Source organism: Cupriavidus sp. 8B, assembly GCF_054589115.1.
The window spans coordinates 1-45,123 of sequence record NZ_BAAILO010000116.1; the positions used below are offsets into that span (position 1 = coordinate 1).

Genomic DNA, 45,123 nt, shown 5'->3' on the forward strand with positions numbered 1-45,123 from the left:
CCTCGAACTTCGGCAGACCCAGGCCGTGGTCGAGGATACCGCTACGCGCCGGCGCTGGGCCTTGCCCTATGCCGCGGTCATCGCCGATGCCACCGCTGCGGCCCAATCGCCACCGCACGACCCACCGCCACCGCCACGTGCGCAGCGTGCTGACTTCATGGTCGGTGACACGGTGGCTTTTACCGACCAGCACCTGCACGAGCGCATCGGCACCGTCGTGCGTGTCAACCAGAAGACCGGGTCCGTACAGTGCAATCCCGACGAAGGCCACTGGCGGGTCTCCTTCGCGCTCCTGCGTAAAGTGGTCGATCTGTAGCTGGCATTCACGAACAGAGGAAGCCGTCAAATCCATTACGGATGGGTTCCGCTGACGCTTACGTATCCGCTCACGATTCCGCAAGAGCAGTTCGATGCCGCGCTAACCGTGTTGGCAGAGGCCCGGGTTGACTTGGCTCGGCTTCGGACGACGAGGCAGTATCAGTGACGTTTCCCCGGAGTTGGACAGTCGAGAACGACGGACTCGCTTTCCCTACGGGTGCATTGACTTCAATTCAGACGACCTTGCTCGGCGGGTGGCCGAGTGAGCCATGGTGAGATGACAATCGTCGCGAAGGCGCGCCGCTACACGATCCAAGTCCGGGCCCACACACCACCTGGATAAGTGGACGTCGGCCTCCAAGTTTGCCCATTTGCGGTGCCATCAGCCGACGGTGGCAAGGACGCGAAATCGCTGTCCGTCAAGCCACTAGCCGTGACCAGAGGCTGGCAGTGTCTCGCGTGCCAATGGTCAGGTATGGTGGTAGTCGAACCCGGGGCTGTCAACTTTCCCGAAGCGTTCCGATCCCAACCGAGGGGCGCTTTGGTGGGGACATAACGGTATCGGGCGGGCCGGCGTGGTTGTGGTTTGGCCGTGTTTAGGCCGCCAAACGGCGGTTCATGGCTGCCGCCATGCGATCGAAGGCCTCCCTGGCTGCCGGGCAGACGTCCATCGCGCGCAAGAAGCCGTGCATGGTCCCCGGAACCGTTTCGATTTTTACTGGAACGCCGGCTCCCTCAAGCAGTGCTGCGTACTCAAGTTCCTCCTCCAACAACGAGTCGTATGCCGCGTTAAGCAGATACGCGGGAGGCAAACCGCGCAAGTCTTCGGTGCTCGCGCGAAGAGGGACAGCTACCGGATCGCCTGCTGCGCGCGGATGCGATCCGAGATATGCAGGAACTAGAGGACGTATTGAGTCATAAGTCAACGTCGTGTCTTTCGCAGTCCGGTAATACAGTCTCTCCGGGTTCATATCGAATACGCCGTAAATCAATGCCTGGCAGCGGATACTTGGGCCGCCTCGCTGCTTCGCCAGCATGCAGACAGCGGTGGAGAGCAGCCCACCCGCACTATCGCCTGCGACGGCGAGCCTCGATGCATCCCAGCCGAGCAACTCCCCGTTGACCACCGTCCATTGCAGTGCTTCCCAGCAATCGTTTTGAGGAGCCGGATACGGATTCTCAGGCGTACGTCGGTACTGGACGCTTACGACGACCGCGCCGGTTGCCTGGGCCAACTGCGCGACAATCATGTCATGGGAGTCTAGGCTCCCCGCGACGAAACCGCCCCCATGGATGTACAAGATAACAGCGGGTGTAGTTTCGTGGGCGGGCCAGTAGATTCGCAGTGGGATCTCTCTGCCTGGCAGCACGACAGAAGTGTTGCGTACGCGCATGCCGGCAGGCCGCGCATAGGTGTAGCGCTCGCCAAGAATATCGTAACGCAGTCGCGTGCCGGCTAGCCCTTGGAGGGGGTTGTCGCGTGCCACCGCGCTCAGCCGGTCGAGGTGTGTCGCGTAGCCCGGGGCGAGCTCAAGTCCATCGTATTCATACATTTGAGTCCTCCATTCAGAAAAAGATGCGGGTCGCATATGCGCCCACCGCTGCTTCTGCAAGACTCAGCACATATAGTCACGACTGCTTCCGGCGGCCTCCGTACGTCGAGCGTGCGGAACGGCGGTGAGCGCGCCAATCGGGACTCTCATGTCCCGGCCCAAAGGCGGCTTGCTCATGTCGTCTCAATGTTGATGTGCAGAAGCGATGCAATGTGACCAATTCTGAAGCAAATCTCGTCGCTTGCGGTGGATTTTGATATGCCGGCTGGGAATGAATCGATTCCAAATTGGCTAGGCTCGGCATACCGTTGAAGTTGCGATGCGCAGTGCGCCGCAGGCGCTTGCGATACTGGGTATGGGAATCGAAATGCGAGGGGAAACACCGATGAGCGGTAGTCGCAACAACGCCAGAGCAGGGTAATGCGCTAACCGCTACTAGCAACGCTTTCTATTCGAACATTTTTCGGGATCGCGAGATTCATTTAAATCATCTCGTGAGGGGGCTTTTGGCTCATTCGAAGCACGGAGAGAGATGATGTGGAACTCAACCAATTCTGCCGGCATATAGACGTGCGAGTACGGCAAAGGGAAAACGTAGCGTCATGGAAGTTCCGAGTTACTCCGAATTGAAGTTGAATGCAATCAGGAAAGAAACTGCACCATCGCTTTGGGTGGCCACAGCGCCACCACCAAGTTCCAGTGCACCTTTGAGCGAATCAAAGACGGTCGACGTATTGGTAATCGGTGGTGGCTACACAGGCCTGTCTACTGCGCTGCATCTGGCCGAACGGGGGGTGGGAGTCTGTGTTACGGAGGCCAAGGAGCCCGGATGGGGCGCGTCCGGTCGGAACGGGGGTCAAGTCAATCCGACACTCAAGCACGATCCCGACGAACTGGTCAGTATGTTTGGCGAGCGGCGTGCGGAAGCGCTTATCAATGTAGTATCGAGATCGGCGGACCTGGTTTTTGACCTTATCGCCCGTCACGCAATTGAGTGCCATCCAGTTCGTGCCGGCTGGCTGCAATTGTCGTACTCACAGAAATCACTGCCGGCACTGCATGCCCGTGCCCGCCAGTGGCAGCGGAGAGGTGCTCCGGTCGAATTGCTCGATTCCGGTGATATCGAGCGTCGCGTCGGCACTCGAGCATTCGCAGGAGGGTGGCTGGATGCCCGCGCAGGCGCTATTCAGCCCCTGGGCTTCGCCAGAGGTTTGGTGCGGGCGGCCCAGAACGCCGGAGCCGCGATACACGGCGGTACGGGCGTCACGTCACTCGAGCGCAGCAACGGCAGGTGGTTAGCGACTCTCTCGACGGGTGCCTCGGTTAGTGCCCAGGAGGTCGTGATCGCCACCAATGGATACGCGGGCTCCTTGTGGCCCCGCCTGAAACAGACGCTGCTGCCCGCCAATAGCTTCATAGTTGCAACGCGCCCCCTTGATGCAAAAATCGCCGATGGCATTCTCGGGCGGGGGGAGACCGCCGCAACGTCTCAACGGTTGCTGCTCTACTTCAGGAAGGATCATACGGGGCGGCTGTTGATGGGTGGCCGGGGATTCTTCTCAGACCCGCGGGAGGCAAAGGATTTTTCGCACCTGGAGCGCTCACTGGCGTTGCTGTTTCCGCAACTCGGACCACTGGAGTACGAATACCGGTGGTCGGGCCGCATCGCGATAACGCGTGACTTTATGCCACACGTCCATCAACCGGCACCAGGAATCACAATGGCCGTGGGTTGCAATGGCCGCGGTATCGCGCTGTGCACAAGCATGGGGAAGCATCTGGCCGCAAAGTTAACAGGTAAAGCGGGCGATTTTCCGTATCCGGTATCCGCCTTGAAGCCAATTCCGCTCCATCGCCTGCAGCGCTTCTACATTGGTGCAGGCGTGGCTTGGTACAGCTTGCTAGACAAACTTTCGTGAGCCACGGGTTCGAACAACATCATAGGAAGTGTAACCATGGGCATTCAAGCTATCCGTTCGTCGGCAACCATCGACACGCTCGTTGATAAAGGGGCAATTGCGTCCCTGGGCGATCCCGCATGCCGCGTATCGAGCGCCGAAGTAATCATCCCGGAGCGTTCCTCGTACAAGACCGGCCTATGGGAATGTACGCCCGGCCGCTTCCGGCGCCAGGTCGCCGCTGCCGAAGTGATGTATATCCTCAGTGGTTCCGGCGATTTTCGGACGGACGCCGGAGACGTATTTCCCTTCGGCAGTGGCGATACGCTGTTCTTCCCACCCGAGACCCACGGCATTTGGAACATCCAGGAGACCGTGCGGAAGGTCTATGTATTGCTTTGAGCCAAGAAACTTACGATTTGGCATTAGCCAGGACGAAGTTCACTGCCTAGCGTGTTGGCGAGAAATGTTCAACGAGCGAGGCGCAGGAAGAGTCAGGTACGCCAGGGATCGAGGTGGCGGGCCACTCGCGGAAGAAGGGCGGACGCAAGCCGCTCGATCCGGCGCTACCGCGTGTTGAAGTCCGGCACGAACTGCCCGAGTCCGAGCGCGTCTGCCCGCACGACGACCTGCCGCTCGTCGAGATCGGTGTAGAGCTCAGTGAGCAACTGGACATCGTGCTGCAGCAGATCCGTGTCCTGCAGCATCAGCGCGCCAAGTACACCTGCCCGCGCTGCGATCTCAGCACTAACCGGCGACAATGCCGACTAGAACGGCGGGGTGCTGCGCGCCATGGAGGAGCCGCTGCGCCAGATTGTGCTGAACGTCGGTGAAGAAGCTTCAGTCATCGTTGCCAAGGTTATTGAGGGCAAGGGCAACTACGGCTACAACGCGGTTTCGGGCGCGTACGGCGATCTGATTGAAATGGGCGAGCTGGAGCCGACCAAGGTCACCTGCGCCGCACTACAGAACGCCGCTTCGGCGGCTTCGCTGATGCTGACCACCGACTGCGCCGCGGCCGAAACGCTCGAAGGAAGACTCGGCTCTGGCAATGCTGGGCGGCCCGGAAGGCATGATGTAGTTTGTGCCGACTGACTGCAGGCGAGCGGCGGCTGCGGGGCAGCACGGTTCGGGTCTAACTCTCGCGCCGCGACGCTCTGGCGGATTCGACGCCGCGCTCTAATCATCAGTTAGGTGGTCTGGCGTTGAGCAGAGTCTCCTCGATTGCCGCGGGCGTGAGTCTCGGTGCCAGCTTCCCGACGAACTCGTATAGATGACGTGGCCAGTAGGCAACTGCCGGTCGCACGGCAGGTCACGGCTTCAACCTCAAATACTCAACTCAGATTGTTGTCGAATGTGACAAGGCAAGAAAGAGCTTGCCATCCTCTACAGCATGCCGCTTGACGTGCGGCGGACGGCGACTCGTGTCGCACTTGAAACAGCTTATTAGCCAGCCTGTGCCGCTACCGGCGTCCGCTTGGCGCTCAGGCCGCGCCGGATGATTTCCGCTACCTGGTCAACGTCCTCGAGAGTATTGAACATAGCGAATGAGATACGAATGCCGTCGCGTTCTGGCGATACGCGTACTTGGTTACGGGCAAGGTAGTCCACCCACTCGTCGACCGGCAGGTCCAACACATAGATATGCGTTCGGTGCTGACGTGTGCGCGGCCCGACAAGCCGGATACCAAGTTCGTCGAGGTGTCCAATCAGGCGGTCGCCCAGCGACAGAACGTGCTCTTCAATTTTTGCGACACCGACACCGCCGATGAGGTCGATGGCTGCACTCAATGCATGCAGGTCCGGCAGGTTCAGGTTGCCTATCTCAAATCGACCAGCATCCTTGCGAAGCTCCAGGTCTTCAGTACGTGCGATGTAGTCGGCAGGTGGGTTGGCCAACCCGGACATTGCCAAGTAGGCGGGTTGCAGTTCGTCGAGACCACTCTTGACATACATGATACCGAGGCCTTGCGGCACGAGTAGACCCTTGTGGGTGCCTGCTGCCAGTACGGAGATGCCAAGCTTCTTTACATCCACTGGAATAACACCGACTGACTGCATGGCATCCACGACCAGGTAGATGCCGCGTTGCTTGCATAGCTCGCCAATGCTGGCAATGTCATGTCGATGTCCGGCATGGAACGTCACATGAGACAGCGAGATGACCTTGGTTCGTGCGTCGACATGCGGTGCGAACGTCGCAGCTGTCGCAACTTCTGCCGTCAACTTGATGAAACGTACCTCAACACCTTTGCGCTTCAGATTTAGCCACGCATAGGCATTATTCGGGTGATCGCCTTCAATCATCAGGACATTGTCGCCGGCGGAAAGCGGTACAGCGTTCGCCGCGATGTTCAGACCTTCAGATGTATTCTTTGTGAACGCTATTTCGCTGGGGAGCGCGTTCAGAAACTTGGCAACATGTTGGCGCGTCTGCTCGGCTCGCTTAAGCCACACCGGCTTCGGACCTGCCATGTCGTGGCCTTCCGAGTAGAAGTTGCGCAACGCGGCGCGTACGCTGGTTGCCAGTGGTGTTTGGTGTGCAGAATCTAGGTAGAGCATCCGCTTTGTAATGGGGAACTCGCTCCGAACGTTGGAAAGGTCGAATCGATTGGTCATGGTCACATTCTCGATATTTAATGGATAGGATGCGTTACTTCATGCAGCTTTCTTGTCGCACGAACAAGGAGTACTGAGGGGGGATTTGCATTTGTAAATGGCTTCCGCCGTGAGGATTTCGCCTTTCGATATGCGTTCTCCATAGGAGGTGTCCGGTGTGTTCGGCATTTGCGCGTCTTCGGGCGAAGAATCGGGGAACTGTTGACCGGTTCACCCGTAGACCTCCCGGCTTGCATGTCGTAGTGACTCAAGGACGGTTGAGATGGCAGGGTCGCTGCTGCTACCTGCGCGGATGGCGGCATCGACCTTCCGCGTCATTGTGGGGGATAGCCTCTTGACACAAAGTTCTCCACGTCGCCGTTGGGTGAGGAGTCGCGGCAGGACAGAAACAGAACAGCCACTCGCTACCATGGCAAGGGTGACTTCGACATTGCGACAGCTGCTGTTCACCGACGGCTCGAAACCTGCGGCTCTACATGCGGTGACAATCGCTTGGTAGTAGGCGCTCGTGTGAGCGTTGAGTGCCCAGTTCTCCGAGGCAAGGTCGCAAAGTTGGACCGTACGCGATGTCGAGAGTCTGTGGCCAGAAGGTAGAACCGCGTAGAGCTCATCAGTAAAGAGATAGTGCCGCTCAATGCTACCTACGTCGGTAGGGGCTGACACGAACATATCGTCGATGAGTGCCAAGTCTATGTGCCATGAACGCAGTGCCGCTAGTCCTTCGGCAGGCTCGAAGTCATGCAGATGTATGTTTAAAGCGGGATGCTTATCCCTTAGGTCAGTGACGATACGCGGCATCAGCGAAACGGCCGTCGACGAGAATGCTGCAATCTTGACAGTGCCTGAAAGGACCCCGTGCATGCGTGAGAGTTCTGCATCGGCCTCCTCCAATACCGCGAAGACACGGTCGGCGTACGCGACCAGATTCTTTCCTGCAGGCGTTAGTCGAACGCCTCTGCCGTAACGCTCTATTAGCGCCACTCCTGCTTCGTGCTCGAGATTTGAAAGTTGCTGCGAAACTGCCGATGCCGTGATGCAGACAGCGTCGGCCACGGCACTCATGGTCTGGCGTTGCGATAGCTCACGCAGAAGCCGTAGCTTTCCAACATCAAGCATTTTCAGGCTCCATGGCGGTGCGTGCGCACTCGGTGTGTGAATACGTATCCCTCAATTTGGCGAAACGCTTAAGATTAGCTTCACTGCTGCCTAACTTTTTATAACTGGACGCCCCGCGCTGGGGCCTCTTTAATGAGGCTATAGATTCGCAAAATGATGGGGCGGAGCAGAAGATCTGTGTTGCTCTCCTCGTGGCATCAAGAATGCCAGGCGCGAAGAATTTTCTGCAATCAGAGGTGAATTCATGCATCGAGTTGTAATAGTTGGCGGCGGCGCAGGAGGTCTGGAGCTTGCGACAAAATTGGGCGATACACTTGGCAAACGGCGGCAAGCGCATATCACATTGGTGGACAAGTGCCCTACGCACGTTTGGAAGCCTTTGCTCCATGAGGTTGCGGCCGGAAGTCTCGACCCCGCGACCAATCACCTCGAATACGCGGCGCAGGCGCACTGGCACAACTTCACCTTCGCTCGCGGGGAACTCGTTGGCCTTGACCGAAGCAGGCGTTCGATTCGTCTCGCGGCGGTGCCCGACGAGGACGGTGGCGATGAGCCTCTCTTTCCAGCACGAGAGCTCGAATATGACACTCTGGTTTTGGCCGTAGGTAGCACGACACATTTCTTTGGCATTGCCGGTGCTGAGGAGCATGCCATCTCTCTCGATTCTGTGTGGCAGGCGGAGCGCTTCCGACGTCGGCTGTTGCGGAAGTGCGCGCAGAAGAGTGACGGCAGGGCACGAGGTGTAGTGAGCCCGGTCAAGGTCGTCATCATCGGCGCTGGCGCGACGGGTGTGGAACTCGCTGCGGAGCTCAAGAAAACGGCAAAGGCCTTTCGCGACTTCAGGCTGCATGGCGCGGACGAAAGATGCGACATCCACATTACCCTGGTCGAGGCCGGGACGCGGATATTGCCAGCCCTGTCCGAACGCGTATCGGAGGCGACGGCGCGCCTGTTGCGCGGACTTGGTGTTGACATCATGACCGGCGATTCTGTGATGGAGGTTCATGGGGACCGCGTCTCAACACGGGGTGGGGCAACGTTTCCCGCTGACATCACGGTGTGGGCTGCCGGTATCAAGGGTCCAGCTGTCATGGAACTCCTGGACGGTCTTGCGTTGAACCGACTAGTACAACTGAACGTCACCACATCGCTTCAGAGCGAAACCGATCCGAACGTATTCGCCCTTGGCGATTGCGCGAGCTGCTTGTGGGAAAAAGGGCGGTTCGTTCCACCCAGAGCGCAGGCTGCCCATCAACAGGCTTCGTTTATGGTGAATGCCATTAAGTGCAGGATTCGTGGGGACGCGCTGCCTACGTTCAGTTATCGGGACCTCGGTTCACTCGTGTCGGTTGGCAGCTCCGGAGCGGTTGGCAATCTCATGGGTGGCCTCGTCGGCCGGAGCATGCTGGTGGAAGGATTGATGGCCAGGGCAATGTATGCGTCGCTGTACCGGATGCATCTATCCACCATTTCCGGATATCGGCGCATGCTCTTGGACCTGATGGCCCACCGGTTGCGACGCTTCTTGGCACCGCGGGTGAAGCTTCACTGAACACAGTCTCCTGGTTGGGGCAATCCAGCTCCAATCAGGTCAATCCTTGCTGCCCTTCAGGCTTGCAATCTGGGCGACTTTGGGACCGTCCTCTGCAATTAATTTCTTGAATTCAGCTATTGAGGCTGAGGGTGCGGGCTCCATGCCTTGTGTCGCAAGTTGCTGCTTCACGTTCGGGTCGGCCAAAGCACGCTGGCTTGCGTGGAACAGCTTGTTGACAATGGCGGTTGGTAGGTTCGCCGGGCCATAGAGCCCGTACCAGAACGTGTAGCTATAGCCCTTGATGCCAGCTTCTTGGACCGAAGGGATTTCCGGGTAGAGGCTCGACCGCCGCGATGAGGTGACCGCCAGCGGCTGTAGTTTTCCCGCCTTAATCATTGGCAGAACGGAAGGCGGCGTTGCAAACGTCACGGCCGTATCGCCCGATAGAGTCGCTAGAACAGCGGGTGCGCCACCTCTATATGGCACGTGAAAGAGCTTCGCCCCGGTTACGCTGTCGAAGTACACCGCGGCTTGGTGCGTTACGGTGCCGTTGCCGGCAGACGCGTAGGCGACCTTATCGGGGGCCGCCTTAGCCTTCTTGATTAGGTCGGCGATGGTGTTGATGCCAGAGCTCTTATTGGCGACGATGACCAGCGGCGAACTAACCCATCGCGTGACGGGCGTGAAGTCCTTATTTCCATCATATGAGATGTCCGGATACAGTACTTTATCTAAGCCATGCAGGTTCATGCCGCCCAGGTAGAGCGTGTAGCCATCCGGGGTCGCGCGTGCAATGAAGGTAGACGCAATTGTTGTTGCACCGCCGGCCTTGTTGTCGATGACGACGGCTTGCCCCAACTCCTTGGAAAGCTTCTCCGAAATCGTACGAGCTACAGCGTCAGCGGCACCACCGGGCGGGAAGGGGACGACAAGGCGAATGGGCTTGCTCGGCCAGCTGTCCTGGGCCACAGCTAGGCCCGCAATTCCCATCAAGGCGGCGGGAAGAATTCTTTTGACTAGTGCTCTCATGCTGCTCTCCGTGGGAATGTGCGGGCTGTCGGTCCCGAACGAGGGTACGACACCTCCTGCTTCATTCTTAAGGAATAGTAGAGAGGGCTTCAGGAAAGAAAAAGACGATAATTTCTGACTGTAAGGGTAATTAAATCTTACGATAGATGGTGGTGTTAACGAAGTTCAACTCATCGTCGAATGGCCACGTTCGCTCTGTCGCCATTTATTCCAACGACACTAGGGTGCCGTCAGGGCCGCTTCCGGCGGGACTGCTGCCTCGAGAGCTGTCAGTACTGCTCTGACCGCCGGACGTTGAGCTGCTCCCTTTGGTAATGCGACGAAGATTCGTCGGTTGAGAATTGGCCGGATGGGAATCGTGGAGAATTCTGGGTCATTTCTTATCGTTTTTAGGGCGAGTTGAGGAAGCACCGACACCGCGTAACCGGTGCGGACCATCTCAAGGGTTGCTGCCATGTTCCTGCAACTGCTCATGACGCGCGGCGAAAAGCCGGCAGCGTGGAACGCGTTAAGCAGGAACGTATGATAGGTCACAGCAGACTGGTTCAATGCCCAGCGTTCATGCGCGAGTTCAGAGAGCTGGATGGAACGCTTCCCAGCAAACTTGTGGTCAGCGGCGACCACCGCCTCGAAATGGTCCGTGCATAACGGGTGGAACTCGAGTAGCGCAGCGAGGTTGCCGGCACTGACCAGGTCGTCCACGACAGCGAGGTCCATTTTCTTGGATGCGGCTGCCTTCAGACCATCGGCAGGCTCGAGTTCAAGGATGGTCACACTCAGTTGAGGGTGCTCTTTGGCCAGGCTGGCTATGGCCTGTGGCACCACGCTGGATGCTAGTGAACCGAACGCAGCCAATCGTATTTCACCGGTCACTTGCGAGTTGGCCGCGGCCAGTTCCGCTTCGATGTCCTCGACCATTTCGAAGAGTTCTGCCGCTCGGGCAACTAGACGCCGGCCTGCCGGCGTCAATTCAACACTGCGTCCGGATCGTTCGAAAAGAGTCGTAGCGAGCTCTTGCTCAAGCAGCGCTAGCTGTTGTGAAACTGCAGGACGGGTTAGTTGCATGGCATCAGCGACGGCGGAAATCGTTCCGAGCACTGATAGCTCGTGAAGAAGATGCAAGCGGCCAAGGTGAAGCATGGTTCTCTCAGAGGATGCGAGGCCCTGGGTAACTAACGTTTACCCTAGGACGACGAATACGACAAAAAAATTTTCGCGTTAAAACGGTCCACTTTGGTGCGTCTGTCCAGCATCGAAACACGCACATCCCGTTCGCAGTTTTCCCCGTTTTTGCTGCGCCGCGACAAAGTGTTCCCCAGAAACCCACAGCCAGCAAGCCTTTGCAGCGCATACCGTAACGCGTTCCATCCCGCCCGAGCCGACCGTGCTCCAGAGGCAAGTTCATGCGACGCATCAATTCTTGCACCCAGGCTGGGCATTCCAGCAGTCCAAAAATGTGCAAGTAAAAGAGTAATCAAAAATTACGCTTGGCGTCAAATATAGTCGTCTTTTTTTTCCTTTTCCAGAAAACTATAGTTTGTTCACCAGGCAGAAAACTCATAGGCGAACGACGAAATGCTGCGACACGCGGGTGCTTGGACCGGCCTGCTGCGCTTATGAGTCTGGAGTTCGGTCTCTCAAGTTTTTCGGAGGTTTCAACAAATGAAGGTCGCTTTCATCGGTGTGGGTCGCATGGGCTCGCGTATGGCAAATCGTCTTATCGACGCCGGCCATGAGGTTCACGTCTTCGACCCGAATCAGCAAGCGGTACAGGAGCTTGTCGCCAAGGGCGCCATTGCAGCCAGCAAGCCCGCTGAAGCAGCGGAAGGCGCGGAACGGGTGCTGCTAAGCCTGCCCAGCCCAAAGACCCTGCGTGACGCGGTGACCGGAGGCACAGGTGTTCTCAAGACGATTCCGAGCGGCGCCATCATCATCGATTTCAGTACGGTCGACCCGGCTACGACGAAAGACATCGCCGCCACTTGTGCGAAGCAGAACGTTGAATTCCTCGATGCACCTGTGAGCGGCGGGGTCCTTGGTGCGGCGAATGGCAAGCTAGTCATCATGATTGGCGGCAAAGCTGACGTCATTGAGCAGGCGCGCCCCGTGCTGGACGTGCTGGCTACTCGCATCGTGCACTGCGGCGACACCGGCGCCGGCCAATTGACGAAGCTCAGCCACAACCTGCTGACCGCAATCAACACCGTCGCCTTGGGCGAAGTGCTGGCCGCGAGCGTGAAGGCTGGGGCCAACCTCGCAGTGTTGTGTGATGTGTTTGGCGCAGGCCTGGCCGGCAGCAAGATGCTGGACTACTTGCCCAAGACGCTGTTCACCGAAGAGCGTCCGGCGAACTTCGCCATTGACCTCATGCACAAGGACATCACCCTGTGCCTGGAAGAGTTCTCGAACCTCCCGATGCCCCTCGGCCAACTCGTACGCCAGACGTACAACGCCGCGCGAGCCAAGGGCCTGGGCGGCAAGGATTCCACTAGCGTCAACGAACTCTATGAGGAGCTGCTGGGCGTGCGCCTGAGCCTGCCCGCAGCCAACCAATAAGCACTGTCAAGTGAACGAGGATTCCCGTGAATAGCCCCACTGCAACGAATCAACCTGAAATCGTCATTCCGGCTGCCGGCAAGACCGGCCTCCTGGTAAATGGTGAATGGACTACCCCGGCAAAAGGCCGCACGCTAGATGTTGAGAATCCGTGCCGCCGCACCGTTATCGCCACCATTGGCGCAAGCGACGCCGAGGACGTAAATGTCGCTGTGGCCGCAGCCGCAGCCGCGTTCCCGAAGTGGCGTCGGCTGGCATCACGCTCGCGTGGCGCCCTGCTCACCGAGCTGGGCAATCGTATTACCGCCAACCTGGAAGAAATCGCCCGCGTTCTGGCGGCTGAGACCGGTAACGCGCTGCGCACGCAGAGCCGCCCTGAAGTTCAAAGCGCAGCCGAAGTACTCCGATACTATGGAGGCGTGGTCGCGGAGCAAAAAGGCGAGACCTTGCCTCTGGGCCCTGGCCTGTTCAGCTACACGACGCGCGAACCGCTGGGTGTCGTCGGCGCAATCATCCCATGGAACTCGCCGCTGGTCTTGGCCGCAGTGAAGATTGGCATGGCGCTGGGCACCGGCAACACGCTGGTGCTGAAGCCCGCGGAAGACGCACCCCTGGCCGTGCTGAAGGTTGCGGAACTCGCCGCCGACCTGTTCCCGGCGGGCGTCTTCAATGTGGTGACCGGCACCGGCATTGAAGCTGGCGCACCCTTGTCGGCACATCCTAACGTGGCGAAAGTCTCCTTCACTGGGTCGCTGGAAGTCGGTCAGTTGGTGGCTCACGCTGTCGCAGACCGCATTGGACACGCCACCCTGGAACTCGGCGGCAAGAGCCCTTGCATCGTGTACCCGGACGCTGCCACGCCTGAACACATTGATGCCACCGTGAACGGCATCATCGCCGCCATGCGGTTCGCGCGCCAAGGGCAGTCTTGCACCGCCGGCTCCCGCCTCTACGTCCACAAGGACGTGTTCGAGTCGGTCATGGGCAAGGTCGTGCAGAAGGTCAATGACCTGCGCATTGGTGACGCGCTGGACGAGAGCACCGACATCGGGGCAATCATCAATGCGGAGCGCTACCGAGAAGTCCGGAGCTTCATCCTGGAGGCCGTTGATGCAGGCGCCACGACGCTGACGGGCTCGGTTCCGCCGACGGTCGAGGACGCGAAGGGCTTCTTCCCTGGCCCTGTCATCTTCACTGGTGTGGACAACAGCTGGCGCGTGGCACGCGAGGAAGTGTTCGGTCCGGTCTTGGTCGCCATTCCTTGGTCGACAGAAGAGGAGGTTCTGACGTGGGCCAATGACACGGTGTATGGCCTGGCAGCCTACGTATTCACCAACGACCTGACAACAGCCCTGCGCGTTACCGAGAAGATTGACGCGGGTTGGCTCCAGGTCAACCGCGCCGGTGGCCAGATTCCTGGGATGTCGTATGGCGGTGCCAAGCAAAGCGGCATTGGCGCTGAGTACTCGATTGAGGGTGCGCTGGAAAGCTACACCACACGTAAGAGCGTGACCATCAACGTTTAACAGTAGTAGCCGTTGGCCGGTGTTCTGCCATTACAACGCCGGCCAACGAGCATAAAGAAAGTCCACGAAGCGGAGTTTGGTATGACTGCACACATTTCAACTGCATCGCCTCACGTCGGAAGCCGAAAGGAACGATCGGCCTCGACTAAGGCGGCCCTCGGCTCGTTCATCGGCACGACTGTCGAATGGTACGACTATTTCCTGTACGGGACTGCGGCGGCGCTGGTCTTCCCCAAAGTCTTCTTCAATGGGCTTTCCCCAGAATTTGCGACCTTCGCCTCGATGGCGTCGTTTGCAGTTGCCTTCATCATCCGTCCGCTGGGCGGCATGGTCATTGGCCACTTTGGCGACCAAATGGGTCGCAAGAAGCTGCTTGTGTTCACGTTGGTGCTGATGGGCCTGTGCACCGCCGCGATTGGTGTGCTGCCGTCTTTTGAGTCAGCCGGCTACTGGGGCCCGGGTCTCCTCATTCTCCTGCGAGTCCTGCAAGGCTTCGCGCTCGGCGGTGAGTGGGGTGGTGCAGCACTGATGTCCGTCGAACACGCACCGGAAGGGCGTCGCGGACTCTTTGGCAGCACTATGCAGATGGGCGTCCCAGCGGGCCTACTTGTTTCCTCTGGCGCATTCGCCCTGGTCTCGTCTTTGCCAGATTCGCAGTTTTACGCCTGGGGATGGCGCCTGCCGTTTCTGTTCAGTCTCGCACTCCTTGTTGTTGGCATGTACATCCGGCTTCAGGTAAGCGAGCCGCCGGCATTCGAGAAACTCGCTGAAAAAGGCGAAGTCTGCAAAGCGCCGCTTAAGGAAGTCTGGGCGAATGAGAAGAAGAAGACCCTTGTAATGGTCTTCTTCCAGAGCGTAGCAAACGTCGGCTACTTCCTTATCACGGTTTATGCGCTGACCTACATAACGCAAACGTTGCACCTGCCTCGGAGCCTCGCTTCCACGGCGCTTTTGGTCGGCGCCGCTGTCGACCTGTTCATGCAGCCCGTCTTCGGTGCGCTCTCGGACAAAATCGGTCGGCTGAAAGTGTACGGCTTCGGTACGCTCTTTCTTGGTGTCTACGCGTTTCCTCTGTTCTGGCTCCTGAACACTGGCAATCCGGTACTGATTGTTCTCGCCATTACGCTCGGGCTCGGCATCGGTCACGCCGCTACGGGCTCGCTGCACGGGGTCATCTACGCGGAGCAGTATCCGACACGGTATCGCTTCAGTGGTGCCTCAACGGCCTATCAACTGTCGGGGATTATCTCCAGCGCTCCCACTCCGCTTATCGCCGCTTGGTTGGTTGCGCAAACGGGTAGCTCCCATGCCGTGTCGTGGTTCGTTGTGGTGGCTGCTGTCATTTCGATGATTTGCATCTTCCTCGCGAAAGAAACGTATCGCGACCCGATTGACGCTTGAGGATGCTGCTGTGAATACCCCCAATGATGAGATTGTCGGCGAGCGCCTTGACAGGTTGATGACGGTCGAAATCCGCCCCTTAACTGGTGGCCTGCCCGCGGGCTACGTTGCGCCTATGTATGCAGCATGTCGTCGGCACCACGGGTTACCGCTGACGACATTGGCCGCAAGAAAGCTGCTGGCAGCAGTCAAACCTGGCGACACGGTGTTGATTGCTACCGGGGCTGGTGTCCCGCCCAAGCTCCCGTTGGGTGAAACGGATGGCCCCCCGGGGGCAGCAGTACTCGCCCGGGCCTTTGCATTGGGATTCGGGGCGCGCGCCGTACTCATTACAGAGGATGCGCATATGTCCCCGGTCGCTGCGGTGGCGGACGTTGTGCGCAGAACACTCAAGGGCAAGGGAAGCGTGGAAGTGCAGGCCTTCCCCAAAGGCGTGCAAATGGGGCGCATGGCTGCCGAACTGATGGTGCGCGAGACAAAGCCCTCGGCTGTCCTGTTCGTGGAGCGGGATGGCCCCAATGTGGAGGGCTATTTCCACGGTGTACGAGGCGACTGCCGCGAACCCGAATCTGTGGCCCACGTGTATCAACTAGCAAATGTGGCTCGCAACCGTCACATCCTCACCGTCGGGATCGGCGACGGTGGGAACGAGGTCGGATTTGGCGCCGTCCGGGACGAAATCACCGCGGTCCATCCGCTGGGTGCAAAGTGCCTGCGAGGATGCGCGTCAGGTGTAGTCACAACGACTGCGACGGATGTCGTTGTCAGCGCATCCGTGTCGAACTGGGGTGCTTATGCGGTAGCGGCGGCGCTGGCTTCAGCGCTCGAAATGCCCGACCTGATTCATACCCCCGAACTTGAGAAAGAGCTCATCACTGCAACAGTGGAATCAGGTGCGCGAGATGGCGCCACGTCGTTGGCAGAGGACGCCGTCGATGGCATCGACTGGAAGGGACATGCAGCCTTTGTAGGCATTCTCAACAGCATCGTGAAAGTGTCGAAGTAATGGATGGATTCTCGATTATGGGCGTGTACCTCTACGACCCCTCGGCAGATGAAAAGCGGAACTCGCTGGCACGAATGCCGGCAGTGGAATCGGAAACAACAGGATTGAGTATGCAGAATTCTTCTGGCAAGCGCCCCGACGTCGATAGCCTGGCGAAAGATAGTTTCGGAAACCCTATTGACCCCGTAGTGGGGTTCGCACGAGGCACCATCATCCGCTCAAGCGTGGATGAGGCACGGCGCCTGCAGCAGGGGCAGGCCGTAGCGGCGGAGCGCGTACGTGAACTCGGGCCCGAGTCGGTTGGCATTTTTACTGGCAACCAGCGTGACTTCCCTGTGTCGCCGGACGACCTGCTGACGCTGTGCGAGGAGTGGGTGGGCCCTGGCTTGGTCGCGAACGACCTACGGAGAGTCGCTATCGCCCATATGGGTGGGAAGCCAGAAGACACCGTGGCCGTCTTCAACCGGACCAGCGCCGGCATTATCGCGGCCATCGCGGCGAACAGCGCAGGCAAGACCGTCGTATCAGTTGTGCCAGCCGGCGGGCGCTCACATGCGTCTGTTGTACGCGGTGCGCGTATCGCCCAGGTGAAGCTCGTGGAGGTGCAGGGGGATAAGGACTGGCGCTCGGCTATCGAAGCAGAAGGCCCGGGCCTTGTTGTCGTGACGACGGTCACCAGCAGCCTTGAACGGATGGACGACGACGTAACCACTCAAGTGGTGGATTTCTCAAAGCGCCGTAATGCGACTGTTCTCCTCGACGAGGCCTACGGCGCTCGCCTTCGCCCCGTCCTGCATGGGGGGGCGCTCAGTCTCCAACTCGGTGCAGACATCTCGATTACCAATTGCGACAAGGCAGGCCTCTCCGGGCCGCGTGCTGGCGTGCTGGTTGGGCGCGCCGACCTGGTCACCGCTGCCAGCGCCAAGGCGTCCGAGTTCGGTATGGAGGCGCGCGCGCCCATCGCGGCAGCAGTCCTGCGTTCACTTCAGAAGTACTCGGCAGAGGACCTGCAGAAGGAATCGCAATCGGGCCAACTGCTCGTCACTGCATTGCAGCAGCGACTCGGGAACGAGCGTGTCAAGCGTAGTGACCTTGGACCGATGGTCGACGAGAATGACATCCTCGCGATTCTCATGGAGCGCGCAGGCCGTACGGATGAGAAGCCCGTCGTAGTTCCGTGTGAGGCCACTTCGGCGTTGGGTATGGTCCTGCTCCGTGACCACGGTGTGCTGACCGTAAACACGCATGGTCAGCCGGGCGCCCGCGTGTCGGTTCGCTTGAAGCCGACGCTGGATGCGCTGCGGCGGGTCGGCGGCGTCGAAGCCGTCATCGACGCTTTGGACAAGTCGCTAGACACCATAGCCAAGATTATTCACGACAGGGACGCAGTGGCAAAACTGATTTTGGGAGGCACCCAATGACCACGAGCACGTCCAAAGTTGACCTCGCTGCGTTCGATGACCGCCTCGACAAGTTGGTTTCACTGGACATCGGCGGGCGCGGGGTTGAGCACCTACATGCTGCGGCGCGTTCGCTGATTGGTAAGCCCCTGGTCGGAGCCGCGGCGGATGCACTGGCGGCAGTGCCAAAGGGTTCTACCGTGCTGGTGACAACGGGCTCCGTATCCCGCGCCTGGATTTCTCCCAGTGTTGGTGAGAACGACGGGCCCGCTGGCGCAGCAGCCATCGTGCGCGCCCTCTCGCTCGCGAAGCAAGCCCTGTGCGTTGTACTGGCAGAAGCGACACTGCTGGATAGCCTGGGCGCAGTGTTGACGTCTGCAGGCCTCACGGTGCTGCCGATTGAGCAAGCGAGGATTGCGAGTAAGGATGGCAGTCTCGCAGTCGTGTCACTTCAGGCATTCCCGGTTGAGGACGACGAAGCAAAGGTCGCAGCCACGCAGGTCCTGGACGAGTTGAAACCTGTCTTGTTTTTCTCAACGGAACGCGTCGGCCGTAACGAGCAAGGCATTTATCACAGCATGCGCGGAATCGACTATGGCATGAAGAGAGCTCGTATTGATTTCGTCTTCGATGAAGCCATTAAGAGGGGCATCCCGACCGTTGCCGTCGGCGATGGCGGCAATGAGATTGGGATGGGCCTCATTGCGGAAGCGGTCCGCAAGCACGTGAAATTCGGCGACAAATGTGCATGTGAGTGCGGCGCCGGAATCGGAGCCGTAACTGGTGCGGATGTCCTAGTGACCGCTGCTTGTTCCAACTGGGGCTGCTACGCAATTGCCGCCGCGTTGGCCATGCGGCAAGGAGACGCACGTTTGCTCCACACCCCGGAACTGGAGGCAGAACTACTGCGCCGCGGGGTCGATGTCGGGTTAATTAACTCCGTCGTCGGCATCATCGACCCAAATGTCGACGGTATTCCCGTCTCTAGTCATCTTGCGATGGTTGAGATGCTTCGCGCAATCGTTCGACCCGTAGTGCGATAGATGCATTGATATTGTCATCTTAATAGGTAGAACAGAAATGAACTCGAACAACGAGAGCTTTGATCGAAGCAAACTCGAAAGTAATGAGCGAATGCCGACAAGGCACGAGCAGTCAGAAAGGAAGCAGCGTCCGTTCGCCGTTCAGTGTCCGCTGGATTGTGGAACTGATGATGAGGACTTGAAGAGCATCGCCGTGCTTGGCTACAACTGAGTGTTGCGATAGTTAGCTGGTAGAGGACAAGGCCGCCCAATGCAGCGACCTGCCTTGCTTTGCGCACGTCGGCTGGATACCGAGACTGCGCTACAGGTATTTGTACCTTCGGAACTGCACCAACGCAACTGTCGCGGACGTGCAGTGCTTGCTCAAGACGGAAACTACCAACGGAGTAAATGCAATGAACGGAATCAAGACGGCCACCTTTGCTACAGACGGCTCACCTGGCAAGCGTATGGCCATGGTATCTGTACTCAAACTGATTGCTGTAGCCATTGTCTGCGCATTCACCGCGCTGCTATCGCCTCGGTGGGCCCACGCGCAGAGTTCCAAGCTGGACGCGGTGCTCTCGAAAGGGAAGGTCGTGGTAGGTGTGTCGAGCGAGTCTCCACCGTTTGGATTCGTCGACGAGAAGGGTGCCCTTACCGGGTTCGATATCGATATCGCCAAGCTTATCGCCAAGTCCCTCTTTGGCGATGACAATCCGAATCGCATCGAGTTCGTGAAGCAGAGTTCAGCCGCCAGGTGGGAAAACGTCAATAGTGGGAAGGTGGATTTCGGCATCCACGTGGCCACAATCCTTCCCGACCGAGTTGCTCGCGTTGCGTTCACACAGGGCTATATCGACTCCGGAATTGTCGTGGTGGTTAAGAAGGACTCTCCCATCAAAACGTTCGCTGACCTCGACAATCCTAAGTACTCTACCGCTATTCTGTCGACCCCTGTGCAGGCTGCACGTGCCAAGCAGTTTTTCCCTAAGGCCAAGGCAGTGGTTCTGGACTCCACTGGCGCTCAGTTCACGGCGGTCAAGGCGAACCGGGTGGATGCGGCGCAACTGGACGAACCCGTTGCACTCTGGTACGTGAAGCAGAATCCTGACGTACGCCTTCTGACGCAGAAGATGACCGCCGCAACTAACAACGCTGTGTTCATGAAGCCCGGCGACTTTGCTTGGTGGCTTGCTTTGGATACTTACGTCGGTGAAATGCGTGGTGGCTCGCTTTACCCGGAATACACGGCGATTTACGAGAAGTGGTTTGGCAAGGCTCCACCGAACGCCAAGTACTACGTAAAGTAAGTATCTATCGCGAGGCCGACCGATGTTCTCTCCGTTGATTTGTTCTTTAGAGGCAATACTCGGCCCGTTCGGCGAGGGCTTTGTCACTACGCTGTCGATAGTTGCACTAAGCCTGCCGCTGGCGCTGGTGGTAGGCGCGCTGGCTCTCATCCCGAGGCTCTCTAAGCATGTCATGCTGCGCGCGCCGGTGTATGCCGCCATTGAGTTTCTACGAAATACGCCGACTTTTGTTCTCATCCTAGTTGCGTATTACGGCCTGCCGCTCCTGGGGTGGCGCCTGGACGGGATCTACTGCGGCGCGTTGGCTATCGCCATCCAAAGCGGTGCCTACTTCGCGGAGGTGCTGCGTGGCGGGGTTCAATCCATCCCGAGAACGCAGTGGGATGCCGCGCGAGCGATCGGGATGCGGCCGTTGGCGGTTTTTTTGCGAGCTATTCTTCCACAGGCGCTATTGAAGGTTATCCCGAGCCTTGGAAATCAAGTTGCCGTGCTTATCAAGGACACGTCGCTGGTTGCCGGCATCGGTGTTGTGGACCTGACCCTTACGGGGAAGCTAACGATGGAACGCACGGCGGTTTCGTATGAGGTCTTCCTCGTCGTGGCGCTGTTCTACCTACTTATGACGACAACGGTGAGTCTGGTGTTTCGTGCACTGGAAGCTCATTATCGGGAGAAGATGTGATGGCAATGTCGGCATTAGTTGAGTCACTACCTTACCTTCTCCAGGGGGCCGCCGTCACCCTGCAGTTGGCGGTCTTCACGGTAGTCGCTAGCTTTGGGCTGGGAACGGTACTCGGCGCAATCGCAGCGGTCGGGCCCCGGTTCGCTTCGAGGATTATCACGCCGTACATCTACGTCGTCCGCGGAGTACCGGTGCTGGTACTGATATTTCTGGCCTACTTTGCCTTGCCAAAGCTTGGCGTAGCATTGCCGCCAACATTCGCCGCCGCGATTGCACTGGCGCTATATTTCGCGGCCTTCGTCACGGATATTGTCAGGGGTGCAATTCTGGCGGTGCCAAAGCTGCAGGTCGAGGCGGCTAAGAGTATCGGCATGATGCCCGGCCAGATTCTTCGGAAGGTTCAGCTACCACTGGCCCTCAGGCTGGCTGCCCCGCCGCTGGTGACAAATGCATCTATTGCGGTGAAGAGCACCTCTTACGCATCGATTGTCGGTGTTTGGGAGCTGACGTACGCCTCTCGCGAAGTTGTGGAGAGAACGCTTGCTGCATTCGAGGTGTTCTTTGGTGTAATGCTGATTTACTTTGCCATCTGTTACCCAATCTCTCTGTTTGCGAGTCACTTACAGCACAAGCTTAAATTTGATTAATAGACTAAGCATGCAGTTATGGTAAGCAGGGTCTTTAGGAGAAAACATGGATTCGAAAGATGATAATCGCCCCATGATACAAGTGCAGAACGTATCAAAGTGGTTCGGAAGCCTCAAGGTACTCGATGAAATATCATTTGATGTCAATGAGGGAGAGGTTGTCGTCATGGTTGGTCCCAGTGGCTCAGGAAAGTCAACACTGCTGAGGTGTATCAACTTTCTCGAGGAGTTCCAGGAAGGGAACATCTACGTCGATGGAAAGTTGGTTGGGTATCGGGACGTTCACGTTGATGGGACTGATGTGCGCAGGCGCCAGTCCGAGGCTGAGATTTCCCGGCTGCGCACGACTGCGGGAATGGTGTTCCAGAACTACAATCTTTTCCCACACCGAACTGCACTCGATAATGTGATGATGGGACCTTTGATGTTCCACAGTCGTAGCAAATCCGAGATTCGCGACGAGTGTATGGCGTTGCTCGAAAAGGTGGGGCTTGCGGACAAGGCCAGTAGCTTTCCCTCCAGACTCTCTGGCGGGCAGCAGCAGCGAATCGCCATCGCACGGTCTCTTGCAATGCATCCGAAGGTAATCCTGTTCGACGAGGTGACGTCGGCGCTCGACCCGGAGCTGGTGGAGGAAGTGCTTCGTACGATTCGAGACCTGAGCAAGGAGGGGATGACGATGATTATCGTCACGCATGAGATGCAGTTTGCTCGTGACGTCGCAGACAGATTGCTGTTTTTCTATCAGGGGAAGATTCTGGAGGATGGTAATCCCAGAGATATCTTCGCGAATCCCGTAACAGACCGCTTTAAGACTTTCGTTCGTCGATTCAGTCAAGCGCATCAGCCATTGACTGCGTGAATTCCGCCGTGCCCCGACTTGCCGCAGGAATTTGGCTGGGGATGCTGGTTGACCCGCGAGGGTGGCGACCGGCTAGCTATGTAATGGCCGGGTATTGACAGCGCTTCATCAGTTGGCATATGCCGTCGCCGCCCCACCATACAGCACATGACTAGACGCGCACGTTTCGGGGACGCTCTTCATGCATAGGAGCTTCGGGGCTTTCAGTTACCGCCAAAGGTAAATGCGCGTTGCGATGCCGGCTTTCGCCGAAATCCGCCGCCAATTGCAGATCTTTTCTCCGGACCAGAGGACGCGTCCAGCGCCGGCATGGACGCCACATTCGCGCTTGAGGTCCCTTTTTATCAGTTGAAAGGTTAAAAGGCCAGCCGGCGCGCGTCGTGACACGGCCGCGCCTGCACGGCGCACATTTCGCGCACCTGCGTGCCGTGGCGCAGGGTCTCGCTCCGCGCGCGGTCTGGGAGCGCTACATGCCAGACGCCGGCGTATTTGACGACACGCGGCGCGTGCACCGCATGACCAACTGGATGCACATGGAACTGGCCACGGCATTAGCCCTGGGCGGCGAGTTCCGCCAGGGGCGGCTATTATGCCTCGACCTGACGCTCGCGGCGGCAGCCAGCCGCCATTCACGCGCTGGAGGGGCGCATCGCGGCGCTAGCCTCTCCTGGGTGATGGTGTCGAGGTGTGGATTGTCGATACGCTCGCGCAGCGCCTCAAGGCCACCGGTGAGCCAACCCTCCATGCGCTGCGGGCCCATATGGCCGAGCGCCGAAACTGGTGGCGGAACATTCCGGGTATCGGGCCCATCACGGCTCGCGCCCTGGCGCAGTTCGTCCGCATCCAATTTGAGCTGGCGCCTCCATGGGCCGTTACGGCATCACCGTCACCTACAATGGAGGGCCGGTGTGGTACCTCTGTTCCGCCTTGCCTGATTGGCTGCTTTAATAGCGATCCAGCATGGACGCACCTTTGAAATTTCGCTATCCTGCGCAAATTCCGGCGATAGTGCCGGTGTTCTGCGAGAGGAGCCTCATGGCAACGAAGAAGACAGCCGCCACGAAGACTGCGGCACAGAAACCGGCAGCGTCGGCGAAGAAGGCTGCACCCGCGGCCAAGACGGCTGAAGCAGCACCGGTAGCCAAGCCGCTGAAAGACACCTTCAACAAGTCGAGTCTGCTCGCCCACCTGGTCACCCAGACGGAGCTGGACAAGAAGACGGTGCAGACCGTCCTGTCTCACCTCGAGAACACCATCGTGAGCGCTATCCACAAGAAGGGCGCTGGCGAATTCACGCTGCCGGGCCTGTTCAAGGTGGCCGCGATCCAGGTTCCGGCCACGAAGAAGCGCTTCGGTAAGAATCCGTTTACGGGGCAAGACCAATGGTTTGCCGCCAAGCCGGCATCTGTCAAGGTGAAGGTGCGCCCGCTGAAGAAGCTGAAGGACGCTGCGCTCTAAGAGCAGGTCAAAGGGATGCAAAGAAAGGGGGCTGCCGCTCCCTTTTTTGTTGCTCTTAGCGGGGGAAGTCCTCGTGCAAGTTCATAAGCACCGGAGAGAAAATGGGTCAGCTTGGTAAGTCTGCGCGGGAGGTGTTGGAGCATGACGCAATTCTTGCGTTCGGGGGCCAACGCGGGGGTGACCTTGTCCATGGCTTCCGAGTTGTCCGGGAGAAACAGCAGGTTGCGGCGGTGTACTGGTCGGGCAATGCGCTTGGGAATGATGTTGAGATTGCCGTTTGTGAGAGCAGGCTTTCCTGGGAATACTCCTTGGCAGAAGTCCTTGGTTGGCTCGATATTCAGAAAGAGAAATGCTCTCGATCGTGCAACATTCACAAGTTCGGAAGCGATTGGCCGATATTTGGATTGAAGTTGAACGAAGTGACGGAATTCCTGAAGGGATGCATGCGGCTTCGTCGCGGATTTCTAGCCAACGAAGACTTACTTGAAATCAGGAAGCGTAGCTCATCGAATGAGCTGCGGGCGACTCTGGCGTCTCTTAGGCCCAGCACTCATAGCGCAGTCATCGACTTGGTTGCCAGGGCAAAGATCAGCACCAAGTGTTGGTACACAAAGCAAGATGGAACTGAGGCAGCACGGCCGCGAAGCAATCCAGCTTACTGTTATAACTGGGCCTTTGGTGAGCCCGGAGAGCCAATCGCTGTTTGCTTCTGGCACGCATCTATGGCCATCAGCGAGGGCCATATCGTTGTCGAGCAGAATATCCTCGCACTGGCTGACCGCTTAGAGGAAGTCACAGAAGACGAAGAGGAAGATCCGGAAAGCCGACGGCGAGCGCGCAGTCAGGGAGACCGCGCCAAGGACCTCGATGCAAAGCTTCGCAGGGCTTGGGATGATAAACAGCCAATTCGCGTCATTGTGGTCGATGGCCAACGTCGGCCGGCAGAGTCGCTCGGACGCGACTCTTCAACCGTGGCACTTCGCTTCTTAGACACAAATAGCTGGATTGTAGATTCCTATGAGAAGGAAACGGGGAAGGTGCGTGTCCGGCGTCTGTCTAGCGTTGAGTCCAGCATAGCGGTGATGTCAGACGTTGGGTTCGCAGATTCAGTCTTGGTGGATCAGAAACAAGTAGCCGAGGTGGTCGATTTGCCTGCGGATGCGCCGACCCTCAATGGTGCCATTGCACCATCACGGAAGTATGCGGATCAGCATTCGCTACTGGAAGGGGAGGCTGCGACTCGAGAGGTCACTCGTTCTGAGTACGTCAGAAGTCGGTTAGTGCGCGATGCAGTCTTACGCCGTGCAGGTGGGAACTGCGAGCTATGTGGGGTTGATGGCTTTTTATTGCCTAGCGGTGCCCTGTTTCTTGAGACCCACCATGTGATTCCGCTATGCGAGGACGGACCAGACAATGAACAGAACGTCGTGGCGTTATGTCCGAATGACCATCGGGAGGCTCACTATGGAGAGCGTGCAAACGAGTTGAAAAAGGTTTTGCTCGAACGGCTTGCGCTTTTGTGAGTGTGCACGTTGAAGTCCTGTCTGATCTGCGAGAGATCATGTGGATGTCATACATCGAGCAAATACGCGAGATAGCGTTGTCAGCGCCCAGGAGACGCCGACTTCAACATCGATCCTTGCGATTTGGGCGTCGTCCGCGCAGTAACACACGTTGTATTTGAGGAGGCATCAATGGACTACTCAGGGATAATCGCGTGTATCGGTTGGGGATCATTGGTCTGGAAGCCGGGTGGATTGCCTGTAGTTGGCGGATGGAACCTTGACGGCCCGTCGTTGCCTGTTGAGTTTGCACGCGAGCCTGGCGGCAAACGGATAACGCTCGTGATCTGTCCTGGCTTGCCGGCGGTACAAACCTGCTGGTCGCTTATGGACGTTCCTGACGTTTCAATAGCCCGGCAGCACCTTGGTCAGCGCGAACATCCGGCAGCCAGTTCGAAGTGGATTGAGGACAATATTGGCTATTGGGATCGTGCGGCCAACGTTTCCCATGGCATGGAAGGTAGTGTCATTTCAATGTGGGCTGAGCGCTTGAGGCTTGCTGGCATTGTATGGACGAGTTTACCATTCAAGTTCGCTGGCAACCCCCTAGTCATGCCGACTGAAGATGAAGTCATCGACTACTTGCGGAACCTTGAAAGTTCCGAGCGTGAAGATGCAGAGACCTATGTTCGAAAGACGCCCAAACAAATAGACACTCAATACCGGCGTCGAATCGAGCGTGAGCTAGGCTGGTCCCGCGAAGCATAAGGCTGCTGGAAGTGCGACAGCAACGGTACTGCGACGCAGGACGCTCAAGGATTGAACACGAAAATCCCCTCTGCGACCATTTTTCGGCTATTCGCTTGGGCGGCTACGCTCCGTCGCACCTCGACTTTGTGGCATTCTGCGTCGCGATAGAGTTCTCGGGTTTTCGCGGTTAGGTGGTTTGAGATGACGACCGGGATCCCCCTGGCAGCGGCAGCGCGGGCGCAATCTGCAAGCTCTTGTTGACGTTCTCGAGGGAAGCCTTCTGCAGTGTACTTCGTGAAGGAAGGCGCATCGTCCAAGTCGACATATGGCGGGTCACAGTAAATGACATCTCCCGGCACCGCAAGCTTGAACGCATCCGTGAAGTCACCTTGCACGATGACCGCATTGCTTCGCGCCCGCTCACTGAACGCTCGAATGCTGTCTTCCGGTAGCGTCGGGGCTTGCGCGGCCCGGCCCCACGGCACATTGAAATTGCCCTTTGCCGAGTATCGCGACAGCCCGTTGAAGCCAAACTTGTTGAGATATAGGAAGTAGGCGGCCCGGACGTCAGCGGGCGCCGCTCGGTTGAACGCATCCCGGACAGCCAGGTAGATGTCCTCGTTGGCTGCATGTTCGGAGAACAGCGGGCGTGCTAGCTCGATGATTCGCTCGGGACGCTGGACTACCTGCTTGTACATGCCGATGAGGTCTATGTGGGCGTCGAGCAGGAGATAGCTCGAGTAATCAGTTCCGAGAAACACGCTCGCACCACCGAGGAACGGCTCAATGAGACGATTGCCTGCGGGCAGTAGCTCCCTCAGTGTTGGCAAGAGTTGAGCCTTCCCGCCAGGCCATTTCAAAATCGGACCGACCGAGGTCGAAATATTGACAGGAGCAGGGGAGCCTTCGTGAGCGGCTTGAAGTCGAGGATGTTTTTGCATCCTCGGTATAGCCGATTTGCGTGTGCATGACGCGCACGAAAATAATGCGCCGCCGACCGTGATGGCAGCCAGGACGGCGAGGCGGGTTCAGCGGAACACTAGGCCTCAGGGCAACCAGCGGCAATATGCTGCTGTTCCTCAATCCTTTGCTGCGTTGCTGGCCAAGCCCCCATAGCGCCCATGTACTCTCGGCTTTGCCCGACGTGACCTCAACGAGTGGCATGGAAGTGCTGTGTCCCCTATATTGGCCAAGACCTACCCGCACGATCTGTCTATCGCGCTGGTAGTGGAAGGTGTCCAAGCACCGTAAGCGGGCAGGTCTTGTCGCGTCGACGTGGGTGAAAACTAAGCCCGCCAGCACCGCATACGCAATACCAAATGAGCCGCAGGTCGGGCATTCGCAGCGGACATGCTCGGGCAACGCACTACCGGTTGCAGGCTGGCAGCTCGGCCTCGGACCGTGCTTCTCTCCGGATGCCAGCCCCAACCGAAGCGCTATCACACATAGTCTCCAGCGGCGATTGAGTTGGGTTACAAACTCGACGCGCCCCTGGTGGCGCCGAAGAACCTGCCGGAGGACCAATATCGCACCGCGTACCAATCGTTCAAGCTCATCTGGACTCGCGTCGTGCACGAGCTCAATTCCGCCGACGTATTGGTAGTTAGCCGACGCAAGAACGGGTTTTTCCGAAAAATCAAGACAAGATATGTGGCATATCTCCGTGCTGTTACAAAAAAGTTGTTTAGAAAAAGTACCTCTATTATCAAGGGACAATTCATATTTATCCGAGTGGGAGAAAAAAATCGTCACGGAGGCGCTTGTAGCTTTATCGAGGAATCGGATATAAATATCTCCGTCCCACTCGGAACGAGTCTCTTAGATCTGAGTTATAACCATGGACGTCGCGTCGATTAGGGGGGTGCCTGTGCAGCGTAAATGTGGCTGTATTCAGATAATTAATATTTTATTGTAAAACTCATTATGCCAACTTATCAGTACTTTGTCGTTTACAACGACTTGAAGAAGCGCGACCAGCCGCGCCACCCAAAGAGATTCGATTTGTGCCCCATCACGGGAGAGGTCTTGGAGAATGTCGTGCTGATGGAGGCCAGTCCGGTATACCCACAGCTGGCGGATGGACTCGAGATTGGTGCCGTCTATGAGTACAAGTTCGAGGAATCATCTTGGTATCGCGACCGGAGTAAATCGGGCTATCACGTCGCGCTCTTTTGTGAGGCGCTGGTAAAGTTGATTACAGGTAAAGAACTAGACGGAACGTACAAGCCATTCGACTGGTGCGACGAGTTGTCGGGCTTGGTCGAGCGGCATGGGCCGTGGTCTGAATCGGAGGGGAAGGGGCCATTTTGGGAGTTTCTTCGTTTCGGTCTACGGTGTGTGCCGTTCGGGCCTGTGGCATGCAGGAAGCTGGCCGCGGACTTCGACAAGTGGGAGCCATACGCGTGGTCACTCGGAGATTTCCAGTTCTACGAGTTCTATCGCATGATGCGCAAGTGTTTTGGTTCTGTGAAGGAGAACGGTGCGGTGTTCTTTCCCAATACATGGTATGACGGGAACGGAAGGAAATACACGGAGCCCCGGCTCGGAAGCGACCCAATTGAGGTTGAGGTCTACGAGGTAGAACCGTCGCTGATATGAAATCTAGCGGGTACCGAGCACAGCGGTGCTCGCATTCTCAGGCCATCTGCGCTTTCAAACTGGTTTCTTGCCTCGCGGCTTGCTGGCGCGCTGTCGTGGCTTGGCCTGCCTCGTCAGCATCAGCGGATTGATTGTCGGCACGGGGGCGATGGTGTCCAGCCACGATTCCCGGCCAAGCGCTCGAAGCACCTGAATCAGTGTGCGTAGTGTCGAACCATTGCCGGACTCAAGATTACGTAGCGCACGAATGCTAATGCCGGCACGTTCGGAGAGCGTGGCTTGATCCAGGTTGCGGTGGATGCGATACGTCTTGAGATGCTCGCCAAGTTCGACTTCCCTTTCCTCAAGTGTCAGGTGTCGACGGGGTGGGGTTGTTGCCCGAATCATGGTTGTTCCAGCCACGCACGGATTTGCTGCTGCGCGCCTGCGTCGCTGATGCCCTTGTTCGAGTCGAGCAAGAGAAAGTGCTCTACTTCCTCGTCGTTGTCGCCATAGTTGTAGGCGCCATACACGGAGTCATCAATCGCGAGCCAGTTCTTGAGTCGCTTGCTATAGGCGTAGTTGACGATGACGTAAGTCCGAGCAGTGCCGATTCTCAAGTCTCCAAAGCGCGGCTTGATGTCTTTGGTAGTGCCAACAACTCGCTGTGCAAGCTCGGGTGGGAGATAGGCAATCACTCTTTCCATGGGTAGTTCTTGCAGCCAGGAGGTTGTGAGCACGATCTCCACGGCTGGGTAAGGCCTTAGCAGCTCGGCGAGCAACGGGGCGAACTCGAACAACGGACGGCCAGAATCGAGCGTTATCCGCCCAGCCTCGTCAATAAGCGCGTGCCCGGCGTGGAGAGTTCCATCGAAGTCAAGGAAGAGGGTGGGGGTGGTGCAGTCGCATATGGGCTTTAGGCCAGTTCCCGAACTCCTCGCGGGCAAAGCATTGCCCGGCATTCTGCTCCAGCTTGCCACATGGCCGACAGCATCGAGCGCGACGATCGCACTGGACTTCGGCATGACCAACATGGCGAGTCCGAAGTCGGTCAGCACTGTAAATAGGACCTCCGTGCTGATGGGCTTGCCTTCTTCGAGGTGGGCGAGCGCGTCGGTTGGGAGGCGCATGTTGGCCGCGGCTTCGACCTGGCTGAGCCCAATTGAAACGCGCTGCTCTCGGACGAGCAGGCCGAGCGTGCGAAGGTTCAACGCAAGAGGATTTGGATTGGTGATGACACTCTGCTGTCTAGTCATGCTGCTTCTTTGTCTGTGGAAATCGGGAAAAGGCCATGGGTAACTCCGCGGTATTCTCGCGTCATGGACTTCAGCGCCCTCCTGGTGAGGCATCAGTCATCGTCGCGCGGTGCACGGATGGGTTGGCCTGTCCCAGCCTTTCCAGTTCCGTGCGGTAGCCGTGCAGTTGATGGAGTGCCAGCGCGATTGCACGGGATCTCGAGTAGCCGCCTTCGCAGTGGATGAAAAGCGACGTGACGTCGGGAGGCAGGGCTTCGGTGAATGAGCGAATGGCTCTGGCTTGCTCGGCAGTGAATGCGTGATTGAGGCTTGCCTGCCCCTTTGGGGGAGAGGGTGGGGCTGAGAAAGTCGACATCCGCAAAACTCAGGCGCAGCACGTGCTCAAAGCCATCCAAATTTGCAGGCTGGCGACCAGGCGCGGTTATCGAGACGATGGCAGCCGAGATGAGACGTGGAAGCCTTTCCGCTTCGTCTCGCGACAGTGCGAACACCTGTCGGATGCCATCACCTGGCTGTCGATAGAGCGCGGCAACGACTTCCGCGAGTCGCCGCGTCATGGTTCCGACGAGCCCGAGGTGGCTGGCGCTCGATTCCCGTTACGACCCCAGCCCATTCTCCCAATCCTCAAGGTACGTTGTAACCACAACTGGCCTCGAGAAGTCGACATGTTGCTCTCTCGAGATACTTGGCCCTGGGTTGCTATCTGTGCTGCTACCACTGGAGCGGCGTCCTGATTCGCTGCGGGAGCCAAACCAAATCAGCGGGCGATCTGAGCGCGATTTGTCCTTTACATCCATCAAGGGCCGGCAGGACCAACGCGTGCCCATAGGTCCCGTCGCGCAATCAGCGACGGTGCGAAAGCTAGGAACGCTGAGGTTAGTGTTTCCATAAATAGTCTATTTTGGACTATTTTGTTTTGGACTGCAAGCCGGCAGATTCGTAACATTCGGGTTCGGCAATGGAAGAATCCATCTACGCGGAGACGTACGAGCTCTTGCTCATGTCATGACGGAAAGCCAGGAAAGTAGCGGGCATAACCCAAGCGGACCTTGCCGCGCGGCTGGATGTGACGCAGACATTTGTGAGCAAGTGCGAGCGCGGTGAGCGTTGGCTCGACGTTATCGAGCTTCGAACCTGGTGCATGGCTATCGGCGTCAGCAACTCCTAGAACCGCTGCGGTCGTGAACCTGGGTCAGTTGGCTAGGCTGATCAACCACGATCCCTATGCCTCTCTCAAGGACATGCTCGCACGGTAGGGTTCCTGGCGGCATGGTCGCTTGTGATGCAAGCACGGGCAATCTTCTGCCGCTTATGCACTACTGCTTTCCGGATTAGACGCGAGGAGTTCTTGTGCAGGAGCCAAGCGGTAAGCGGCAGAAGAATGCCGCCTATGGCGATGATCGTCGAACTATGGTCGCCGGCGCTGCGCGGATTTTCTAGATACGTCTAGGTGTGACGGAAATTTCTAGAAAAGATCTGCAAGATAAGCGGCCTTATTTTGTATTCTAAAAAGACCGACGCCAAAGGCCGACCGCTGCCTCGTTCTTTTGCCGCAGCCCTCGACCCACCACGCCGTGCTAGACGCATCACAGCGAGGAGGGAGTTATGCCGTCGGATGCTCAAGCTTCAAATTCGGAGCGTTCCTCGAGACCTCACGGCAGCCAGGGTGTGGAATCAGGCAAGCGCTCCATCACCCGTCAGCGCTTGCACCGCGGGCACTTCGCTTACTTCCGTGGCATCGTCCAAGGGCTGGCTCCCCGGCAGCTATGGGACCGCTACCTGGCGGATGCCGGAAGTGCCGAGGACGCGCAACAAGTACATCGCATGAGTGGCTGGATCCGCGCGGAACTCGTTGCGGCCGCGGCACGGGGCGGCGACTTCGCCCGCGCGCGGCTATTGCGGCTCGATCTGGCGCCTGTGGTGGATGGGCAGCTTCCTACTCTGGAGGACTTTGCTCTGGCCAAGGTGCTCTCGGACTTCAGCGAAGCCGAGCAGATTGAGGCCTACGAAGCTGCTTTCGGTACCGTGCTGACGCGTCAACGCCGGCGGACTCGCATGCTAGCCAGGCAATTGGACGCTATCTCGGAGCTGGAAGCCCAGATGGCATGGCCTGCACGGCGGGAAGATGGGGTCGAGGCTTGGCTGGTGGATTCCTTGGCGCGGCGGCTTATCGCCCAAGGGGTGCCGACCCTTGGAATGCTGCATGCCCGAATAGCTGCGGGCGGCACTTGGTGGGATGCCTTGCGCGGCATTGGGACCACGAAAGCGGCTGCGCTGGAGCAATTCCTGAGAGGGCATGCCAGCACGCTCGGACCGCTGCCCTCTATATATGAGGACGACGAGGCCGAGCCGGGAGAAGCGGAGAGTCGGGCGGAAAGCCAGGTGTCGCCCTGGATGCCGGGCGGACAGCTTGTTCTCCCAGTGGAGCTCGACGGCAGGCAGGGTCAATTCCGCGGGCCGCGCGAACGATGCCTGATCGGCGCCAATACGGATGCGGAAGCCGTGGCGGCGTGGGTCGCTGCGAAGGCGAAGGCTAAGGCGCATCGGGCAGGAAGGGCGACGTCGGGCGCGGGTGAGCGCCCGCTAACCTGTACGCAACTCGCCTATCGCCGTGAGGGAGAGCGGCTCCTGCTATGGGCCGTGCTGGAGCGAAGGAAGGCGCTGTCGTCTCTCACCTTGGAAGACGCCATTGCCTATCGGGGTTTCCTGATGGCGCCGCCACCCGAGTGGTGTGGAAGGCAGGCGCAGCCGCGCTGGAAGGCAAGCTGGCGTCCGCTGGCTGGACCGCTGTCGCCCCGATCTTGCGTCCATGCGCTTGGCGTCGTCGCCAATCTCTTCGCATTCCTGGTCAACCAGGGATATCTCATCGGCAATCCGTGGCGGGGTGTGTCGCCGCCTTGCGAAGTGGAGCGCGGGCCGGATGTCCGCCGGGGCTTCACCCACGCGCAGTGGCGGTATCTGAGTGAGCAACTCAAAGCGCTGCCACCAGGGTTGCCGGCCCAGCGCCTGCAAATTGCCCTGCACCTGCTTCACGACACGGGTCTGCGGATAGCCGAGTTGGTCGCGGCGACGTGCGATGACCTTACCTGGGAGAGCTTGGTCAGGCCGCCCGAGCCTCCGGTAGAGGGATGGTGGCTGTCCGTGGTCGGCAAAGCCGACAAGGTCCGCCGGGTGCCGGTGTCGAGTGAGTGGGTTGGCGGGCTGGCGGGTTATTTGGTAGCGCGAGGCTCGCCAGCAGACCCACGTCAAGCCGTGGGTGTGGCCCTTCTGGGTCGGCTCTCCAAGGGAGATGGCGATAGCGTCTCCGCCAGCAGCATCCATCGCCAACTGAAGCGCTTCCTTCACCACTGTGCGACGCTGCTAGCAACGACCGATGTTGCGTCGGCGTCCGCGCTGCGCCGGGCAAGTTGCCATTGGATGCGGCATACCCATGTCAGTCATGCTCTCGACGCCGGGGTACCGGTCCAGGTGGTTCAGCAAAACGTGGGCCATGCATCACTTGATACGACCACTCGCTACGTTAGGACGGAGGATGCCATCCGGCACGCTGCCATGCGCGAACTGTGGTCGCGCTAGATTTCGCACGTGATTTCGCATCTTCCGCTGTCCTTTACTCAGGAGGCGGAAAACCGATCAATACCTATAAAGTATGAATTGACCGGTCCGATTTCGCGAGGTGACTGGGCGTTCTGGAGCCTGTTTAGGACAAGGGAGCTCCGTTCCTGGTCGCTAAAGATTCCCGGGCTTTGTTCCAGAAATCCTCGTTGGCTCGGCTCTTTTAGCGAAAAATATACCGTGTAATTTGCTAAATGAAAAATATCGTATAGCGCGCAATTCTACTAATGTCGATTAAAAGCAAATGCGCATGATATAAATAATAATAGCTAACTCGCAAGCATCAGAATTCTCTCTTCTGGGGACGGCAGCGTTGGCTTAGTTGGCGCGTACTATACCGCTTGAGTCGGGATCGCTTATTCAATGCTTGAAGCAAAAAACATAGAAGAAAAAAAGAAATAGTCGGTCTTGCGAGCGGCTATTTTTGTGTCCTATGATTGCCGGGTGAATGAAAGGAAATAGGACGCAGACAACAACTGAGCGCCTCCCAAAACTAAGCCTAGCCCGCTTGATTGGTTGCCGCGCCTACGAGGCTCGTCTTGATGCTTCGGCCCGACGTCCGGAGTATCGGGCACGTTCGTGGGTAGGTCAAGGACTCCTCTTTGTCTGCGTTTACGGATATACCTCCGGAGTATCCAAGTGACTGCCACTTCTATTGTCCTAACCACCTCGCCCCGCATGCGGCTGTGTCAAGTCGCCGCTTGCCGCACTTTTCTGTTTCTCTTTTCTGGACCCCCATACGCTTCGCTCGCAGCCGGCAAAGCTGTGGAGCGTCGCCTCAGTCACTCTGCAGTTTGAGTGAAGGGCGCTCCATGTCCAGAACTCGGCGGTCCACCGATCGCGGTGCAAACCATCGCGCCCACGCTTGGCGCAACCAGGGGGTGCCTAATGCGGAGGGCCCCTCCTACCTTGAGCCTCGGAGATCGCCGCCGAATCAGGCGTCTCAGCGCGATGAATTCGCCGGTCAAGCCTCCGTGCAGTCTACTGCGCGGAGGCTTGATGGGCGCCCGACGCGGCGCGATCCGATAGGCAGTAGCAAGGGACCGCGGGGCATAGCGACGAGACCGCGTCTCCAAGGCAGGCGCGCGCCGCCCAGTGCGCCTCCCACCCCGCATCCTTGCGTGCCTCAACCGCGTGTCCGTCACAACTTGGAAGTCGTGCGCACCAATTCAAAAGAATACTTGCTACTGGGAGTTCGCTGTCGCCGGCGCCAAGCCTTCTGGGTCTTGGACGGCAAGCCGGTCGGCACAAGCCAGGTAGATCTGTTTTTGCAGGTTTGTCTGATATTGAACCAGACCTTAGGTGAAGGGGCTTGGTGGCGAACAGGCGATCCGTATGATGATTTTCATGCCCCCTGAACGCACGTGCCTAACAGTACGTCGTTGAAGAGCGCGAAATGGAAGGAGATTGATATTAGTCATTCCGAGTCTCTAGAGCGGGGTGATGTACCGTCGAACGAGGCCCATGACGAAAAACCGTCTATCAAAGCTCGCGTCGAAGTCTCAAATCGGATGCTGAATGCGACTGCCCAATATTCGCTTCCAACTTCATTTGAGATTTCCGGCCCATACGTGTGTTCGACGGGGAACGCACGTATGGTGGATCGCGGCCATAAATCCATCTTGAAAATCGCTGAATGGAACAGCATTTTGGAAGGAATCATTCGGAATTGCACACAGAAAGCGACTTCGATCGAAACGCCGGAGCCAGACGATGAATAGCCTAGATATCTCAGATGCGAAGAATCCTGACGCTGCTCAGGGGAATGAAAGAAGACTTACAACGCTGACCTACCAGCTTCCAGAACTCCCGGAATCTCCACTGGATATGGGGAGAGTAATATTGCTTGAGAGCGTCAGGGAATTCATACAAACGTCCGAACTCGAAGCATGGGAGGACAAAGAATCTGTGATTTTACGCGCGTTTCTTGCAACTCCGGAAGAGCAAGCATATTGCTACGACACGCTATCGGCAACGCGGCAGGCTTCAGTCGAGAAAGGTGTCAGAATTCGCGATCTTGCCGAAAATCAGGCGCGTTTAAAGTCCCTAGACTACTGGGGTCGCGAGCGTGGAGTGGCCGATCCGGCCAATGGGCGATCGCGCGACCGCAAGACGTTTGTCGCTCGTGACAGAGTGTGGCATCCACACAGGTCGGAAGTTGTTGTGGCGCCTCGGCATATGCGTGTTGAAGGTTGCTTCCACGCTTTGGACGGGCTGATGGCTGTGCCGCCCGATCACGAACATCTCCTGGAGTTCGATGACAAGGGGAATATTACTCGTGAAGTATCAGGCTATCTGACTCAGGTTCCTTTGCTTATCGTACCGTTTCCAGAGACGGTCACGCTGACCGATCTCTGTCGGGAAATCAGAATGCAGCTTCGTAGAAAGCTTGCGAAACTCCGGCATGAGGCCTTTTTACACGGATTGCTACCGAGCGCCAAGCCACAACTTGTTCGAGATGAATTGTTTGATAACAATGTTGTGACCCTCGTTATCACTGGCTTCGAGAAGCGGCACGCTGAATGTTCAAACAGTAAAGCATCAACTGATATTTGGATGTTCCTGCTACAGCTTGTAGAGGAAGGAATAAATGTAACGATGTGCGCGACGCCTTCGGTTATGTCGATGTTTCAGCATGATGATTTCAGGCTGGCGTTTCCGCGTGCCGCCAGATTGGTGAATAGTCTTCGACATGATTCCGCCGCAGAGTACATGTCATATTTTTGGGGTGTTATTGTGGGAGCCGATGTTCCTATGGACGCGCGTTTTGTCGAATATGCCGATGATGGTCTTTATCAGAGGGAGTTAATAAAGCAGTATATGGTCGAATTCAATCGATGTGTCAATAGGGATGGTCAGAGTTGGCAGGTTGCGTTAGATAAAACGAAGGAATCATTAAGCGGTGACATGAAACAATTTCAGTCAATTTACAGAAGTGCTTTGGAAACCGGGAAAATTAATAGTATCAAAGCTAATAAGTACTCCGATGAGCTTCCGTACGGGTTTGTGGGGCAGACTGTCCAAATCGCAAAGGAATTGGATTAGCCCGTGGAAAATCGAACGCAGCCTGACGGCCCACCATGATGCTCGTCCCACGCCATCAATTCGAGGCTGCGAGCAGCATAGCTCGTGGCATCCACATGGATTGTGGCGCTGTATTACGGCACGGTGAGGACCTGCATCCTGGTCTTGCCTTTGGTAGCGTCTCTGTCCCGCTCGACGTGCTTGCATCAAAGACTCGCAATGTCTACGGCACGGGCAAAGACCTGCTCGCACAGAGAACTTCGGGGTGGTATCAAGCTCTCGGCCTTCTTGCAGAGAGTGCAGCCAGTCTAGAACGAAGGCTGTTGACTGGCGAAGGGCGTGCACGCCAGTCGCAGCTGCCCGCGTGGGCTCGTGTACAGCGCTGTGGAGTGCGGGTATGTGTAGAGTGCGAATGGGAGATCTGGGCTGAATTCGGCGTATCAGCTTTCCTGTGGCCACATCTTGTTCCTTTTCTCGACGCATGCCCTTGGCATGGGTATCTCCTTTCAGAGCGCTTCCCACTCGCAACTAGGCCACCCGGCAAGATGCAGGGTAAGCCGGCACATCCCGACCAACTCGCGTTAAGCGAAAGCCTGCTTTCGTTGCATGCGGTACAAGACAAAGCGGCTATCACAGCGACATGCCGACTGGCGCTCGAACAAGCTGACCTTCTTCGCAACAATGGCAGATTCCGAGCCACGCGGTTTTGCGAAATGTTTTCTCAGTTCGCGGACAACCTTACCGTGCATCCGACGCTTCGGCACATAGCAACATATCCACTACGCTCGCGCGAGATCCTGCGTTGGATTGCAGGCGACAGTGCATTAAATCCCGTTTTCATCCTGCTAATGTGGATGTTTATCGAGCACCTGGGGCGAGATGAGGGATGGAAAGCCACGAGTATCGTGGCTGCTGCACAGCCTACTCAAAAACGGTCCTCCCGAATGCAGCGGGCCTGGCGAGGCAAAAAGAAACGACGATCTCCCGTTGACGTAAGAACCCCTTACGCAGTTTCGGATGCCCCATCTCTGTTTGCAATGGGTTGCACCTGTGCAGATGTCGCACGCCTATGTCGGATTTCCATTGACGCTGTTTACCGTTACGTCCGCAAAAACCACCTACGCGCTCATATCAATGCAGCGCAGCGAAGGCGACTGACGGTCGAGGCGCGAACTGTGTGGTTGCGCCTCCTTAGACGGTTCCCGAGGGCCGCTGCTAACCGCCTAGAAAGGATCGAGCCGCGAGCCTTTCGGTGGCTCTATAGAAATGACATTGTTTGGCTTCGCGAGCACTGGCCGGATTTACCAGTGCGCCGCCAGAGCAAACGAGCCGACGCCACCGCTCCCCATGGGCAAGACGCCGCGATGTGCGCGCGCATCCGAATGGCAAGAAAGGTCCTCAAAGCTGACTCATCCAGCCGTAGGCCTTCTCTGGCCGCATTGTGCAGACAGCTTGGCGTGACTGAATACGGCCTGCAACGAGCGAGACGATGGCGAAGGGTGGAGAAAGCAGTCAGAGATTACCTCGGATCGACGAACGAGTAAATGGAATTCGTCGAATTTACGTAACAATAATTAAGGTGCAGAAGATGCAGATCTGGAAGCCGAGGTTCGGTTTTTTGCTAGGTATCCAGCATAGAGAACTTTATGCTTCTGTTGTAGAAAGAATTATGGAGTCTGCGTCAGCAGACTTTGTTAAGTCAAAAGGATATATTCTTAATAATTCTCGTAAAAACGTTGCGTTATGTGCAAGCCTTGCAAAAGATATAGAACCGATTAGGCACCTTCTTCCTCCGCTGGAAGATATCATCGAAAATCACAGTATCTATCCATTGATAGCGCCGTTTATGGGTTCAGCGACGGCGGCTCTTCTACATCGAAGAGTGACGGACAAGGTGGGTAGAGACGTCCCGCTGTACAAAACCAACGTGGCCAGATTCTGTTCGCTTGCGATGGAGCTTCGCATATGCCCAAAATGCGCAGAGGAGAGTATGGATGCAATTGGAACGGTCGTATGGGATAGAGAGGCGGCTGTCATTGCAAATGTTGTCTGCGAAAAGCATGGTTGCCCCTACGCTAGCAAATGCGATAAATGTGGCAACGGATTCAAACTAGAAACATTTGGAGGGCGACCCAGACCGAATTGTCCTTGCGGTGGAAAAATGACGAGTGACGTCGAGGAGGGTTTGATAGGCGTTGCAAAACTTTTGGCCGACGACGTACATAGCATATTTGAAGGAGCGCTTCGCGGGCTTTCATCCGAAGCTCTGCTGACATTGATGAGAAAGTCTGCCAGGGATATGGGGATGGCAGGTAACAGCACGGGCCATCTTTGCAAGAAACTATTAGACGAGGCTTGTCTATATGATTTTGTCTGTCAAAAGCTTGATGCGCGTGGATGCACGTCAATCACGCTACAAGAAACGATGGCAGGGAGATGGTTTTCTATAAACCCAATAATGAACATAATCGCACTTCAAGTCATGTTGGGTCCGATCAATACCATTAAAGGCATCGTAGAAAATAATTTAGGTCATCTTGCCGCCATAGAGGAATTTCAGGAGCCTGTGTCCTTGGCAGCGAAGAATCTCATGGTCGCCATATCAGAATCATATCCAAACATTTACCCATGGATGTTTCAACAGAGATTTACCCGCGCATATCAATCTCTGTTGGCGCATGAGCCTGAATTTGTGATGGAGGTCATGGATCGTCATAAAGAAAAATCAATGGAAGATCGTCGTGACGTAAAGGATGAGGCTTTGCTGAAGCAGTTGAGAGAGCGACTGGAGGAGTTGAATCCCACCACTGTCAGAATTTCTGCGCACACGCTTCTTGCCGGAATCGCGAGAGGCGTAATTATGCGCGGCAATTATATCCGTAGATATCCGAAATCTATAGAGTTTATAAAAAACAATGAAGAGACCGGTATGGACGGGGTTAGAAGAAGAATAAAGCGCTTTGCCATGCACCATCCAGACTGTCTCGATGATGTTCTAATAAACGTCTTGGATTATAAGTTTTGCTCTTTGTCAAAAAGTACATTGCTGTCTTATTTGAAAAAGTTAAAGGAGAGGATTGAGATTAATATTGGAGGGTAATGGAGGTGTTTAGGCTAGAAATTTCAAATTTATGAGGATCCGGTAAGATATGAGGCTCTGTATCGAAACGTTCCAAGAATATTGCGTTGTGGCGCCAGAATGGGGTTGCAGTGGAAGGGATAGACTCGGCGTCCAGACTGGAGTGGCCTTTAATAATGCTCTCTATGCGGCATCCCAAGGAGACCCAGCTCGGTTCTCGGCCAGTCTGCGTGGGCCGAGCGATTTATTGGCAACAACGCTGGACGCCGCGTTGCTCGATCTTCTGCTGAAAACAAATCCGTTTGTCTGGGAGATCCGATGCCATTATCCTCTTTGCGTCAGGGGTAGGGCAGGGCCTCTCATCATCGAGCGCATGGTTACGGTTGAGCGAAGTGGATTACCAGGTGTCCCGCATTTGCATGCGGTGATGTGTTCTCATACCGATTTTCAAAAATTTAAAAAGCATTTGGATAGAGAGGGCGTTTCTTCTGAGGTCTTCGATGCGAGTTCCATTTCCCCGCTTCAGATTCAGAACGCAAGCTTCAGTTATGGCGTGGCGAGAAGGATGAATATTCGTGAGCCAAAGACGCGGGAATGCGCAGCGCGTCTTGCTCAGCGGATTTATGAAAGTGATCGGAGAAGCGTGCGTCGCAGAGCTTTGGGTGCCGACAGAAAGTATAGAGAATGCACCCTGGATCGTCTCTTAACGCGCCTCGCGCGAAGAGAGGGAATGACACTTGCTCACACGTACGCCCTGTTTGGGGTCGCAATGATCCTGGGCTTCGTGTGTGTGGCTCCTGGTCACGAGCTGAACCCTCTGACACCGCTCCGGCTTTCTTTTCCCCTCGTGCGAGCTCAAGCGTGATTTCGTATCGTCAAATACCTAATAATTCGCGATGACAAATAAATTAGTACCGTTCGAAACCTACCAGTGGCGATGTAAGGATAAAGTCATGAATCTGCGATACATGGCCAGTGATGGCCACGGAAATTGTTCGTTTTATGACTTGGAACAGAATCGACGAACTCGATCGCAGAAATTCACTATCGAGCGCGAATCCAAAGTTATTCCGTTACTTGGTAAAGATATCACCTTATCGGCGGACTCTTGGAGGGACAGCCTCCCGGACGAGAGCGAACTTTCGGATGAACGAAAAGAGGCGAGAGCTGCGCGTTGGAATAAAGTCGAAAGAGTGTTTCGTAGAAATAGCAAGGAACCTGAAGATTCACCAGTCTTTACAGATGATATTTACTTCAGCTCATCGTTATTTAGAAAAATGATGCGTCAGGAAGCTAAGCGTCAAGGTTTGGAGAGCGCCTCTGGGCTATACGTGCTCTTCTGGACATGTATTACGTATGGTGTTGATGAGTACGCGTTGACCGATCACTTTAACGCTTGTGGCGCTCCGGATATGCCACGCTCTACGCGCGAGGAAGGTGAAAAAACAGGGAGAAAGTCCGCTGGATTTTTTAGAGATCCTGAGACGTACACTGCCGACAACAGGTTCGGTCGATTCTGGCGCCGTCGAACAATCTCAGCCATCGTAACTTCGATTGCATGCGACCCTCGTTCAGCACGAAACCTATTCAATAGCGCTGCGCAATTTGGGGACCTAATGCTTGGTGGCTTCTGCTTTGCTGGAGGAGACCTGTCAGTTCGCGAGCGCCGAAAGATTCCTGCGGCGCAGATCCCCGAGCGGCGCACCCTTGGACGCCAAGGTATGAATATTGTCCGCGGTCTGGCTGCGGAAATATCTCCGTTGCTGAGCTGGGCGGCGAACAGCCCAGCAGGGTCGTCGACAGACATTGCGTTAGGGGACGAAATTATCGCGGACATGGACGTTACAGATTTCAAATATTTCCGAATAGCTTTTGTGACGGACGACGAGTCCGAGATGCGCGATTTGGGCGTTCCCCGTGTTGCGCTTGGCGTTGTTCGAGGGAGTGACTATCTTCTCGGTTATTACCCGACGATTGGATACGAACGGACAGACGTTTACCTTTACTGCGCGCTATCTATGCTCACGAATAAGACTGCGAGGCTTAAAGAGCTGGGTTTTAACGAGCCTCTAGCAGGTATGGAAAGCGGAACGGTAGATGGCATTTTTGCAGACGGCGGGCCGGGGTCATCGAAGCGTGCGAAGGTATTCACGCTTCGTGACTTAAAGGTGGATCACGTCAAAGCACCGCCTTATTACCCGCAAGGCAAGGGGAACGTCGAGGGCAGCAACTATCGGCTAAAGGGGCGTGTTTATAGCAATCTGCATCTTGCAGAAGATGTTATCGAAGCAGTACTGAATAGGATCGGAGAGATGCCCGTCGAGCAGCGTTTATCCTTACGGCATGGACAAGGCTTGAGCCCCGCGTTGAAGCGACGCGAGAAGGAGGGGATCATTTACCTCCGCGAGCGGGTATTTGAGCAGGTATTGGTTGAGGCCATCAATGAGCACAATCTTGCGGTGCTCACGCAGAAATCTGCACTGACGCAGAAGATGTTGGCTAGACGGCACGCGCCGACTCGTATAGAAGCTTTTCGCGAACAGATGGAGGCGCGGCGGGGAGATAGAGCATATGAAAGGACTGAGACCGAGATCCGCAAGGCAATCTTGATGTCGATGAAGATGACTGCGAAGGTCAAACAAGGCCTGGTTAATGTGAAGGAAGGTCAGTATGGTGGGAAGGACAACATGAATCATGAGAATGTAAAGACTCTCATGGAGTGGGAGAGAGCTCAACGTCTCAAGGAAAACTTGAACGACCGCAAGGCAGTCAACATCGAGGTCACTCCCGCCCCCCATGGAAATGTCTTGCTCTGGCACCTAGAAGGTCGTGAGCCCTTGGCGCTACCACCGACTAAGGCCTTCTGCAGGCGTGTCGGGGCAGATGCAGATCGTACAAGGGTGGTAGCTCTGCATCAGTGGGCGCACGTTGACATCGCCAATGAAAGGAAGAAGCAAGCGGACGAAAAAACATCGCGCGTGAAGAGGTATAGCAAGGAGGCGATGGCTGAGAGCGACAGAATCAAGCGAAGCAGGGGCTTTGACCCTACGGCTCCTGCGAGGCCTCGATCTCCAGCGGCGAGAACGCATCGGAGGAACGAAGAGCAGGAGCAATTCGAGCGAAATGCCGCGGCGTCAGGAGTCGAACCCGCGATGGCGCCTTCTACCGTATTTAATGACGAGTCATACTTTGCGAAAGGGCTAGACGAAAATCCTTACAACCTTTCAGACCTACAGAAGCACCTCCGAAGGTCCTCGAAGTGAGGGGCCAGGCGATCCACACGGAGTAGCCCAAAGGTTCGCGGTCTTTGAGCTGGCATACCTCGGCAGTGGGCCACCACGTTGATGCTCGTATGGGCCTTGCCATACTTTATTGACCTGTGTCGCCGCTTTCAGAACTCACAGCTTTCAGCCAAAGTAGGCTTGCTGATGACGTGCCGAGCATCTGGGCGTCGATGTCATAACTTATTGATAATTCTAGGTTATCGGGATTTGCTGAACATTATGTGCTGAACATTATTGCCGTTGGGCACCATTTTTGTTTGCGTCGGTAACAAAGCCTGGAAAGGCGGCTGTCGAAGTTTGGAAAATTTGGCGTGGCTACCCTGGAAGCCGCGCCAGATAAGGATTTTCCAGACTTTGGCCGAGCATACGGTGCTCGTATGCGCGCGATCTGCCTGTCCATTTGGCGCCAGACCTCGCGCAAAGACCCAGCTAATCATTCTTTAGGCAGTTCGCCTGCTTCCGCCCCTCAAATATAGGCCATTTGTACGGGGGCGGCAAAACTGGGCCGAGTTGGACGGGATCACCCTAGAAACCTGTCACTTGATAGCGGCTTTCATTGCCGCGAAGTCACCCTGGGCGTCTGCCACGACCCGACCAAGTCTTTCCCGTATGCGGGTCCATGAAGAACTTGTGGCTTTTGCTGAGAATAGCCCGTTGATTAGGCGTGTTCGTTCGTAGCCATAACCGCGACCTTTGTAAAATCCACAGAAGTGGATTTTTTCAACCGGCTCGAGCAGAGAGTACAGCTCCTCAAAGATTCGTGTATGAAGCGCATATACGGCGTTCGCGAATCCTGTGGTCTTCGCTACGATATCGTCGATTCGCCTCCCGCCGTTGCTACCCATGTAAGAGACGACCTGCGTTTGCATATCTAGGTGACACGTGCCCAACGAGCCATGCGTAAATGCAGTTCTGAGCTCGCGCAGCTCGGGAAACCAATTCTCGTACGCAGTTGCAAGCGCGTCTCGAATACTCTCCGGCAACCCTGCATCGTATGATCCGTCTTTAGCGCGAGCAAACAGTCTCGCAGTCGACTTCTTTTGCAGGCTGAGCTTGCCGTCGTATAGCCAGTAGAGCGAGTCACGAACGCCGTCGAGCACCGAGTAGAGTTCGCAGATTAGGGTTTCGAATACGGCAGCCACTTCCTGCGATCGAGCTCCCGGCGTATAACCGTTCGCGTGAAGTTCGGCCACATCCTCGGTCAAGGTTGGCAGCAATCGATTTGCCAACGCCGCCAAGACGTCGTACTTGTGCGTGTGGTCAATGACGGTTTGTATGGCATGTTGTGCCTTTCGTATACCATCCGCATCCGTTGTGAACGGACGCCCGAGGAAATGTTTGAACTTGCCCGCTGCGGTCCAGTGCTCTGGGGCGAAGGCTAAGAGAAGTCTGTCGTGGCCGGCGATTTGCATTTTGATTTTCGACTGCGTCGCGCAAGGACACCCGAGGGGGCGGCACATGGTGTTCACATTGCCACGAAGCTAGGTTGCCTCTTCCATGTCTCGGAAACGCGGCACCCGTCAACGCCCTTGCTCCCGCAAATGTGCCCTCCAACGACGCGGAGGGCGGTCCATATGTAGTCGACGTTCTCTCGGCCCGGGGGTGGGGTGGCGCAAACCGACCCTCTCCAGACCCTTGGCCGAGTTTTGCGAACGTCTCTACCCAATTCAAAAGCGGCGGCTCCGGATTGCTCGAAGCGGAGCAAACGGCTGGGGTCGAACACTTGTTGGTACCGGCCATGTTCACCAAGAATAATCCTGCCGCGGACATTTCCGTGCGGATGCATCGGCACCGCTAGGTCGTTCCCGACGCGAACCGGCGTCACGCAAAGCATCGTCATCGAATCGCCGTCTGCGAATCCGCCGCTCGTCGTTCTCTACCGAGCCTCACGTAAAGCTTCTGGATGTAAGCGCACTAGAAAACGTTCGATGAGGACCCCCGCGAGCTATGTCGCCAGATAAAAAAACGCCAACCCGTTTTGGGTTGGCGCTATGTTTGGGGCGTACTACTGGTATCAGAACTGGTTCATGGTGTTGTCTTTACCTGCCGCTTTCAGGGCTGCTTCGCCGCTGAAATACTCCTTGTGGTCGTCGCCG

At 56.8% G+C, this 45,123-nt stretch carries 33 protein-coding genes and 5 pseudogenes; 29 read left to right on the forward strand and 9 right to left on the reverse strand.

The window, feature by feature from the left end; translation table 11 throughout:
* Positions 1–316, forward strand: a pseudogene (locus tag ACYP5B_RS12465) (hypothetical protein); the annotation flags it as partial.
* A 598-nt stretch (positions 317–914) separates the two neighbouring features.
* On the opposite strand, the gene ACYP5B_RS12470 reads toward ACYP5B_RS12465, so the two are convergent.
* The gene (locus tag ACYP5B_RS12470) at positions 915–1,871 is read right to left on the reverse strand and encodes an alpha/beta hydrolase (protein ID WP_459569815.1); all 957 of its coding nucleotides are present in this window, start codon (positions 1,869–1,871) and stop codon (positions 915–917) included.
* A 602-nt stretch (positions 1,872–2,473) separates the two neighbouring features.
* On the opposite strand from ACYP5B_RS12470, the gene ACYP5B_RS12475 reads away from it, so the two are divergent.
* The 4 genes and pseudogenes from ACYP5B_RS12475 to ACYP5B_RS12490 all read left to right on the forward strand — a co-directional run.
* A complete protein-coding gene (locus ACYP5B_RS12475; protein WP_459569816.1) occupies positions 2,474–3,790 on the forward strand; it encodes an NAD(P)/FAD-dependent oxidoreductase in 1,317 nt (438 codons plus the stop codon).
* A 36-nt stretch (positions 3,791–3,826) separates the two neighbouring features.
* Positions 3,827–4,171 carry a cupin domain-containing protein gene (locus ACYP5B_RS12480; RefSeq protein ID WP_459569817.1) on the forward strand — a complete coding sequence of 115 codons (345 nt, stop codon included), beginning with the start codon at positions 3,827–3,829 and terminating at the stop codon, positions 4,169–4,171.
* An 80-nt stretch (positions 4,172–4,251) separates the two neighbouring features.
* Positions 4,252–4,509 (forward strand): annotated as a pseudogene (locus tag ACYP5B_RS12485) (IS66 family transposase zinc-finger binding domain-containing protein); the annotation flags it as partial.
* Positions 4,496–4,850, forward strand: a pseudogene (locus ACYP5B_RS12490) (TCP-1/cpn60 chaperonin family protein); the annotation flags it as partial. The pseudogenes ACYP5B_RS12485 and ACYP5B_RS12490, both read left to right, overlap by 14 nt.
* 365 nt (positions 4,851–5,215) lie before the next feature.
* Here the strand turns inward: ACYP5B_RS12490 and ACYP5B_RS12495 are convergent.
* Positions 5,216–6,388: an aminotransferase class V-fold PLP-dependent enzyme gene (locus ACYP5B_RS12495; protein WP_459569818.1), complete on the reverse strand. Its 1,173-nt coding sequence runs from the start codon at positions 6,386–6,388 to the stop codon at positions 5,216–5,218.
* Between the two features lie 210 nt (positions 6,389–6,598).
* Positions 6,599–7,504 carry a LysR substrate-binding domain-containing protein gene (locus ACYP5B_RS12500; protein ID WP_459569819.1) on the reverse strand — a complete coding sequence of 302 codons (906 nt, stop codon included), beginning with the start codon at positions 7,502–7,504 and terminating at the stop codon, positions 6,599–6,601.
* 244 nt (positions 7,505–7,748) lie between these two features.
* Here ACYP5B_RS12500 and ACYP5B_RS12505 point away from each other — a divergent pair, with 244 nt between their 5' ends.
* Positions 7,749–9,056, forward strand: a complete 1,308-nt coding sequence (locus ACYP5B_RS12505) for an NAD(P)/FAD-dependent oxidoreductase (RefSeq protein ID WP_459569820.1) — start codon at positions 7,749–7,751, stop codon at positions 9,054–9,056.
* Positions 9,057–9,095: 39 nt separating this feature from the next.
* Here ACYP5B_RS12505 and ACYP5B_RS12510 read toward each other — a convergent pair whose 3' ends face one another.
* Positions 9,096–10,067, reverse strand: coding sequence for a Bug family tripartite tricarboxylate transporter substrate binding protein (locus ACYP5B_RS12510; protein ID WP_459569822.1), 972 nt, complete (start codon positions 10,065–10,067; stop codon positions 9,096–9,098).
* Positions 10,068–10,286: 219 nt separating this feature from the next.
* The gene (locus ACYP5B_RS12515; protein ID WP_459375178.1) at positions 10,287–11,207 is read right to left on the reverse strand and encodes a LysR family transcriptional regulator; all 921 of its coding nucleotides are present in this window, start codon (positions 11,205–11,207) and stop codon (positions 10,287–10,289) included.
* A 507-nt stretch (positions 11,208–11,714) separates the two neighbouring features.
* Between ACYP5B_RS12515 and ACYP5B_RS12520 the strand changes: the two are divergent.
* The 15 genes and pseudogenes from ACYP5B_RS12520 to ACYP5B_RS12590 form a co-directional block, all read left to right on the forward strand.
* Positions 11,715–12,623 (forward strand): annotated as a pseudogene (locus ACYP5B_RS12520) (NAD(P)-dependent oxidoreductase); the annotation flags it as partial.
* A gap of 26 nt (positions 12,624–12,649) precedes the next feature.
* Entirely contained in the window at positions 12,650–14,149 is a 1,500-nt protein-coding gene (locus tag ACYP5B_RS12525; protein ID WP_459569823.1) for an aldehyde dehydrogenase family protein, read from the forward strand.
* A gap of 81 nt (positions 14,150–14,230) precedes the next feature.
* Positions 14,231–15,550, forward strand: coding sequence for an MFS transporter (locus ACYP5B_RS12530; RefSeq protein WP_459569824.1), 1,320 nt, complete (start codon positions 14,231–14,233; stop codon positions 15,548–15,550).
* 10 nt (positions 15,551–15,560) lie between these two features.
* On the forward strand, positions 15,561–16,556 hold the full coding sequence (locus ACYP5B_RS12535) for a glutamate cyclase domain-containing protein (RefSeq protein ID WP_459375182.1): 996 nt from the start codon (positions 15,561–15,563) through the stop codon (positions 16,554–16,556).
* A gap of 17 nt (positions 16,557–16,573) precedes the next feature.
* On the forward strand, positions 16,574–17,977 hold the full coding sequence (locus ACYP5B_RS12540) for an aminotransferase class I/II-fold pyridoxal phosphate-dependent enzyme (RefSeq protein WP_459569826.1): 1,404 nt from the start codon (positions 16,574–16,576) through the stop codon (positions 17,975–17,977).
* Entirely contained in the window at positions 17,974–18,999 is a 1,026-nt protein-coding gene (locus ACYP5B_RS12545; RefSeq protein WP_459375184.1) for a glutamate cyclase domain-containing protein, read from the forward strand. Before ACYP5B_RS12540 ends, ACYP5B_RS12545 begins: the two co-directional genes overlap by 4 nt.
* A 37-nt stretch (positions 19,000–19,036) precedes the next feature.
* A complete protein-coding gene (locus ACYP5B_RS12550; RefSeq protein WP_459569827.1) occupies positions 19,037–19,210 on the forward strand; it encodes a hypothetical protein in 174 nt (57 codons plus the stop codon).
* A gap of 184 nt (positions 19,211–19,394) precedes the next feature.
* On the forward strand, positions 19,395–20,291 hold the full coding sequence (locus ACYP5B_RS12555; RefSeq protein WP_459569828.1) for a transporter substrate-binding domain-containing protein: 897 nt from the start codon (positions 19,395–19,397) through the stop codon (positions 20,289–20,291).
* 22 nt (positions 20,292–20,313) lie between these two features.
* Positions 20,314–20,973, forward strand: a complete 660-nt coding sequence (locus tag ACYP5B_RS12560; protein WP_459569829.1) for an amino acid ABC transporter permease — start codon at positions 20,314–20,316, stop codon at positions 20,971–20,973.
* Positions 20,973–21,620: an amino acid ABC transporter permease gene (locus tag ACYP5B_RS12565; RefSeq protein ID WP_459569830.1), complete on the forward strand. Its 648-nt coding sequence runs from the start codon at positions 20,973–20,975 to the stop codon at positions 21,618–21,620. The genes ACYP5B_RS12560 and ACYP5B_RS12565 overlap by 1 nt, the downstream gene beginning before the upstream one ends.
* A 46-nt stretch (positions 21,621–21,666) precedes the next feature.
* The gene (locus tag ACYP5B_RS12570; RefSeq protein ID WP_459569831.1) at positions 21,667–22,482 is read left to right on the forward strand and encodes an amino acid ABC transporter ATP-binding protein; all 816 of its coding nucleotides are present in this window, start codon (positions 21,667–21,669) and stop codon (positions 22,480–22,482) included.
* Between the two features lie 667 nt (positions 22,483–23,149).
* Complete coding sequence (locus tag ACYP5B_RS12575) at positions 23,150–23,458, forward strand: phage integrase family protein (RefSeq protein WP_459569847.1); 309 nt, start codon at positions 23,150–23,152, stop codon at positions 23,456–23,458.
* 59 nt (positions 23,459–23,517) lie between these two features.
* Positions 23,518–23,940: an HU family DNA-binding protein gene (locus ACYP5B_RS12580; protein ID WP_459569848.1), complete on the forward strand. Its 423-nt coding sequence runs from the start codon at positions 23,518–23,520 to the stop codon at positions 23,938–23,940.
* Between the two features lie 101 nt (positions 23,941–24,041).
* Positions 24,042–25,463, forward strand: a complete 1,422-nt coding sequence (locus ACYP5B_RS12585; protein WP_459569832.1) for an HNH endonuclease — start codon at positions 24,042–24,044, stop codon at positions 25,461–25,463.
* Between the two features lie 171 nt (positions 25,464–25,634).
* Complete coding sequence (locus ACYP5B_RS12590; RefSeq protein WP_459569833.1) at positions 25,635–26,210, forward strand: hypothetical protein; 576 nt, start codon at positions 25,635–25,637, stop codon at positions 26,208–26,210.
* A 44-nt stretch (positions 26,211–26,254) separates the two neighbouring features.
* Here the strand turns inward: ACYP5B_RS12590 and ACYP5B_RS12595 are convergent, their stop codons facing one another.
* A complete protein-coding gene (locus tag ACYP5B_RS12595) occupies positions 26,255–27,133 on the reverse strand; it encodes a DNA adenine methylase (RefSeq protein WP_459569835.1) in 879 nt (292 codons plus the stop codon).
* 982 nt (positions 27,134–28,115) lie between these two features.
* Between ACYP5B_RS12595 and ACYP5B_RS12600 the strand changes: the two genes are divergently transcribed.
* The gene (locus tag ACYP5B_RS12600) at positions 28,116–28,790 is read left to right on the forward strand and encodes a hypothetical protein (protein ID WP_459569836.1); all 675 of its coding nucleotides are present in this window, start codon (positions 28,116–28,118) and stop codon (positions 28,788–28,790) included.
* A 54-nt stretch (positions 28,791–28,844) separates the two neighbouring features.
* Here the strand turns inward: ACYP5B_RS12600 and ACYP5B_RS12605 are convergent, their stop codons facing one another.
* Both ACYP5B_RS12605 and ACYP5B_RS12610 read right to left on the reverse strand, forming a co-directional pair.
* Positions 28,845–29,177, reverse strand: a complete 333-nt coding sequence (locus ACYP5B_RS12605; protein ID WP_459569837.1) for a helix-turn-helix domain-containing protein — start codon at positions 29,175–29,177, stop codon at positions 28,845–28,847.
* Complete coding sequence (locus ACYP5B_RS12610; RefSeq protein WP_459569839.1) at positions 29,174–30,025, reverse strand: HAD domain-containing protein; 852 nt, start codon at positions 30,023–30,025, stop codon at positions 29,174–29,176. The genes ACYP5B_RS12605 and ACYP5B_RS12610 overlap by 4 nt, the downstream gene beginning before the upstream one ends.
* A gap of 1,021 nt (positions 30,026–31,046) precedes the next feature.
* Between ACYP5B_RS12610 and ACYP5B_RS12615 the strand changes: the two are divergent.
* The 7 genes and pseudogenes from ACYP5B_RS12615 to ACYP5B_RS12645 all read left to right on the forward strand — a co-directional run.
* A pseudogene (locus ACYP5B_RS12615) lies at positions 31,047–31,193 on the forward strand (helix-turn-helix domain-containing protein); the annotation flags it as partial.
* Positions 31,194–31,693: 500 nt separating this feature from the next.
* A complete protein-coding gene (locus tag ACYP5B_RS12620; RefSeq protein WP_459569841.1) occupies positions 31,694–33,601 on the forward strand; it encodes a phage integrase family protein in 1,908 nt (635 codons plus the stop codon).
* A 1,752-nt stretch (positions 33,602–35,353) separates the two neighbouring features.
* Complete coding sequence (locus ACYP5B_RS12625) at positions 35,354–36,685, forward strand: hypothetical protein (RefSeq protein ID WP_459569842.1); 1,332 nt, start codon at positions 35,354–35,356, stop codon at positions 36,683–36,685.
* 1,016 nt (positions 36,686–37,701) lie between these two features.
* Complete coding sequence (locus ACYP5B_RS12630; RefSeq protein ID WP_459569849.1) at positions 37,702–38,208, forward strand: TnsD family Tn7-like transposition protein; 507 nt, start codon at positions 37,702–37,704, stop codon at positions 38,206–38,208.
* A gap of 44 nt (positions 38,209–38,252) precedes the next feature.
* Positions 38,253–39,764: a hypothetical protein gene (locus ACYP5B_RS12635; RefSeq protein ID WP_459569843.1), complete on the forward strand. Its 1,512-nt coding sequence runs from the start codon at positions 38,253–38,255 to the stop codon at positions 39,762–39,764.
* Positions 39,765–39,990: 226 nt separating this feature from the next.
* On the forward strand, positions 39,991–40,608 hold the full coding sequence (locus tag ACYP5B_RS12640; RefSeq protein ID WP_459569844.1) for a hypothetical protein: 618 nt from the start codon (positions 39,991–39,993) through the stop codon (positions 40,606–40,608).
* 88 nt (positions 40,609–40,696) lie between these two features.
* Positions 40,697–43,006, forward strand: coding sequence for a hypothetical protein (locus ACYP5B_RS12645; RefSeq protein WP_459569845.1), 2,310 nt, complete (start codon positions 40,697–40,699; stop codon positions 43,004–43,006).
* A gap of 557 nt (positions 43,007–43,563) precedes the next feature.
* Here ACYP5B_RS12645 and ACYP5B_RS12650 read toward each other — a convergent pair.
* Positions 43,564–44,439, reverse strand: a complete 876-nt coding sequence (locus ACYP5B_RS12650) for a hypothetical protein (RefSeq protein ID WP_459569846.1) — start codon at positions 44,437–44,439, stop codon at positions 43,564–43,566.
* Between the last annotated feature and the right edge of the window lie 684 nt (positions 44,440–45,123).

Coding starts and splice junctions, on each gene's coding strand:
- ACYP5B_RS12570 (WP_459569831.1), top strand. CDS start 21,667: ATGGATTCGAAAGATGATAATCGCCCCATGATACAAGTGCAGAACGTA.
- ACYP5B_RS12470 (WP_459569815.1), bottom strand. CDS start 1,871: ATGTATGAATACGATGGACTTGAGCTCGCCCCGGGCTACGCGACACAC.
- ACYP5B_RS12600 (WP_459569836.1), top strand. CDS start 28,116: ATGCCAACTTATCAGTACTTTGTCGTTTACAACGACTTGAAGAAGCGC.
- ACYP5B_RS12605 (WP_459569837.1), bottom strand. CDS start 29,177: ATGATTCGGGCAACAACCCCACCCCGTCGACACCTGACACTTGAGGAA.
- ACYP5B_RS12630 (WP_459569849.1), top strand. CDS start 37,702: ATGGGTTGCACCTGTGCAGATGTCGCACGCCTATGTCGGATTTCCATT.
- ACYP5B_RS12590 (WP_459569833.1), top strand. CDS start 25,635: ATGGACTACTCAGGGATAATCGCGTGTATCGGTTGGGGATCATTGGTC.
- ACYP5B_RS12480 (WP_459569817.1), top strand. CDS start 3,827: ATGGGCATTCAAGCTATCCGTTCGTCGGCAACCATCGACACGCTCGTT.
- ACYP5B_RS12645 (WP_459569845.1), top strand. CDS start 40,697: ATGAATCTGCGATACATGGCCAGTGATGGCCACGGAAATTGTTCGTTT.
- ACYP5B_RS12515 (WP_459375178.1), bottom strand. CDS start 11,207: ATGCTTCACCTTGGCCGCTTGCATCTTCTTCACGAGCTATCAGTGCTC.
- ACYP5B_RS12475 (WP_459569816.1), top strand. CDS start 2,474: ATGGAAGTTCCGAGTTACTCCGAATTGAAGTTGAATGCAATCAGGAAA.
- ACYP5B_RS12565 (WP_459569830.1), top strand. CDS start 20,973: ATGGCAATGTCGGCATTAGTTGAGTCACTACCTTACCTTCTCCAGGGG.
- ACYP5B_RS12650 (WP_459569846.1), bottom strand. CDS start 44,439: ATGCAAATCGCCGGCCACGACAGACTTCTCTTAGCCTTCGCCCCAGAG.
- ACYP5B_RS12555 (WP_459569828.1), top strand. CDS start 19,395: ATGAACGGAATCAAGACGGCCACCTTTGCTACAGACGGCTCACCTGGC.
- ACYP5B_RS12500 (WP_459569819.1), bottom strand. CDS start 7,504: ATGCTTGATGTTGGAAAGCTACGGCTTCTGCGTGAGCTATCGCAACGC.
- ACYP5B_RS12530 (WP_459569824.1), top strand. CDS start 14,231: ATGACTGCACACATTTCAACTGCATCGCCTCACGTCGGAAGCCGAAAG.
- ACYP5B_RS12580 (WP_459569848.1), top strand. CDS start 23,518: ATGGCAACGAAGAAGACAGCCGCCACGAAGACTGCGGCACAGAAACCG.
- ACYP5B_RS12585 (WP_459569832.1), top strand. CDS start 24,042: ATGGGTCAGCTTGGTAAGTCTGCGCGGGAGGTGTTGGAGCATGACGCA.
- ACYP5B_RS12595 (WP_459569835.1), bottom strand. CDS start 27,133: ATGCAAAAACATCCTCGACTTCAAGCCGCTCACGAAGGCTCCCCTGCT.
- ACYP5B_RS12545 (WP_459375184.1), top strand. CDS start 17,974: ATGACCACGAGCACGTCCAAAGTTGACCTCGCTGCGTTCGATGACCGC.
- ACYP5B_RS12610 (WP_459569839.1), bottom strand. CDS start 30,025: ATGACTAGACAGCAGAGTGTCATCACCAATCCAAATCCTCTTGCGTTG.
- ACYP5B_RS12560 (WP_459569829.1), top strand. CDS start 20,314: ATGTTCTCTCCGTTGATTTGTTCTTTAGAGGCAATACTCGGCCCGTTC.
- ACYP5B_RS12510 (WP_459569822.1), bottom strand. CDS start 10,067: ATGAGAGCACTAGTCAAAAGAATTCTTCCCGCCGCCTTGATGGGAATT.
- ACYP5B_RS12625 (WP_459569842.1), top strand. CDS start 35,354: ATGAATAGCCTAGATATCTCAGATGCGAAGAATCCTGACGCTGCTCAG.
- ACYP5B_RS12635 (WP_459569843.1), top strand. CDS start 38,253: ATGCAGATCTGGAAGCCGAGGTTCGGTTTTTTGCTAGGTATCCAGCAT.
- ACYP5B_RS12550 (WP_459569827.1), top strand. CDS start 19,037: ATGAACTCGAACAACGAGAGCTTTGATCGAAGCAAACTCGAAAGTAAT.
- ACYP5B_RS12540 (WP_459569826.1), top strand. CDS start 16,574: ATGGGCGTGTACCTCTACGACCCCTCGGCAGATGAAAAGCGGAACTCG.
- ACYP5B_RS12495 (WP_459569818.1), bottom strand. CDS start 6,388: ATGACCAATCGATTCGACCTTTCCAACGTTCGGAGCGAGTTCCCCATT.
- ACYP5B_RS12505 (WP_459569820.1), top strand. CDS start 7,749: ATGCATCGAGTTGTAATAGTTGGCGGCGGCGCAGGAGGTCTGGAGCTT.